Annotated in this window: 44 protein-coding genes; 22 read left to right on the top strand and 22 right to left on the bottom strand. The window is 54.8% G+C overall.

Features of this window, described 5'->3' with window-relative positions; all coding sequences use genetic code 11:
- Positions 1 to 146: 146 nt before the first annotated feature.
- The 8 genes from AC01ZF_RS04805 to AC01ZF_RS04770 all read right to left on the bottom strand — a co-directional run bounded on the left by AC01ZF_RS04805 (position 147) and on the right by AC01ZF_RS04770 (position 9051).
- On the bottom strand, positions 147 to 1319 hold the full coding sequence (locus tag AC01ZF_RS04805) for a CpaE/TadZ family protein (protein ID WP_476575165.1): 1173 nt from the start codon (positions 1317 to 1319) through the stop codon (positions 147 to 149).
- 194 nt (positions 1320 to 1513) lie between these two features.
- Complete coding sequence (locus AC01ZF_RS04800; protein ID WP_476575178.1) at positions 1514 to 2536, bottom strand: GGDEF domain-containing response regulator; 1023 nt, start codon at positions 2534 to 2536, stop codon at positions 1514 to 1516.
- Positions 2537 to 2539: 3 nt separating this feature from the next.
- The gene (locus AC01ZF_RS04795) at positions 2540 to 2875 is read right to left on the bottom strand and encodes a response regulator (protein ID WP_476575177.1); all 336 of its coding nucleotides are present in this window, start codon (positions 2873 to 2875) and stop codon (positions 2540 to 2542) included.
- A 3-nt stretch (positions 2876 to 2878) separates the two neighbouring features.
- Positions 2879 to 3025 (bottom strand): hypothetical protein, encoded by a 147-nt coding sequence (locus AC01ZF_RS04790; RefSeq protein ID WP_424676376.1) that lies wholly within the window; start codon positions 3023 to 3025, stop codon positions 2879 to 2881.
- A 9-nt stretch (positions 3026 to 3034) separates the two neighbouring features.
- Entirely contained in the window at positions 3035 to 3496 is a 462-nt protein-coding gene (locus tag AC01ZF_RS04785) for an Hpt domain-containing protein (protein ID WP_424676375.1), read from the bottom strand.
- Positions 3477 to 3875 (bottom strand): response regulator, encoded by a 399-nt coding sequence (locus tag AC01ZF_RS04780; RefSeq protein ID WP_424676374.1) that lies wholly within the window; start codon positions 3873 to 3875, stop codon positions 3477 to 3479. Before AC01ZF_RS04780 ends, AC01ZF_RS04785 begins: the two co-directional genes overlap by 20 nt.
- Positions 3876 to 3907: 32 nt before the next feature.
- Positions 3908 to 7612 (bottom strand): PAS domain S-box protein, encoded by a 3705-nt coding sequence (locus tag AC01ZF_RS04775; protein WP_476575164.1) that lies wholly within the window; start codon positions 7610 to 7612, stop codon positions 3908 to 3910.
- A gap of 2 nt (positions 7613 to 7614) precedes the next feature.
- Entirely contained in the window at positions 7615 to 9051 is a 1437-nt protein-coding gene (locus AC01ZF_RS04770; RefSeq protein ID WP_424676372.1) for a GAF domain-containing sensor histidine kinase, read from the bottom strand.
- 331 nt (positions 9052 to 9382) lie between these two features.
- Between AC01ZF_RS04770 and AC01ZF_RS04765 the strand changes: the two genes are divergently transcribed.
- The 5 genes from AC01ZF_RS04765 to AC01ZF_RS04745 all read left to right on the top strand — a co-directional run bounded on the left by AC01ZF_RS04765 (position 9383) and on the right by AC01ZF_RS04745 (position 15767).
- Complete coding sequence (locus AC01ZF_RS04765; RefSeq protein ID WP_424676371.1) at positions 9383 to 10636, top strand: GAF domain-containing protein; 1254 nt, start codon at positions 9383 to 9385, stop codon at positions 10634 to 10636.
- Positions 10624 to 12030: an HD domain-containing phosphohydrolase gene (locus AC01ZF_RS04760; protein WP_424676370.1), complete on the top strand. Its 1407-nt coding sequence runs from the start codon at positions 10624 to 10626 to the stop codon at positions 12028 to 12030. Before AC01ZF_RS04765 ends, AC01ZF_RS04760 begins: the two co-directional genes overlap by 13 nt.
- A gap of 14 nt (positions 12031 to 12044) precedes the next feature.
- Positions 12045 to 13694, top strand: a complete 1650-nt coding sequence (locus tag AC01ZF_RS04755; RefSeq protein WP_424676369.1) for a hypothetical protein — start codon at positions 12045 to 12047, stop codon at positions 13692 to 13694.
- Positions 13695 to 13697: 3 nt separating this feature from the next.
- Positions 13698 to 14120: a hypothetical protein gene (locus AC01ZF_RS04750; protein ID WP_476575163.1), complete on the top strand. Its 423-nt coding sequence runs from the start codon at positions 13698 to 13700 to the stop codon at positions 14118 to 14120.
- A gap of 87 nt (positions 14121 to 14207) precedes the next feature.
- Positions 14208 to 15767 carry an ATP-dependent acyl-CoA ligase gene (locus AC01ZF_RS04745; protein ID WP_424676367.1) on the top strand — a complete coding sequence of 520 codons (1560 nt, stop codon included), beginning with the start codon at positions 14208 to 14210 and terminating at the stop codon, positions 15765 to 15767.
- A gap of 68 nt (positions 15768 to 15835) precedes the next feature.
- Here the strand turns inward: AC01ZF_RS04745 and AC01ZF_RS04740 are convergent, their stop codons facing one another.
- Together AC01ZF_RS04740 and AC01ZF_RS04735 are read right to left on the bottom strand one after the other, a co-directional pair.
- The gene (locus AC01ZF_RS04740) at positions 15836 to 16690 is read right to left on the bottom strand and encodes a Gfo/Idh/MocA family protein (RefSeq protein ID WP_476575162.1); all 855 of its coding nucleotides are present in this window, start codon (positions 16688 to 16690) and stop codon (positions 15836 to 15838) included.
- Positions 16691 to 16700: 10 nt separating this feature from the next.
- A complete protein-coding gene (locus AC01ZF_RS04735; RefSeq protein ID WP_476575161.1) occupies positions 16701 to 17813 on the bottom strand; it encodes a penicillin acylase family protein in 1113 nt (370 codons plus the stop codon).
- Positions 17814 to 17993: 180 nt separating this feature from the next.
- Here AC01ZF_RS04735 and AC01ZF_RS04730 point away from each other — a divergent pair, with 180 nt between their 5' ends.
- The gene (locus AC01ZF_RS04730) at positions 17994 to 19097 is read left to right on the top strand and encodes a sensor domain-containing diguanylate cyclase (protein ID WP_476575160.1); all 1104 of its coding nucleotides are present in this window, start codon (positions 17994 to 17996) and stop codon (positions 19095 to 19097) included.
- Between the two features lie 9 nt (positions 19098 to 19106).
- Here AC01ZF_RS04730 and trhA read toward each other — a convergent pair whose 3' ends face one another.
- Both trhA and AC01ZF_RS04720 read right to left on the bottom strand, forming a co-directional pair.
- The gene (trhA, locus tag AC01ZF_RS04725) at positions 19107 to 19754 is read right to left on the bottom strand and encodes a PAQR family membrane homeostasis protein TrhA (protein WP_424676358.1); all 648 of its coding nucleotides are present in this window, start codon (positions 19752 to 19754) and stop codon (positions 19107 to 19109) included.
- Positions 19755 to 19876: 122 nt separating this feature from the next.
- The gene (locus AC01ZF_RS04720) at positions 19877 to 21670 is read right to left on the bottom strand and encodes a S8 family peptidase (protein WP_476575159.1); all 1794 of its coding nucleotides are present in this window, start codon (positions 21668 to 21670) and stop codon (positions 19877 to 19879) included.
- 140 nt (positions 21671 to 21810) lie between these two features.
- On the opposite strand from AC01ZF_RS04720, the gene AC01ZF_RS04715 reads away from it, so the two are divergent.
- From AC01ZF_RS04715 to AC01ZF_RS04695, 5 genes are read left to right on the top strand one after another with little or no spacing between them, the layout of a single operon-like run.
- Positions 21811 to 22830: a lysylphosphatidylglycerol synthase transmembrane domain-containing protein gene (locus AC01ZF_RS04715; protein WP_424676356.1), complete on the top strand. Its 1020-nt coding sequence runs from the start codon at positions 21811 to 21813 to the stop codon at positions 22828 to 22830.
- Positions 22827 to 23234, top strand: coding sequence for an HIT family protein (locus tag AC01ZF_RS04710; protein ID WP_424676355.1), 408 nt, complete (start codon positions 22827 to 22829; stop codon positions 23232 to 23234). The genes AC01ZF_RS04715 and AC01ZF_RS04710 overlap by 4 nt, the downstream gene beginning before the upstream one ends.
- 9 nt (positions 23235 to 23243) lie before the next feature.
- Complete coding sequence (locus AC01ZF_RS04705; protein ID WP_424676354.1) at positions 23244 to 24095, top strand: hypothetical protein; 852 nt, start codon at positions 23244 to 23246, stop codon at positions 24093 to 24095.
- 24 nt (positions 24096 to 24119) lie between these two features.
- Positions 24120 to 24575, top strand: a complete 456-nt coding sequence (locus AC01ZF_RS04700) for a hypothetical protein (RefSeq protein WP_424676353.1) — start codon at positions 24120 to 24122, stop codon at positions 24573 to 24575.
- A gap of 30 nt (positions 24576 to 24605) precedes the next feature.
- A complete protein-coding gene (locus tag AC01ZF_RS04695) occupies positions 24606 to 25604 on the top strand; it encodes a ribose-phosphate diphosphokinase (protein ID WP_424676352.1) in 999 nt (332 codons plus the stop codon).
- 403 nt (positions 25605 to 26007) lie between these two features.
- Here the strand turns inward: AC01ZF_RS04695 and radC are convergent, their stop codons facing one another.
- The 3 genes from radC to AC01ZF_RS04680 all read right to left on the bottom strand — a co-directional run bounded on the left by radC (position 26008) and on the right by AC01ZF_RS04680 (position 30233).
- On the bottom strand, positions 26008 to 26697 hold the full coding sequence (gene radC, locus AC01ZF_RS04690) for a RadC family protein (protein ID WP_424676351.1): 690 nt from the start codon (positions 26695 to 26697) through the stop codon (positions 26008 to 26010).
- A gap of 86 nt (positions 26698 to 26783) precedes the next feature.
- A complete protein-coding gene (locus AC01ZF_RS04685; RefSeq protein WP_428132176.1) occupies positions 26784 to 28496 on the bottom strand; it encodes a universal stress protein in 1713 nt (570 codons plus the stop codon).
- A 135-nt stretch (positions 28497 to 28631) separates the two neighbouring features.
- The gene (locus AC01ZF_RS04680) at positions 28632 to 30233 is read right to left on the bottom strand and encodes a complex I subunit 4 family protein (protein WP_476575158.1); all 1602 of its coding nucleotides are present in this window, start codon (positions 30231 to 30233) and stop codon (positions 28632 to 28634) included.
- 732 nt (positions 30234 to 30965) lie between these two features.
- Between AC01ZF_RS04680 and AC01ZF_RS04675 the strand changes: the two genes are divergently transcribed.
- Positions 30966 to 31751, top strand: a complete 786-nt coding sequence (locus AC01ZF_RS04675; protein WP_424675475.1) for a TatD family hydrolase — start codon at positions 30966 to 30968, stop codon at positions 31749 to 31751.
- A 7-nt stretch (positions 31752 to 31758) separates the two neighbouring features.
- Positions 31759 to 34131 (top strand): transglutaminase TgpA family protein, encoded by a 2373-nt coding sequence (locus AC01ZF_RS04670; RefSeq protein ID WP_428113358.1) that lies wholly within the window; start codon positions 31759 to 31761, stop codon positions 34129 to 34131.
- A gap of 68 nt (positions 34132 to 34199) precedes the next feature.
- Here the strand turns inward: AC01ZF_RS04670 and AC01ZF_RS04665 are convergent, their stop codons facing one another.
- From AC01ZF_RS04665 to AC01ZF_RS04655, 3 genes are all read right to left on the bottom strand, one after another.
- Positions 34200 to 34694: a Crp/Fnr family transcriptional regulator gene (locus AC01ZF_RS04665; protein ID WP_424675473.1), complete on the bottom strand. Its 495-nt coding sequence runs from the start codon at positions 34692 to 34694 to the stop codon at positions 34200 to 34202.
- A gap of 110 nt (positions 34695 to 34804) precedes the next feature.
- Positions 34805 to 35935: a lysylphosphatidylglycerol synthase transmembrane domain-containing protein gene (locus AC01ZF_RS04660; protein ID WP_476575157.1), complete on the bottom strand. Its 1131-nt coding sequence runs from the start codon at positions 35933 to 35935 to the stop codon at positions 34805 to 34807.
- Between the two features lie 41 nt (positions 35936 to 35976).
- Positions 35977 to 36255 carry an acylphosphatase gene (locus AC01ZF_RS04655; protein WP_424675471.1) on the bottom strand — a complete coding sequence of 93 codons (279 nt, stop codon included), beginning with the start codon at positions 36253 to 36255 and terminating at the stop codon, positions 35977 to 35979.
- A 178-nt stretch (positions 36256 to 36433) separates the two neighbouring features.
- Between AC01ZF_RS04655 and AC01ZF_RS04650 the strand changes: the two genes are divergently transcribed.
- Together AC01ZF_RS04650 and AC01ZF_RS04645 are read left to right on the top strand one after the other, a co-directional pair.
- The gene (locus tag AC01ZF_RS04650) at positions 36434 to 37672 is read left to right on the top strand and encodes an MFS transporter (protein WP_428113361.1); all 1239 of its coding nucleotides are present in this window, start codon (positions 36434 to 36436) and stop codon (positions 37670 to 37672) included.
- Between the two features lie 10 nt (positions 37673 to 37682).
- The gene (locus AC01ZF_RS04645; RefSeq protein WP_424675468.1) at positions 37683 to 38216 is read left to right on the top strand and encodes a shikimate kinase; all 534 of its coding nucleotides are present in this window, start codon (positions 37683 to 37685) and stop codon (positions 38214 to 38216) included.
- Between the two features lie 57 nt (positions 38217 to 38273).
- On the opposite strand, the gene AC01ZF_RS04640 is transcribed toward AC01ZF_RS04645, so the two are convergent.
- Genes AC01ZF_RS04640 through smc form a run of 3 tightly spaced genes read right to left on the bottom strand, consistent with a single transcriptional unit; the run spans position 38274 to position 43553 of the window.
- Positions 38274 to 39344 carry a deoxyguanosinetriphosphate triphosphohydrolase gene (locus tag AC01ZF_RS04640; RefSeq protein WP_424675467.1) on the bottom strand — a complete coding sequence of 357 codons (1071 nt, stop codon included), beginning with the start codon at positions 39342 to 39344 and terminating at the stop codon, positions 38274 to 38276.
- Between the two features lie 11 nt (positions 39345 to 39355).
- Complete coding sequence (locus AC01ZF_RS04635; RefSeq protein ID WP_424675466.1) at positions 39356 to 39985, bottom strand: nucleotidyl transferase family protein; 630 nt, start codon at positions 39983 to 39985, stop codon at positions 39356 to 39358.
- The gene (gene smc, locus AC01ZF_RS04630) at positions 39969 to 43553 is read right to left on the bottom strand and encodes a chromosome segregation protein SMC (RefSeq protein WP_428113364.1); all 3585 of its coding nucleotides are present in this window, start codon (positions 43551 to 43553) and stop codon (positions 39969 to 39971) included. Before smc ends, AC01ZF_RS04635 begins: the two co-directional genes overlap by 17 nt.
- A gap of 265 nt (positions 43554 to 43818) precedes the next feature.
- Here smc and recO point away from each other — a divergent pair, with 265 nt between their 5' ends.
- The 4 genes from recO (at position 43819) to AC01ZF_RS04610 (ending at position 49082) form a co-directional block, all read left to right on the top strand.
- On the top strand, positions 43819 to 44574 hold the full coding sequence (gene recO, locus AC01ZF_RS04625) for a DNA repair protein RecO (protein ID WP_424675464.1): 756 nt from the start codon (positions 43819 to 43821) through the stop codon (positions 44572 to 44574).
- Positions 44575 to 44618: 44 nt separating this feature from the next.
- Complete coding sequence (locus AC01ZF_RS04620) at positions 44619 to 45308, top strand: PH domain-containing protein (RefSeq protein ID WP_424675463.1); 690 nt, start codon at positions 44619 to 44621, stop codon at positions 45306 to 45308.
- A gap of 89 nt (positions 45309 to 45397) precedes the next feature.
- Positions 45398 to 46216 carry a purine-nucleoside phosphorylase gene (locus AC01ZF_RS04615; RefSeq protein ID WP_424675462.1) on the top strand — a complete coding sequence of 273 codons (819 nt, stop codon included), beginning with the start codon at positions 45398 to 45400 and terminating at the stop codon, positions 46214 to 46216.
- Positions 46217 to 46277: 61 nt separating this feature from the next.
- Positions 46278 to 49082, top strand: coding sequence for a C1 family peptidase (locus tag AC01ZF_RS04610; protein WP_476575156.1), 2805 nt, complete (start codon positions 46278 to 46280; stop codon positions 49080 to 49082).
- Here AC01ZF_RS04610 and AC01ZF_RS04605 read toward each other — a convergent pair whose 3' ends face one another.
- Positions 49083 to 49739, bottom strand: a complete 657-nt coding sequence (locus tag AC01ZF_RS04605; RefSeq protein ID WP_476575155.1) for an HAD hydrolase-like protein — start codon at positions 49737 to 49739, stop codon at positions 49083 to 49085.
- A 251-nt stretch (positions 49740 to 49990) separates the two neighbouring features.
- On the opposite strand from AC01ZF_RS04605, the gene AC01ZF_RS04600 reads away from it, so the two are divergent.
- The 3 genes from AC01ZF_RS04600 to AC01ZF_RS04590 are packed head-to-tail and all read left to right on the top strand — an operon-like array spanning position 49991 to position 52845.
- A complete protein-coding gene (locus tag AC01ZF_RS04600; protein ID WP_476575154.1) occupies positions 49991 to 50962 on the top strand; it encodes an AAA family ATPase in 972 nt (323 codons plus the stop codon).
- Between the two features lie 10 nt (positions 50963 to 50972).
- Entirely contained in the window at positions 50973 to 52403 is a 1431-nt protein-coding gene (locus AC01ZF_RS04595; protein ID WP_424675459.1) for a VWA domain-containing protein, read from the top strand.
- Between the two features lie 46 nt (positions 52404 to 52449).
- Positions 52450 to 52845 carry a hypothetical protein gene (locus tag AC01ZF_RS04590; protein ID WP_424675458.1) on the top strand — a complete coding sequence of 132 codons (396 nt, stop codon included), beginning with the start codon at positions 52450 to 52452 and terminating at the stop codon, positions 52843 to 52845.
- Positions 52846 to 53112 lie beyond the last annotated feature (267 nt).

The following is a 53112-nucleotide window of genomic DNA, read 5'->3' as shown; positions in this document are numbered from 1 at the left end:
CCGCCCCGCCGGCGGACGAACCAACCGCCCCGCCGGCGGACGAACCAACCGCCCCGCCGGCGGACGAACCAACCGCCCCGCCGGCGGACGAACCAACCGCCACCCCAGTCGAAGAACCAACCGCCATCCCGCCACCGTAGGGATCCTTACGACACCGGTGTGGCAGTCTGGACGGTTGATTTGGTATCTAACTGCTTGATGAGTTGATCGCCAAGATACAAAATCTGTTGCACGAAAGGATGTTTCGATTGTTCGAGAATGAGAGGTGTACCGCGATTGACGGCCGTGACGACCGGTTGACCGCCACTGATGACATGCAAATTGATCCTGCGGCGTAGGACACGCTCGATCTCACCAACCCCAATTCCCACGCCTGAGTTAGCTCGATTCAAGACAATACTGATCGCTTGTTGGTCGATCCCCAATTGGTTCGCTAAATTAAGGAAGAGGCTCGTATTTTTGAATGGACCGATTTCAGGTGTGATCACTAACAACACATGATCGGCCCGATCAAACACCGAGAGTGTACGATCATCATAACTCGTTTGGCAATCGACGATCACATAATCGGCACTTACCGCCAACAAATCAAGAATCCACGTTATGTGTTCGACGTTCACTAACTCGGCCTCTTCGGGGCGTGGTGGCGCCGGCAATGCCTGTAAGCCTGAGGGGTGGGATAACAACACCTGGGTGACCATCTCTTGTTCGATCTCATCTCCACCACGCACAATATCGACAATACTGCGCGTCGGTGCGATATTAAGATGGACCGCAACGTCGCCGAAGTTGCGGTCGGCGTCACCTATGATCACCCGTTTTCGGGTACGCAGGCGGATCGCTAGCGCTAATGAGACGGCGTTCGTCGTTTTGCCAACCCCACCTTTGGCCCCAAACATGGCGATGATTTTGCCAGGTGGTAGCGAGGTGCTTGGCGTTTCGCCGGTAAAGCGAGTTAACAGATTTTTGACCCGATAGATCAGCTCAGGCGGTTCAAACGGTTTTGCCAGATAGTCATTGGCGCCGGCCTCAAAACCGGCAATCTTGGCACTAATATCACCTTGCGCGGTCAGCATGAGAATCGGCAGCGTTCTCGTCAGTGGGTGCTGACGCACGCGCTTACACAGCGTATACCCATCGATGCCCGGTAAGAGCACATCACAGATAAGTGCATCGGGTGGTGCTTTAAACATCTGTTGCAACGCCTCTTCGCCACTGGCCGCCCGCCGTACCTCATAACCGGCACTGCGCAACATCAGTTCGATCATTTCAGCGACGGCAGCATCATCATCAACGATGAGTAGTGTTGGTGGTTTCATTCATGGCTCCTCTCAGATGCAGATAAGCGATCAAGTATGGCCGTCAGGGCGCTCGGAGCTAGCGGAGTCAAGAGATAGTCATCGGCGCCGAAGGCCACCGTCGTGGCAGCACGCGGTTCGGCGGCAACCGGTGCAATCGTGATAATCCATGCCTTGTCGAATCGTTCGCGGAGGAGAACGAGGTGTGCGGTACGTTACCCTTCGATTTGGCTCATATCAACCAACAAGAGATTGGGCGGAATCGGTGCTTCGTAGGTGAGCACACGCTCGACGTTGTCGATCATATCGTACATCAGACCATGCGCGCCGAGAGCTTGCCGCAGCAATCGCCGTTGAATTCCGTTGGCGCTGATAACGAGTGTGCGCCAGGTGGGTACGGGCACAGTTGAGGGTATCTCCGATCCTTCTTTGACACCCGGCACCGACTCTTGACCGGTAGTATCAACCACAACCCGGTTGCGTCCCTCTCGTTTGGCCTGATAGAGTGCTTGATCGGCTGCTTGCATCATGCCAATCAGACTGCGATGCTGTGGATAGCCGGCAATACCGGCGCTGAACGTCACACCGAACATACCTGCCGGCCCATAGTGATGTAATGCCGCAAAACTGCTGCGCACGGTGTCGATCAGTGTGAGTGCCTCAACTAATGAAGTATTCGGCAACGCAACTAAGAATTCTTCTCCGCCGTGCCGCCCCATCAGATCGCTCTTGCGCAAGCGTTGTTGGAGTAAGCGGGCAAGGCTCCGCAAAACATGGTCACCGACGACGTGACCATGCGAGTCGTTGATCCGTTTGAAATGATCGAGATCGATAATGGCAATTGCCAATGGCTGATTCAGTCGTTCGGCGCGGGCAAACTCGCGGGCCAGTTCCTCTTCAACCGCCTGATGGTTGAGTAGGCCGGTCAGGCTATCACGGATGAGAAAACGGCGGATATGGCGCGCACGTGTAGCGCGAGCTGAGATGGCGGCGACCAGTTCTGATGGGCCGATCGGCTTGGTGAGAAAATCGTCGGCGCCGAGCGACAGTGCCGATTGTCGTTGTTGGCGATTGGTTTCTGCCGAGAGAAAGACAATCGGTATTGCAACGTAACGATCTTGTTGGCGGATGATACTGACCAGTTCTTTGCCGTTGCAGAGCGGCATATACATATCGAGAATGACCAAATCCGGTTGAAATGCTTGTAGTTGTTCGAGCGTTTCGCGGGGGTCGGCAATTGCTCACGCGATCATGCCGGCCGCTTCTAAACTTTGGACACATTGCTGACCAAAGTCGGCGTCATCGTCGACGATCAACACGCGCAGTGGTTGATTCTCTTCTGAGCCGGTGAGACGGTCGAGGGCATCGATCAACCGTCCGGCATCAACCGATTTAGTAAAGTAAGCATGACCGCCACTGCGAACTGCGGCCAAGCGAGCTGCAAAATCATCCCGCTGTGACACAAAGATAACCGGAAGTGGGGAGGTACGCTCACGCTGAACGATGGCGATAGCTTCGATGCCGACCAGATCGCCGTTGGGAAAGATGATATCCATAACAACCGCCGCCGGGTTCAGTACTCACACCACGGTCAGCAGTCCTTCGAGATCGTGGAAGACATGAACAGCGTAGTTAAAGAGACGCAGTTGTTCGCTTAAATTGGCGGCGAATGCCTGATCATCCTTGACAATAATGATCGAATGAGGGTAGCTACGGGCCTCTTGCACCGCTACTGTCTACGGGGTTAGTGGCGGCGATGTCGGCGATGGTGAAGCAGGAGGCGACTCTGGAACCGGTGCAGCTTCGGGTGGTAGTGACGAAAGTACTGCCGAAGGTTGCGCGGGGTCTGGTGGCAGTACCGCAGTGACGTTGCCCTCACGTAGCATCCGCTGCAAGTGTTCGATCTGCTGGGCAAGATGGTGACGGATCATTGTATTGAGTGACCGGCCGTTTTCCAGCCACTCTTTCAGGCCAATATCGATCTCGCGGGCAACAGCACCCAGATCGGCAAAACCGAACATAGCGGCAGAGCCGGCTAACCGGTGAGCCAGTTGCCGTGTCTCGGTACCGATGCTATTGTCCCATCCACTCTGCTCAAGCCGACGCCACGCATCGACGATGGCCTGAATGCGATCGGCAATTTGTGTTGCGTATCGGCGTCGTAACGCTTCAAACTGTTCAGCGGGATCCGGTTTCATGAGCTTTCGTCCAGATTGCTGCAACTTGGCTTGATAACGTCATCGGATCGAATGGTTTTGAGATGACATCGGCAGCGCCTAGCTCCAGATACTGTTCGATTTCGTGTCGCTGAACCCGGGCCGTCATGAAGACAACCGGTGTATTGGCCAGCGTCGGCTTCTTGCGTAGTTCGGTGAGGGTAGTTGGCCCGTCCATCCCCGGCATCATCACATCGAGCAAAATGAGATCGGGGGCAAACTGCTCGGCGACGGCCAGTGCCTCCATTCCAGAGCTACACATCTGCACGGTATAGCCCCCGCCTGCTTCGAGTGCGAGCTGTGCCACCATCTGAATATCGGGATCGTCTTCAACAAACAAGATTTTTTGAAGTGAAGCCACAGTTATTTCTCCTTCAGTTGCAAGAATCACGTTCACATGTTCGACGATGACAGCACCGCTGCCTGATTGAGCAATCGCACCACAGTGTTCCGCAATTCGGTGTTCGAGTTGCGTGATTTGACGAGGGTGACCGCGACTCTACCGGTAATGTCAGGCTCAAAATCACGCACCGAAAAGAGAATGACCCGTAGTGGTGGTTGTTGCTGTTCAATGAGTGGCAAGAGTTCAATCCCGCTTCCATCGGGAAGGTTTTGATCGAGAATAATCAGATCGAACAATTGTGCCTGTAGGAGACGTTGGGCGTCGGCCAGCGTTGCCACTTGCTGTACGTCAGCAATATCGGCCAGCAGCATGCTTATCACGGTGAAGACATCGTTATCGTCTTCGACGTGCAAGATTTGCGGGCGACCGGTGTTCTTGCGGCGGGCTGCGCGTTGGAGAGCAGCGAGCAGGCGTTGTTGATCGATTGGTTTGGGTAACCAGTCTATCACATCAAGCTGTTCCTCGCTAGTGATCTGCGCTTCGCCGGCACGTGCCGATACCACGATGATCGGCAGATCGCGAACCTTTTCATTGGCGCGTATTTCTTGAATAAAGGCTCTTCCATCGTCGTTCGGCCATATCAGATCGAGGGTCATAGCTTGGTAGTCGTGTTGAGCAAGTAAGTCACGCGCTTCGTCGAGGGAATGCGCTACATCCGTGGCATAGCCGGCCTGTTGTAACATCAACGACAGCAAGGCACCGATGTCCGGATCGTCTTCACAAATCAGGATGCGTGGCGCACGCGGTCGCGTTGGTAGTGGTAGCACACTGGTCGTGTTGGGGCGATATTCGGCCAAATCAACGTAGAACGTGGTACCGACACCGGTTGCCGTCACGAAGCCGATCTGTCCGCCATGGCGCTCCACAATCGCCCGACTAATGCTCAGACCAAGACCGGTACCGCCTTGCTGACGGGTATTCGAGGAATCGGCTTGCGCAAACTTCTGGAAGATACGATCACGAAACTCGGGAGGAATACCTGGCCCGTGATCGGTAACGGTAATCCGTACCCGTCCCTGCGGTTCACGGCCAATCGCGACTTCGACTTTGTACCCTGGCGGGGAGAACTTCACTGCATTCGAGATCAGATTCGTAATGACCTGTGTCATCCGGTCGGGATCGACGTAGACCTGTACACCGGGCAAAGTAGCGGTGAGTTCAATCTGAACATCGTACTGCTGACCAAAGCCGCGGTTCGCTTCGATAGTCTGACTAACCAGTTCGTCGAGTATGACGGGTTGCATCTTAAAGACCATCTTACCCGATTCGATCTTCTCGATGTCGAGGATGTCGTTAATGAGTCGCACCAGACGCTCGCTATTCTTCAAGGCAATATCGATCATTGCCGCAGCGCGTGGTGGCAATTCCCCGGCCACACCGCCGGCAATCAGGCCCAAGGAGCCGCGGATCGACGTAAGTGGTGTGCGCAGCTCGTGTGACACAACGGCCACGAACTCGTTCTTCATGCGCTCGATTGCCCGTCGTTCGGTGACATCGCGGAAGAACCAGACTCGTCCGTAATAATCACCTTCACTGCTGATCACCGGTGCGCTGTAGCGCTCGAAGGTACGACCGTCTTTCAATTCAATTTCCGCTTTGCCGGTTAGGTGTGGATGGGCGTACAGTTCCTCGATCTCGTTTCTCACTCGTTCGGGATCGCAAACTTGTTCGAGTATCTTTTCCATGCTCGCGGCGCACATTGCCTGCTCGACGTTAAGTTCGCCTAGCTTCCACATCTCGCGGAAGCGTCGATTGGCATAGAGACAGCGACGGTCGGGTGAAACGACCAATACGCCATCGGGTGATGCTTCCGTCTGACATTCGAGCAACGTCTTTTGAAAACGTAGCTCTTGTTCGGCATTCCGGCGGGCGGTAATGTCGTGGAAACTGGCGACGGCAGCATAGACATTCCCGTGCTCGTCACAGAGTGGCTGTGAGTTGATCGAAATCCAGATCAGTTCACCACTTGGCTTGCGGATACCCATCACCACATCGCTTTGCGGGCGACCGGTGGTGAGCGAAACCATAATCGGGTGTTCTTCACCGGGAAACGGCGTGCCATCTTCGTGGATTGCCTCCCAACGTGGATCGAAACTGGTGCGCCCGACGAGTTGATCGTAGCTGAGGCCGAGAATGCGTTCGGTGCTGGCGTTACACGTCTCAATCACACCAGCTTTATTCATGACGACGATGCCCTCACTCATGGCCGTAATTACCGAACGGTAGCGCGTCTCGCTGGCACGCAATTGTTCTTCGCTCTTCTTGCGACCGGTGATGTCGAACCGCACAGCGAGGTAGCGTTCGGGTTGACCATTATCGCCGATAAACGGGACAATTGTCGTATCCACCCAGAACAAATGGCCATCTTTAGCCCGGTTACAGATCTCGTTGCGCCAAATCCGACCGGCCTTGATCGTGGTCCACAAATCGGCAAAAAACTCCGGTGGATGGATGCCTGATTTGAAGATACGATGGTCTTTGCCGATCAACTCATCGGGCCGATAGCCGGTAATTGCACAGAAACGCTCATTTACTTCCAAAATACGCCCTTCAGGATCGGCAATTGATAAAATCGCCGATTGGTCAAGCGCATTCATAATATCACGACTCTCTTTGAGCGCCGACCGTAACATACGCTCCATCTCTTTCTGATGTGTAATATCCGATTCTATCGCGATGAAGCGAATGAGATTATGCTGTTCATCGTACACCGGTGAAATATCAAGCGATAACCAATAGGGTTGACCATCTTTTGTGTAGTTGATAATTTCGGTTTTGATCGATTCCCCATTCCGAATCGCCTGGCTAAGAGCTACTACCGTTTCTTGGTCAGTTTCCGGTCCCTGTAAGAAATCACCGGGTTTTTTACCGCGTACTTCATCAAGTGTGTAGCCGGAGATACGGGTAAACCCTTCGTTCACCCATTCAACCTGCCCGTTGCGGTCGGTAATAATCACCGCATTATCGGTATAACGTGCGACGAGTGAGAGCATGCGGAGTTGCTCGGCTTCCTGGCGTGCTCTACGGGCGTAGGGTCGGATAATCAGGACTCCCCCAAGAATCAGTAACGAAAGGATCAGTACTACAACCCCGGCTTGGATGAACGCAATCTGATCGCGTAATGCTTGGCTTTGCATCAACAAGATGCTACTCGTTGCGCTCAGATCACTCTGAACGACAATGAGGTTGGTCTGAATCGCCCGTAAGTCAGTATTGTTGCGATTGAGCAAAGCAGGTGGTGCGACGGTAAGATTGTCGACGTAGGTAAGAAATCGTTCGAGTACCGTGGTTGTACGGTTGAGTGAGTCAGTCGGTACGTCGGCGAGTAAACGCTGATGGGTTCGCCAGAGTTCGTCTCTGAGTACATGCAATTCGGCGCGAATGGAAGTTGCTTGTGAGGCATCGGCAAACAGTGCCAACTCGTTGGCGAGCAAGGCGATCTGCTGTGCGCGGATCTGTTGTTGGTGAGTGAGGTTGAGAAGACGGTCGTACTGGGCCAGTCGTTGTGAGTTGACGGTCAGGAGCCAGTACCCACCGATTGACGCCAGTGCAATTAGGATGAGACCACCGATGTACGCTAGAATCAACCGTTGGAGTGAAGACGTGTGTGCCGTCAAAAGGTCGCGACGTAAATCATCGGTGAGACGTCGAAAGACTCGGATCAAGCGACGTTGAATCGGAGACGTGTTGGTCATCCTTAAGCTCTTTCTAGTGGGTCAGCCGGTAAGGTAAACCAAAATGTGGCGCCCTGACCCGGTGTAGGAGAGACATCAATGACGCCACCGTGCGCCAAAACGACTTTACGCGCAATAGCTAACCCCAGACAGGTGCTCTTTTCGCCGCCGGTCGGCCGAGCTGATAGCCGGCTAAATGCTTCAAACATGCGACTCCGCTCTTCTGGACTAATGCCCGGACCTTGATCGGTGACGGAAAACTTCCACCAGTTGCCGTCTCGCTCGACGCTGATGGTAATAACGCTACCGGGTGGCGAAAACTTGGTAGCATTCGGGATCAGGTTATCGAGTACCTGCCGGATGCGGAGCGAATCGGCATACAACTTTCCATTGAGTTCATCTGTTAGCTCGATCCGGGTGTGTTTGGGGGCTGCGAGCATTTGATGGCGGTTGACCGTTTCTTCGAGCAGTGACTCAATGGGCACCGGTTCAGGGGATATAGTGACGGTCCCGTTTTCGATCTGGCTCAGGTCGAGGAGATCGTTGAGCAGTAGCAGCATGTGTTCGGTCTGTCGGTAAATCTCGTCAAGGAGGCGTCGGCGCTCTTCTGGTGACCGTGGCAAGTTCGGGTTGCGGAGAATAGCCGTCATCATTTGGATGATCGCCACCGGGTTGCGCAGATCGTGTGCGACCATGCCGAGCAGGTTGTTTTTCAGGACTGAAAGCCGTCGCAGTTCTGCATTCTGCTGTTCAAGAAGTTCTTTCTGCGCAGCTAGTTGTGAGACAAGGTTACCCTTTTCGACGATTACCGATAACTGTTCGGCGATCTGCATGTAGCGCTCGATATGTTCGTTCGTGTACGTGTTGGTTTGGGTATTCGAAAAGAAGATAAACCCGATTGGCACCCCGTTGGCGATTAACGGACAGGTAAGTGATGAGCGAATCCCTTCGTTAACTATCAGGCGGGTCGATTCTGATTCGGGTTTTTGGCGCAGGTATTGCACGAGATCGTTAATGATTCGTGGTTGTCCGGTCTGTATAATCTTTTCCAGGCTGCTGCCGGCCATTGCCGCAGCATAGCCTCGTTTGAGGTGAACGGTAGGTAGGCTGGTACGTGCCCAGCGTGCGCGGACCACCTTGCCGCCCTCTTCAAGCAACGCACAACCGATCCGCTCATAGGGGATGACATCGCGAAAGTCGTTGTAGACCCCATCGAGAATTTCGTCGAGCATAGGACCGGCGTTGATCCGGCTGGTGATACGGTGGAGCATTTCAAGCTCATGCTGACGACGGGCGAGGGTTTTGACCAGTTCACGAAGCGATGCCGCTAATCGGGAGAGACATTCGTCGTTGTTACACGGAACCGGTACATCAACAGTAAAGTCACCGTCGCGTAAGTGTTCGGTAATTTCGACGAGCCGTTCGATTTCGTCGGCTGTAGGTGAGCTGTAGGGCTCCATAGTCGGCTCCTCTTTGGTATCGTTGTCTACAATTATACGTTGCGCTGCTTTCCATGGTATTTCGGTTCGCTAACAGATGGGGGAGAGTTACGACAACGTTCCACAATAATTACGTTTCGTTGCGATAGTTGCGACAATCCCTACCGATCGTGATACGGGTTTGGCAAGGGTTGTTTGCTACAATACAAAAAATCGCGGATGTTGTACCGGTGATGCGATGAAGCGTCTATTCCTCGCAAGATACCACGTACCACTAGTGGGAGGGTACCTGCTTCTAGCCGCCGTTTGGCTATGGGCGACACATCTCTGGTTGAATACCAGGCCGGAGGCAGTGTCGTGGCTGCGTCCGTTGATCGATGTGTCTTTCGTTACTGTAACACTCGGTTGGGGTTTTGTCGTTTTTGGTTATATCAGCCGGGAAATGAAGGTATATTTGCAGTTGAGCCGCCTGGTAGGCGAGTTGCACCGGCTCTCGCTCAGTGGAGTCTCGTTACCGGCTTTTGAACAAGCGATTTGCCGGCTTGCTGTTGAAGAGGTTGGGTTCAAGCTGGCGTGGATCGGTCTGCTCGATCCAGGGACGCAGAGTGTCTTACCGGTAGCCCGTTGGGGGGATGCGAGCGACTATGTCGATCTTGTTCAGGTTCGGATGGACGATCGGGAACGGAGTCGTGGACCAACTGGGACGACCCTGCGCATGGGGATACCGGTTGTGTCGCTCGACATTGCGAACGATCCGCGTATGAATCCATGGCGTGAAGCAGCATTAGCGCGGGGGTTGCGCTCTTCGGCAGCCTTGCCACTCCACATCGATGGAAAGATGATCGGAACACTCAATCTCTATGCCGACCAACCGCACTTTTTTACCGACGCGGTTGTCGAGCTAGGGATGATCCTGGCTGCGAATGTGGCACAGCTTATTGAGTCACGACGACGTGTCATCGAACGAGATGCTGCTCAGGCTGCATTGGCCCAGAGCGAGGCTCGTTTTCGACGTTTGGCCGAGCAGGCATCCGACATCATCTTTCGGTACCGGTTGCAGCCCAACCCCCAACTCGATTTTGTTAATCCTGCGGTAACCAGCATCTTGGGCTATGAACTGGACGAATTGTTTAACCAATTTCCGGGTATTCCCTCGTTTCTCGATCCTTCCCAAATTGGGCAGGTCGAACGGTTGATCGAGCAAGGGCGCGGGCAGCTTCTCTTGCACACTCGCCGGCGCGACGGTAACTATGTGTGGCTTGATCTCCGGTTTGTGGTTGCGAACAGGGTGATTGAGGGTATTGCCCGTGATGTGACCGATCAGGTGTTGGCCGCTGCGCGCCTCGCGCGTTATGAGCTGCTCAGTGCCCATGCCCGTGATATTGTGTTGTTTATTCGGGCCAGCGATGGTCGCATTCTTGAAGCCAATACGGCGGCTGAACGTGCCTATGGATATTCACGGGACGAACTCTGTACTCGCACCATCTTCGAATTGCGGGCGCCGGAAACACACCCGTACATTCTTGATCAGATGCGACAGGCGGATATGGGGGGATTCTGTTTGAAACTCTGCATGTTCGACGCGATGGGAGCGTGTTTCCGGTAGAAGTGAGTTCAACCGGCGCCGATATTGATGGTGAACGGGTGTTGCTCAGTGTCATTCGTGATATAAGCGAACGTAAACAGGTGCAAGCAGAACTTGATCTGTTGCGCAGGGCATTGATTGCCTCCGATCAGGCGATAGTGATTACCGATTCTAATAGCGTGATCGAGTGGGTGAATCCGGCTTTCACGGCATTAACCGGCTATCACGCCGAGGAAGCTATCGGTCGGCATACGCGCATCTTGAGATCGGGCAAGCAAGACCAGGCGTTTTATGCCACCATGTGGGCAGAGATTCTGAGTGGTCGGACGTGGCGTGGCACCTTGATCAACCGCCGTAAAGACGGTTCACGCTATCACGAAGAGCTGGCGATTACGCCGGTGAAGCAGGAGAATGGCGTTATTGCTCACTTTATCACCGTTAAGCAGGATATTTCCGTTCGGGTACAGCGTGAACAGCAACAGCGTGCCCTGAGGCAATTGAGTGCGGCGATGCGTGTGGCTCAAAGCTGTGCTGAATTGATGCAGACGGTGGTGCATGAGTTGCAGGCATTGGCAGCGGCGCAGTCGGTGGTATTCTGGCGTTTTAAGGACGAAGGATGGCAGATCGAACAGCTTGCAGGTGAGGCAATTCGGTTTGATTGGGTCGCCGATCGGCTTGCCACAGTTGGTAGTGATACGATACCGTCCGAGCCAACTCCACCGATCGTCTTACCCGGCGGAGAATTGGTTGTCGTCCCATTGACGGGTAGTGTCTGCCCTGAATATCGGTTGTGGGTAGCGATAACCCTCCTCGCGAGCGAGCCATTCTCCGCAGTGACCATCGAACTGTTGCGTGCCACCACCGAGATAATCGGGAATGCGCTATACCGTACCGAGCTGTTCGAGAAGGTGCAGCAGGCTAATGCCGAATTGCGCCAAGCCTACGATGCCACTATCGAGGGCTGGGCACGGGCACTCGATCTACGTGACCACGAGACTGAAGGCCATTCTCGGCGTGTCACGGAGCTAACCATGCAGATTGCTGCCCGTATGGGCTTCGGTGCCGAGGAATTGGTGTATATTCGATGGGGAGCATTGTTGCATGACATCGGCAAAATGGGGATTCCCGATGCCATCCTGCGCAAACCCGGCCCGCTCGATGAACAAGAATGGGCGATTATGCGTACCCATCCCACGCTTGCAGTCGAACTCTTGCGTCCGATCTCCTTCCTTGCACCGGCACTCGATATTCCGTGGTGTCATCATGAAAAATGGGATGGAACCGGCTATCCGCGCGGTTTGCGTGGTGAGGAAATACCGCTCGCTGCTCGTATTTTCGCGGTTGTTGATGTGTACGATAGAAGTGTTTGTTTCGCTCTTCGCCACACAAGCGAGTCTTGTCTCGCAGTCGGCTAGTAAGGATTCATACCATGCTTGATCGCTGTATTACCGATGTGTCGCTCTCTAAAGCGGAGTACCAGCGTTTGGTCCCTGAGTTGCAAGCGCGGCTCTTTGATCTGGAGCAGATGCTACTCGAAGCGCGCATTCCTACCATTTTCGTGTTTGAGGGCTGGGCCGGAACGGCCAAGGCGCGCACGATTGCGACGCTTACCCGTCGGCTCGATCCGCGCGGTTTTCGGGTGTATCCGATCACGCCGCCACGAACTTACGAGCAGCAGTATCCGTGGCTTTATCGCTTCTGGCTCAAGATTCCCAGCTATGGTCAGATGACGTTCTTCGATCGGTCGTGGTATCGTGAATTACTGGCTGCCTATACGACCGACGGTGATCAAGACCGTTGGCGGACGCGCTGCGAAGATGCGGTTGTTTTCGAGCGCCAATTGGCCGATGATGGGGCGCTCATTCTTAAGTTTTGGCTCCATATTACCAAAAAACAGCAGGCTCGTCGCTTTAAGAAGTTGTTGTCCGATCCGTTGCAGTCGTGGCGGGTGACCGATGAGGATCGTTGGCAACACCGTCACTACAAGCGTGTCTACCAAGTAGTCGAGGAGATGCTGGTACGCACCGATACAGCGTTTGCACCGTGGCAAATTGTTCCGGCGGCCGATAAATACTATGCGCGTTTGCACATTTTGCAGACGATTGTCGGTGCGCTGGAAAGTCGCCTGGGTATCACTGCGGTTGATCGGGGCGCCAGTATTGATGATAGTGGTGAAGCACTCCGCCGCTACAACTTGTCGATCCGAATACCGGTGCTGGGTGGTGCGACCAACACAGACACGGTTCGTCCGTCACCACCGGCGGAAGAGGCCGGTCATCAGCTCACCACAACACCAATGTCAAACGGATCGGCGGTGGTAACGGTCCCGGTAGGGTCACCAACCTACGCGGCTAGTCCGTTGCAACGGGTTGACCTCAGTCTGCGCCTCGACGATGAGACCTATCATCGTGAGTTGAAACGGTTGCAGGCCAAGCTGTACTTGCTAGGGTTGCAAGTCTACCATCAGAAACGACCGGTGGTGATAGTGTTCGAGGGATGGGATGCCGCCGGTAAAGGTGGGGCGATCCAGCGTCTGACTGCTGAACTCGATCCACGGGCGTATATCGTGCATGCGATTGCAGCACCGACCGGCGATGACAAAGCGCGCCACTACCTCTACCGCTTTTGGCGACGCTTGCCACCGCGTGGTCAGTTTGCGGTGTTCGACCGCTCGTGGTACGGTCGGGTCCTGGTTGAGCGGGTCGAAGGATTCGCGCGACCTGAGGAATGGCGACGGGCCTACGCCGAAATTAATCAATTTGAACGCCAGTTGGTCGATTTCGGTACCATCATTGCGAAGTTTTGGTTGCACATCAGCCCTGAAGAGCAGTTACGTCGGTTTGAGCAACGACAGAATGTGCCGTACAAAGCGTGGAAATTGACCGACGAAGATTGGCGTAATCGTGAGAAGTGGCCGGCGTATCTCGCGGCAGTTGATGAGATGTTACTGCGCACCAGTACACCATTTGCCCCTTGGACGATTGTTGAAGCGGAGGATAAGAAGTTTGCTCGGATCAAGGTGTTGCGCACAGCGGTTGATGTGTTAGAGTCTGAGTTGGGAGTTGTTGAGCTGGAGTAGCGTATGGATGTGAAACGATGGGTGTGGTGGAGCGGTGTCGTGGTAGGGATTGCCCTCTTGGCCGTGGGTTGCGAGTCGCTACTCGGCGCCGGCGGTGCTGGGCTGGCAATTGCCATGAGCGTCATTGCCGGAGGGATAGTGACGCATTGGCGCCAACGAGATACTATTTCCTGCCGGATCGATGGGCCGCGGTTGCGTCCGTTCCAGGTCAGTGCATTCGGGTTGATGGGCTTAGGCGTAGTATGGTACCAATTACACGGTGGTGGAGCTATCGCAATCCTGAGAGCTCTGTGGCCAATCTTTGGGGAAAGTTGGGTACCGCTGGTGCTGGTGGCTGCTGGTGTTGGTTGGCTTGGCTTCCTCAGCATTGGTAGTGATTGTCGTGATGAGCAATTGCTCGCGGCGATGGGCGAACGTGAACGGTAGTCGGGAACGTTGGCGTGTCGTTTGCATCATCGCACAAACATCGAGTACAATAGTGCTCATCAACTGAAAGCAATGTGCATCACGCCTATGGATACGATATGGCATGCCCTGGCTGCTCAAGCCGAACAACACCCTGATCGCATCTTCCTGCGTTTTGCCGACCGGCAATGGCACTACGCTGAAGCGGTAGCTCTCGCTCGACGAGCTGCCGGCGTCTTTGCCGACCTCGGGATCGGCCTCGGTGATCGGGTCGGGTTGATGCTCGGTAATACGCCCGATTATCTGTGGGCATGGTTCGGCTGTGCTTGTCTTGGTGCGGTGACGGTACCGATCAACGTACACCTCAAAGGGGATGTGCTCCACTACATCCTCGAGCATGCCGGAGTGAAGGTGTTGGTGATCGAACCGTCATTACTCGAGCGCGTGCTCGTCCTCCGTGACCGTTTGCCGGACCTGCACCACATCGTCGTGCGGGGTGAGTCTGGGCCAAACGGAATGCTTGCGTGGCCTGCCGCATTGGCCGGTGCGAGGATGGCCGAACCTACCCCCGGAAACGCGACCGATCTCCATAGTATCTTGTATACGTCCGGCACCACCGGTCCACCAAAAGGTGTCATGCTCAACCATCACGCCTATCTCCACTCGGCGGCCCTCTTCGCCGATGTGATGATCGGCGCAACCGCCGATGATGTGTTCGGAACCAGCCTACCACTTTTTCATATCAATGCTCAGGCGCATACCGTCTTACCGGCGATCTATCGTGGGACGAGCGTTGCCCTGCTTGAGCAGTTTAGCGCTTCGCGCTATTGGCGACAACTGGCCGATCTAGGGGCGACTATCTGCAATCTCTTGGCCGCGATGATCCCGATCTTGATGAAACAACCACCGTCACCCGACGACCGTGCTCATCGGGTGCGGATAGCGGCCTGTGCGGCTACACCACCTGATCTGTGGCGTGCCTTTGAGGAACGATTTGGGTTGACGATTATCGAGGGCTATGGTCTGACCGAAACGACCGGTTTTTGCGTTGCGAATCCGCGTGATGCGGTGCGGGTGGGTACGTTCGGAACGGCAATGCCCGGTTTTGCGTTGGCGATTTTTGGCCCTGACGATACTCCGTTACCGCCCGGTGTCCCCGGTGAGATAGTGATTCGTCCACAGCGTGACAACCTGATCATGATGGGGTATTACCGTCAGCCCGAACAGACGGCAACTGCTATGCGCGGTGGCTGGTTCCATACCGGCGATCTTGGGCGTCTTGACGAAGCCGGCTACGCCATCTTCATCGACCGGCTCAAACAATCGATTCGGCGGCGGGGTGAGAATATCTCATCGTGGGAAGTTGAACGGGCAGTTAATGCTCATCCGGCAGTGCTCGAAAGCGCGGCAGTCGGTGTACCGAGCGAACTAGGCGAGGAAGAGGTTAAGGTCGTGGTGGTATTACGCCCCGGTGCTACCCTCGATCCGCTCGACTTGGTGCGGTGGTGTGAAGAACGACTGGCCTACTTCGCCGTACCGCGCTATATCGAGTTCCGCGAAAGTTTACCGAAGACGGCAACCGAGCGAGTTGAGAAGTATAAGCTGAAAGCCGAAGGTGTAAGCAAGGCGTGGGATCGGGAAGCTGCCGGGTATCGAGTGAAACGGTAGGAATGAAGGGCGGACAGAGCGGGGACAATCTGTCCGCTCGTTCTGATGATTAGCATCTCAGCGTGACATCACCCGCCCAATGCTAATGCACGTTCGATCAGGCGGGCTGCCGGTTGGTTACGTAAGCCAATCTCGACCATCTGATTAGCAATCGCAAGCGCATTCACACCTTCCTCACCGTTCACAAGCGGTTCGGTTCCGTAGCGAACTGCCTCGCAGAAGCTTCGCAACTCTTCGTACAGCGGTTCGCGGCGTGGTATTTTCAACCGAATGCTACGACCTTCACTAACCCCGATCAGCGCCAATTCGGGCCATGCACGGCCTTGACACGCATCGTTTTCATAGAAGGTCAGGTCTTGTGTAAGATAATTGGCGACAAACATCCCGCGCTCGCCAACGACGCTCAGTTCTCGAATCTTGGTCGGTGTGAGCCAGTTGATATCGAGCACGCCGATCATCCCGTTCTCAAACCGCAAGAGTGCCGATAACATGTCTTCGTGGCTTTGGTGTAGGTGCCGGTGGAGTTCGACGTACATTCGTACAATTGGCGAACCGATCAGGTAGTTGAGAATATCGATCTCGTGTGTTGCCAGATCGATCACCACCCCCACATCCATAATACGTGCCGGGAAGGGACCAACTCGACGTGACATAATCTGAAAGAGGTTGCCGAGTTCATGGTTCTGAAGCTGCTCTTTGAGAGCGATGATCGCCGGATTAAAGCGCTCAATATGGCCAACCGTGAGCAAAACACCTTGGCGACGCGCTGCCTCGATCAACATCCAGCCCTGTTCAACTGTTGCGGCAATCGGCTTTTCGATCAGAACGTGTACACCGTGGGCGATCACAGTTCCTCCCACGGCAAAATGATACTTCGTTGGTACTACGACCGAAACCAGATCTAGCTTCTCGTTTGCCAACATTTCGTGGTAGTCAGTGTAAATGCGACAACGATAGATATTGGCAAGATGTGTTGTTATACTCGACATAATTTTGGGCGTCAATCCGCTCGATAAACAAGTCCTGCACATCAGGGCCGGTATTGGTAACACCCCACGCAATCCGCTCGTTGTGGCCGATCACAACCGCTGGCAAACCGGGAAACGTCGCGCCGATAGCGTTGATGTCGCCTCCTGTAATGTGGGACAGATACCAGATGGATGGTATACGCAGGCTGAGATGTGGATCATTAACCAGCAATGGTTTACCGCTGGCCGTCCGTGAACCGCCGATGACCCAATTGTTCGAGCCGGCAAGCTGGTCGCCCAAGCCGGTTGTTTGATAGACAGTTGCCCACAAGTCGAACATTGCACGCGCAGTAGTCAGTTGCAACGGCGTACTCTGACCACTGATTGGCGACGGTGCGCTGGTGGGCATGCCTTCCGGTAAAATTACCGGTCCATCGGGTGTGAAAGCCGGCATAAGAAAATCGGCATCTTCGGCGCCGACCTGTGCGATGAGCAGCGAACGTCTAATCTCATCGCTCCACGTCCCACCGAGATCCCACGCCATCATTTTGGCCCAGACCAAAGAATCAATAGGTTTCCATGGCTCTGGTTGTACACCGAGAACGAGAAACTCTGGCGGTAGCACCGGCTTAGTTGCCAAAAAAGCATTTACACCGGCAGCATATGCCTCTAGTATGGCAATTGTTTCGCGGTCTAGCTTCGCTAATGTACGTTGTGCCGCTCGAGCTACACCGAGCGTGCGGAGAAATTTGTCGGTCTGTAGAGTTGGTTCCCCAAAAATTTCTGATAGTCGAGCGTGTCCGATCCGACGCTGCACCTCCATCTGCCATAGCCGTTCTTGGGCATGAACAAAACCTAACCCGAATACCCCATCGGTCTCGGTTGTACCGGTAATGTGCGCTACCCCGTTCTGGTCACGAACAATTCTGACCGGTCCGCTTATTCCAGCTACGCGAATCTCCCCACGTGTCTGCGCGAGCGATTGACGTAACCAGAGATACCCACCACCACTCCCTAACACCAACACCAACGCGACAACGACCGCTATCCAGCCAGCAATCCGTCTCAGCAACCTCATTGTTGTACCTCGTTCCTTTCAAATTGAGCTTGTTCTCGTTCTCGGTATGGCACTGATTGTAGCATATAGAACCACACAAAAAGTGATTGTACCGGTCGGGCGTACTCCTTACCATCATATTATGCGATGGATTTGTCAAATATGTTATGTTGTATGATATGCTCGATAAGGGGTATGCTTATGAGTGATGCACCGTTGGAACATCCAGATGGATTATGTCCTCCAATCCCGGCAAATGAGACCGAGCGGCTTCGCGAACTTGAGAGTTACCATATTCTCGATACCTTACCTGAGCAGTTTTATGAGGATATTGTCCGTTTAGCAGCGTACATTTGCCAAACGCCAATGGCCTTGGTCAGCCTGATCGACCACGACCGCCAATGGTCGAAAGCACGATTGGGTTTTACCGATGGTGAAGTTGATCGCAAGTTAGCTTTCTGTTCCTATACGATCAACTATCCCGATGACGTGTTTGTTGTTCCAGATGCTACGTGCGATGAGCGATTTGCTCACAATCCCTTTGTTCGCGGCGATCCGTACATTCGTTTCTATGCCGGCGCGCCGTTAGTGACACCGAATGGCTATGCATTAGGCACAGTATGTGTCGTTGATGTCCGGCCACATCAGCTAACACCGGAGCAGATCGAGATGTTGCGCGTGTTGGCGAGACAAGTGGTGCGTCAACTCGAATTGCGTCGCGATGTGCTGGCGCTTGAACAGCGATTACTCACCAACGAACAAGAGAAGTTATCGTTACGCGCGTATTTGCTCAGCATTGAAGCACAGTTGGTACAGGTTCAGCAACAGGCGCTGACCGATCCGCTCACCGGCCTTCTCAATCGGCGCGGTTTTGAACAGCGACTACAAGAAGAAATTGACCGGTCGCTGCGGTATAACGTGCCGATGGCGTTGTTGATAGTCGATATCGATCATTTCAAGGATATCAACGACACCTTTGGTCATGTGATCGGCGATGAGATTTTGCGTATGGTGGCGCAACTGTTACGTGAAAACGTGCGGCGCCACGATATTGTGGCGCGCTACGGCGGAGAGGAGTTTGCGATTATCTTACCGGCTACCGGTTGTGAAGGCACCCCGATACTTGGTGAACGGATCCGTCGAGCAGTACAGCAAGCAGCCTGGCCCTACATTCCGGTAACGATAAGTGTCGGTGGTGCTTGTCATGATGCAACGATGACCAATGCTACCGATCTTCTCACTGCCGCCGATCACGCATTGTACGATGCAAAACGCAGTGGACGTAATCGCTGTATCTTCAGGTAATCCATATTCCTACAACACAATTGACACAACTGCTGCAAAGTGACACAAGCTGCCAAGAAGGACAAACACGTGCCAAATGTTGTGCATGTAGCGGCGTCGTGAAAGGATGTAGAATGGTGTCCCGGCAGTATACGCAATCCCACCGGCAAGCAATAAGCTGATAGTAGCGGGGTTCAATGCATTAAGCACTTTATCAGCCGCGACAACAACGATCCACCCAAGTGCGACGTAGACGAGGGTGGAGAGAATACGGAACCGTCCGGTGAGAAAGAGCTTCATGACAACTCCGACTAGCGCCAACCCCCACACCAGACCAAACAAGATCCATCCCCATGTGCCGCGTAAGCTGATCAGGGTAAACGGTGTGTAGGTGCCTGCAATCAGCAGAAAGATCGCACTATGGTCGAAGATTTCGAGGATCGCGCGTCGACGCGGTTCGCGGCTGGCATGGTACAGCGTTGAAGCAAGATAGAGTAAGGTGAGTGTACCGCAGAAGGTCATCGTGCCGGCCAGTTGCCAGCCATCACCACGTTGCCAGATCGCACCGACTAAGACGATACCGGCGATTGCACTAAGCACCGCGCCGGCGCCATGGGTGATAACGTTGATCCGCTCTTCGTCAGGTGAAAAGTGTTCTGAAGGTGTGTGTTGGGACATACGTATCAATTAGTTATCTCCAAATCTTAAAGCTATCCATGTTCAAGATACCAGATCGAGAATACCTCCGACGAGTAGCGCACGTCCTGATCTGGCTATGACGATGGTCACCGGTTAGGCCGTTATCGTCCGACCAACTCATTCCCCAACAACCCCAACAACACACTTCCGTCGGGATGTAACTCGAAGCGGGCGCGCTCAAACCACTGCACGATCAAAACCTTGCCGGGTTGCGTCTCTTCAATGCGCGGCATAGAAAGTGGTAAACCGAACAATGCGAGGCTCTCGGCATAGCTCTTGCCGGGTTTCCTATCGAATTCAAGACCATGGTTCCGCCAATAGCTCAAGAACGGCTCACATAATGCCTGATTTGTTTCGGCAAAGTAGAGGCAACCCTGAATCGGACCGCTCCGTTCAAAGGTATACCAATCCCGACCTTGCCGACGCAAGAGATCATCACCCATCCGTGACAGCAGGACGTGATACGGTGGCGTGTTCTCTGGCCGCCACTCAAAACGATGACGCTCGAAATATTGAACCGTAACCGGTTTCCCATCGCTGCCGATTTCGGTAAACTCTTCACTGATTGGAAAACCGAAAATCGGCAGCCCACCATTCTGTTCCCAATACGTGCGGAAGCCACCGCCGAGTGTATGACCGGTTTCCGGGAAGTAGGAACGTCCATCACTCGGTGGGTCTACCCGGGCAAAGGGATCGAAATCGCGGTTACCGGTTGTCGTTGGTACGCCGAGCGGGCAGCCGCCGTAGGTACTTGCCGTCATAACGGCATGCCAAACGTTCAAGCGCCCGTAGCCATACTCGTCATCACGGCCCGGTGTCCCACGGTCATCGGCAGAAATAGCGAGAATACAACGGACATCGTTATGCGATAGGTCGGGACGAATCGCCATCACCAGCGCTGCCGCTCCCACAACGAATGGCCCGGCAAAGGAAGTTCCGGTTACGATGGCATACCTGTTGTTGGGTAAGGTCGTCGCAATATTGATCCCCGGTGCAACGAGATCGATGAAATTGCCGGTGTTCGAGAAACCGGTAACTTCATCGTTATAGTCGGTTGCACCAACGGCAATCGTTTCAGGGTAGGCAGCCGGATAATTGGGTGAATTGCCATCCGCACGCTCGTTACCACTCGCTGCTACCACCAAGACACCTCGCTCACTCGCATAACGCACGGCATCGCGCAGTGCAGGCGAGTCAAAACTTCCTCCCAGACTCAGATTAATGATGCGTGCGCCGTTGTCAGTAGCCCAACGGATGGCACTAATGACACTCGAATCACGGCAACGTCCGTTGCTCAAACAAGCCTTGACCGGAATAATCAAGCAGCTCCAACACAGCCCGGCAATGCCTTCACCGTTGTCACCGGCGGCAGCGATTAGCCCTGCGACAGCAGTGCCATGCCCATTGTCATCGCTGGCATCGGTGCTTCCGGTGATCGCATTGAAACCACCGAGCACCCGCCCGAATAGCTCAGGATGACCGGCATCAATCCCGGTATCGATCACGGCGATGGGCAACGGACTGCCGGTGGTGATCTCCCACGCATCGTATACACCTATCGTGCCGAGTGACCATTGTTGGGCCAGCAACACGTCGTTCGGTGTCCGGCTAACCGTGCGTTCATAGTCAGGGACGGCGTAAATAACTCCCTCCGCATTACGTATCCGCCTCTCGGCGAATGTGGCCGGCATGCCGTCCGGCAAGCGCATTAAATAGGTCTGTTCGCCGAGCTTTCTGATCTGGTAGGCGCCAAGCATGCGCCCGACAGTCGAGGTGTAGCGTGCATCGGTAACTTTGACGATCAGATCGGTCGTATCGGCGGCTTGTACAGGGGTAGGCGGAATCACACCGGTGAGTAAGGCGATCAAGTATAAGCAGATCAGGTGGATACGCATACGGGCTTCCCGAAGTGCATACGGCCATGTTATGTGGCTCCATTCTACATCATACACCTCTTGGCGTGTCTCCTACATGACCTCAAAGTACTATCACCGGTCAACTGCTGTCAGTACCCTTGTGCTATAATTGAGCCGCTATGGAACAAAAAAGTGCTACAACCTCGCTGCGCGCCGGACTGCGCAAATCGATACTTACCTCGCTGGTGATCGGGATCGCTGTCATCATCTTGATCAGTCTGTTCAGCGACCTGCGTGCTGTGGGTGATGATCTGCTTGCCTTCGATTGGCTGCTCTTACCGCTGATCTTGATCGGTACCGTTATCAACTACTGGCTGCGGTGGCTCAAATGGGATTATTACCTCCGCTACCTCAAACTCGATCACAGTATCGATCATATCACCAGCGGCCTGATCTTTACCGCGGGCTTGGTGATGTCGGTAACGCCGGGTAAGATGGGAGAGGTGCTTAAATCATTTCTCTTGCGTCAGCGTAACGGTACGCCGATCAGTCGTTCGGCGCCCATTGTGCTGGCCGAACGGCTTACTGATGGTATTGCTATGCTCTTGCTGATGGGGTTGGGATTGACACTCTACCCGCCTGCGCGCCCGCTCTTTGTCGTGCTCGTTGTGCTGACAGTGGCCGGGGTGATCGTTGTCCAACGTCAATCATTGGCATTGGCCATAATTCGGCTGGTGGCCCATCTGCCGTTTGGTCGGTGGATTGCGCCGCGTCTGGAGACGATCTATACCACAACGGCCCAACTTCTCGATTGGCGGATTTTGCTCGTCTCCACCTTGCTCAGCGTGATCTCATGGGGTTTTGAGTGTCTTGCCTTTTTCTTTGTACTGATGGGGGTGGGGAGTGAACCATCGTGGTTGCTGCTGTTGCAGGCAACCTTTATTTTTGCCGCCAGTACGCTGTTGGGCTTGGTTTCCTTCTTACCCGGTGGCTTGGGCGCCTCAGAGGTTAGTAGTGTCGGTTTGTTACTCGCATTGGTTGGCGTAAGTGCGAGTGCGGCGACGACGGCAACCATCGTGATTCGCTTTTGTACCCTTTGGTTCGGCGTGTTGCTTGGCATGATAGCATTGGCATGGCTAGGTCGTCGTTCTGGACCACAGGATGATCGGACAGTACTAGATATTTCGGAGGTGTTATGACATCGGTTTTTACCCGTATTGTGCGTGGTGAGATTCCGGCGTTTAAGTTATATGAAGATGAATTGACGCTGGCCTTTCTCGACATTAATCCGGCGGCTCGCGGCCATACACTGGTGATTGCCAAGCCTGAATTACCCGGTTTGCTCGATTTACCGCCGGAATTGGTTACCGCAACTGCGCTGACAACCCAACGAGTTGCACGGGCGATTGTCGCTGCGCTGAAACCCGATGGCTTCAATATTATTCAAAATAACGGTTCGGCTGCCGGTCAGGTGGTGTTTCACTTTCATATCCACATTATCCCGCGCTGGGAAGGTGATCGCTCGGTAAAACTGTGGCGTCCTGGCACTGCGACCGCTGATGATCTGCGCGTGGTTGCTGATGAGATTGTTGCTCATCTTTAGGAGCATCCTATGAGTGAGACCGTCTCACCTTCGTCTAATCCATCGCCGTCCAGTAGAGAACGCAGCGGTGCCGGTAACGCATCGGTTACGACCGAAACTCGCCCAATCCGTCGGCGTTTCCTGCTCAACGATCGGTTGCGTGCCGGGATGCTGGTGCTGTTGGGTGTATTGGTAATCGTCATCTTGGTACTGTTGGTGTTCGGTATCACCGGCTGGTCGCTTTCCGCACGCCCCCAAAGTCGGTTGACGCCGCGGGATCTCATCTTGCAACCGCCGACGGTTGCTCCGGTTGCCGGTAGCGTACCGTCGGTGCCAACGACTGTCGTTGATGTGGCACCGCGATTCGCCGCTGCCTACGAACAGCTCGGTGGTTTGCGTCGACTAGGGTTGCCGATTAGCCCGGCGCTGCTGTACAACGGGCGCGAGGTGCAGTGGTTTGAACGCGCCCGCATTGAGTATTGGCCGGAACTGAGCGGTACACCTTACGAGTTTCAAATCGGGTTAGTTGGTGTGGAATATGTTGCCGGACGCACCTTTCTCCGTCCCGATCCCTTTGAGTCACGTCCCGATCTCCGTTATTTTCCAGAGACGGGCTTTGGCGTAGGTGGACTCTTCTTACAGTATTGGGAAGAGAATGGCGGTCTGCAATCGTTTGGCTATCCGATTAGTGCAGAGTTTGATGAAGTACAACCCGATGGTCGAGCTTTCCGTGTGCAGTATTTTGAGCGGGCGCGGTTTGAGTTGCATCCCGAAGCAGCCGGTACGCCCTATGTCGTTCAGTTAGGCCTTCTCGGTTCGGCGCTCTATTTCGGTGAGCCGCGTCCGCAGACGGTGCAACCCCGACCAACACCGGTACCATAGGAGCGCATCACCACGGAGAGACGAATGACGGTGTACACCGATATAGCGCTATTGGTCGCTGTAGTAAAGCAAGCCGGTGGTGATCCGGCTTGTGTGCCGAGCGGCTTGGATCGGTTACGGCAGCGGTTGATCGCCGATGGTCAAGTGTTTCCAAATCTGTTGTATGTCTATCGTACAGAGAAACGAACGACATCGCAAACGACAACCGCATCCACCCAACCGCGGGTGCGTCGTTTGCTCGCCTTTCTCAGTGCTGATGCTGCGGTTAGTTTTGCCCAATGCACCGGCTTGGCGCGTTCACCACGATTAGTCGCTCTCTCACCTGCACGGTTATTAGCAGTGTTTATTCGTCAACCTGACTTTGTCGCGTTACATATTGCGTATGATGATATGCCGGCAACGAACGGCTTGCCAAATGGTTGGCATTTGTTGCGTGCAGATGTTTTAGCGTTGTTTGCTGTCGAGGCTAATCCTGCCTAACCGGTACCCACACCATAAGGAGGAAGAAGAATGGGCAGCCGTTTCGATGAGATGCGGATCTTTACCGGGAGTGGAAACCCGATGCTCGCGCGTGCAATCAGCGAACGCCTCGGTGTGCCACTTGGTGATGTGACGATTGTCAAGTTTAGTAACGAAAACATCTTTGTCAAACTTAACGAAAGCGTGCGCGAAAAAGATGTTTTTGTGATTCAGTCATTATCGATGCCCAATCTGAGCGATAAAATTATGGAATTATTGATTATGCTTGATGCTTGCAAACGGGCTTCGGCCGGTCGGATTACTGCGGTTATTCCGTATTATGCCTATGGCCGTACCGATAAGAAGGATCAACCACGGGTGCCGATTACCGCCCGCTTGCTCGCCGATATGATCCAGGTGGCCGGTGCTCATCAGGTGATGACAATTGATCTCCACGCCGGTCAAATCCAAGGGTTCTTTTCTATTCCCATGGACGAACTCACGGCGATGAATTTGTTGGTGCGGTATTTTGCCGATAAGGGTTGGGACGATCTGATTGTCGTGTCGCCAGATGTGGGTTTTGCCAAGCGCGCACGTAATTTCGCCGAGGCGCTCAATGCGCCGTTGGCAATTGCCGAAAAACGTCGTATGCAGCATTTCGACCGTGCCGATGGTTCGCTGACGGTGCCGGAGATTCTGAATCTGATCGGTGATGTGCGCGGAAAACGCTGTGTGATCGTTGATGATGAGATCGCTACCGGTAGTTCGATCCTCGAAGTGGTGCAGTTGTTGGAGAAGGAAGGTGCCCGCGAGATTTACGCTTGCTGCGTTCACCCGGTGTTTGCCGGTAATGCCGTTGAACGTCTGCGTGCTAGCTCGATCCGTGAGCTTGTCGTTACTGATACTTTGCCGGTGGCTCCCGAACGGCGTTGGCCCGGTTTGACCATCCTCTCGGTCAGTACGTTGATTGCCGAGGTGATCCAGCGTATCCATAGTGGAGTCAGTGTTGATACAATTTTCCAACACCGTCGCCATCCGGCTCTGAGTTAAGGTTGTTGCCTGCCAAGCTCGTATCTGATACCCGTATGCTTCAATCTCTCTACTCTCAAAGCGAAGGGGTGGTGATGATGTGAATATCGCCGCTGTCTTCATAACCGCTCATAGCTTTAGCACCTTCGCGTCTTTGCGTTAGGCACCTTCGCGCCTCTGCGTTACCATCTTCGCGCCTCTGCGTTACCATCTTCGCGTCTTTGCGTTAGGCACCTTCGCGCCTCTGCGTTACCATCTTCGCGCCTCTGCGTTACTATCTTCGCGTCTTTGCGTTAGGCACCTTCGCGCCTCTGCGTTACCATCTTCGCGTCTTTGCGTTAGGCACCTTCGCGCCTCTGCGTTACTATCTTCGCGTCTTTGCGTTAGGCACCTTCGCGCCTTCGCGTTACCGTTCTGTCATTCCCTACTCAAACCCTAATCCCCGCTCACGCAAACTCACATAATGTCCACGCCCAATAATAAGATGGTCGAGCACCTCAATATCAAGCAGATGACCGGCGGCTACGAGCTGGCGTGTCACTTGAATGTCTTCGGGTGAAGGTGTTGCCTCACCGGAAGGATGATTATGTACTACAATGATCGCAGCACTGTTGCGTCGTACCGCTTCTTTGAAGACCTCTCCGATGCGGATGGTCGCCGAGTTGAGACTACCGATATATACCGTGTTGATCTGCTGCACGCGGTGCTTGGTATCGAGCAGAACAGTGCGGAGGTGCTCTTGGTCAAGGTGACTCATTTCAACCATCAATAACGCGGCGACGTCACCGGGTGAGCGAATGGGATAGCGTTCTTCGACGCTACTCCGGGCTAAACGCCGACCAATTTCAAGCGCTGCTTTGATGGTTGCTGCTTTGCTCGCTCCGATCCCCGTGCGCCGACAGAGATCGTTGTAATCGGCAACCTGTAACCCTACCCAACCGCCATATTCGCCGAGAAGCTGTTGGGCTAGCTGCAAGACGTTGGTGCCACTGATCCCAACTCGTAACAAGATAGCCAGTAACTCAGCATCGCTTAACGCACCGGCGCCTAGACGGGCCAGTCGTTCGCGCGGTTGATCATTGACCGGCAGTTCGTGCATCCGTAGTGATACCATGCATTCCTCGCGCTGCAATTCCGGTTCTATATATACACCGTTTGAGCGCGCCAAAAGATGCGCCGAATGTTGCCATTTTTGTTGGATTATTGGCAGATGATCGTGGGGAGACGGCGGGTGCGCAATACTGCCTCGGCGGTTGAGCCGATCACCAGATCGCTGAACGGATCACGATGACTGTATCCGCCCATGATGAGAAGGTCAGATCGGGTCTGTTCAGCAGCGAAGATAATTGCCGAAGCCGGTTCACCACGTTCGACGATATACCCGGCAGCGATGTTGCGTTGTTCGAGATAGCTAAAGGCACGGAGCCGAACTGCTTCAGCACTAGCTTGTCCGTCGAGGACGGTGACGACATTCAACACCAGATGCCAACGCACTGCCAGGTACGCTGCAAGATAGAGCGCTTCTTCCGCTTTGCGGCTACCGTCGTAGGCTAATAATATTCGTTCGACACGATCTACAACGCATGGTACGGTCAAGACGGGGCGAATCGAGCAGCGTAGAATGGTGCGTAGGCCCGATGCTAATCGGGCCATTGGTGAGGGGCGGGGGGGATGATTAACCTGTATCGCAACCAGATCGACCAGGCGCGTGCGCTCACGAATAGCTCGATCTATCGGGCCGACTTCCACAGCACATTCTCCATGCACTCCGGCTGCGGCACAGCGCTCGATAAACTCCTGTACTACTGCTTGGGCTGCTGCTGAGGTGCGCTGGTGTTTGGTGCGTACTACATGTAGGCCTAATGGTCGGATCGTCTCGCGTTGCGCCCACGCCAATACCTGATCGAGCACTTTCCAGCCGTCGGCATTGCCGCTGACCGGTACCAATATCTCATGAAACAGCCAAGATGCCGGATCGATCCGACGATGACGGCGCCAACTACCGGCCGGAACTGCCGGCTCAAGATTATCGGGAATGACCCGCTCGAGAAGTTGCTCGGTACCCCGAGGAGTCGTGACAAGGTTATCCGCTGCTTGGGCGAAGCTGATCTCCCAGCCGGACTGTTTTGTCAGTTCATCGCGATGATCACATAACCACACGTAAAGATCGGTCTCGGTTCGCTTGGGAAAGTCGCGTAGGAGACCGCGTTCTCGGATCAGATCGACTATCGGTTGGTACATTTGGTCATACCACGCACAGGCCGCTTCTGGGAGCGATGCAGACTGATCGGCAGTGCTCGATTGTTGTCGGAACTGTTCGATGTGACGTAAGAGCTTCTCGTACTGACCGGCGATGGTTACCCGCAAATCACAGCCAGGTCGCCGCTCATCGAGCTGGGTTAGTTCAAGAAAGGCAGCATATTCACCGGCAATGATAATCTCTTCCAGGGTCATAGAAGGATCGATCGGTGCCCGTGAACGCAGTGGTGTCACATACGCTTGAATGTGATCCATTCCCAACTGACGGGCGACCGACACGCGATGATTGCCGTCGAGGACAAAATAAGCGTCACCGATCTGATACACCTCAATCGGTGGCCAGCCGTGTAAATTATCGACCGATACCATAACCCGTGCCCAGCGCTGCCAGTCATCGTCACGACGAGGGAGAAAACTGCGATTGAAGTCGTGGTACCGGCCTACACTACCGACAATGGCATCCAGCGGAATGTCGCGTAACTGACGGTCACCGGCGATTGTTGCCCGTACTCGTTGGCGCACCTCTTCAAACGGCAATAGATCATCAGACTGACCTCGCAAGCGGGTCAGGAGATGTTCGATATCTGCGCGCCAACGCAGTCGCTGAAAATCGTGAAGCGCCGCTGTCATCCGACCGTCTGGTGGTTCCGCCATAGTATTACTATAACAAAAAGGTTTGCGTGCGGCAATATCGAGCGGGATAGGGGTGCTCTGGGCGTTGATGGTGTGTCGCGCAGCATAAAACCGGAGCGGACTCTGCCGCTCCGGTTTAGTAACAGTGCATTGGGTTTACCGCCAACTATTCAATTGCACTGCTGCCTGTACTGCCGGTGTTAAGGCATCGACTAGCCCTTGCACCGAGCTATTCATGCCGCTGAGCAACACGTTGGGGAATAGGCCAATGGCGACGATCACAACGGCCAACGCCCCTAGTGTCATCAACTCGCGGCGCTGTAAATCGGGCAGGTCGAGATTGGCTGTATTGCGTACTTCGCCCATAAAGCCCATACGGAACAGGTTCAGCGCATAAACGGCAGCAAAGATTATTCCGATCACTGCGCCAAAGGCGAATGGCCATCCCAACAGCGGTGAGGTAAAGACACCTTGCAACATCGTAAATTCGCCGACAAATCCGCTCAGGCCGGGTAAGCCTGCCATCGCTAACAGCGTGAGGAGGGTCAAACCGGCATAAACCGGTGTCACGCGCCATAAGCCGCCTAACGAGGCAAGCTCGCGGCTATCGCGCCGCTCTTCGATCACAGCGATAATCAGCAGTAGGGCAGCCATAATGACGCCGTGTGCCACCATCTGCAGAAGAGCACCGTTGATCCCGATTGTCGTCATCGTTACGATGCCAAGCGCGATAAAGTTCATATGGCTCATCGAAGCATATGCAATCATGCGCTGCATATCATGCTGCGTGAAGGCAATCAATGCGCCGTAGATAATCCCGATCACTGCTAACACGGCAATCGCCGGCGCAGCCCACGACGCAACTTCGGGGAAGAGGGTCAAGTTAAAGCGGATGAATCCATACGCCCCAAACTTTGCCATCAACCCAGCCAAGATAATAGCGACCGGTGTTGGCGCAACACTGTAAGCATCAGGCAACCACGAGTGTAACGGCCACAGTGCTAGCTTAATCGCAAACGAGAGGAAGAATGCGCCGAACAATAATTGCGCCATCAAGGGGTCGAGGCTAAAGAGACCTGATCGCAGATCGGCAACAATCTGATTAAGCGCGAAAGTACCGGTAAAACCGGGGTTAATCGTTGCAATAGCGTTGCGATGCAAAATATGCAGTCCGATAATTGCAAAGAGCATCAACAGTGAACCACCGAACGTGTAGAGAAACAGCTTCAACGTTGCTGTGACCCGCCCATGATACCCCCACATCCCGATCAAGAAGATCATCGGAATCAGGGCTAGTTCGTAAAAGACGTAGAACAATAGCATGTCTTGGGCAAGGAATACGCCGAGAAACGCCGTTTCGGCAAACAGCAAGAGGGCCAGTAGCAGACGTAAGCTGCGCGTCTGTCGCTGCCACGTGGCTGCAATTGCAAATGGGGTGAGGAAGGCAGTCAGACCAACCAGCCATAGGTTGATCCCATCCACACCAATGAAATAGCTGGCACCAATTGCCGGTAGCCACGCTACCGTGTCAACGAATTGCAACGGCGGACCGATAACTGTGCCTGCTGCTGGGCCGTAAGGTCCTGTGTAAAAGAGACCGATTACTGTTCCGGCAACGAGTAAGGTTGCCAGCGCTATGCTCATAGCCGTCCAGCGGTAGAGCATAGGTCGCCCATTGGGCAGCACGAGGAGAATAAGGGCACCGATTGTCGGCAGCCAAAGCAACAACGAAAGGATAGGCAGGCCGAGCAGGTTCATAGCTCTATTCCTTCTTTCTTGTGATACGAAACAATAACCAGCTAACACAACATCACCCGATGTTGTGGACGAAAAGCGGACGTGGCTTCATTACCGCAATGATGACAACGTTGTCTGGAAAGACAAGCAGTGTTGCCGGTTAACCGGCTGCGATGTGGTTAGTTAGAGAGTGTGCGTGACAGGTGTCCCATAGTTTTTCACCTGTATGAACGTTTGTTACTGCAGCTACTTTCAGTTAATGTCTGTCACCGGAAGGTCGCTGTGTTGCTAGCCTTCGACTTGTGACATACCTCACATTTACTATACACATAGTTTATAGCCCGATTTCGCGTTTTTGTCAACCAGGTGTCACAAGGTTCTCTACGGGTTTTAAAGAGTTCTGAAGAGTTAAAAAGTATGTTAGTCGTTCAGAACGGTTCAGAAAATCGTGATATTTATCACAAAAATGGTGTGCTTGTAATGTTAGGAATGGGTAATCGTAGGTCGAATGGGCCGAGATGGTTTCTGACAACCGGTTACATGCGACACTACTGATGATGGGTTGCCCGCGTGAGTTATCGGGACGGTTTGTCCTTACATGATGTCGGCGAGGGTTGGTGCGTAGCGGTTGGGTAACGCTTTTTGCGTTTGGTCTATCGAGTATGTGACGATAGGCGGATTGGTTGCACGCTTTTGTACCGCTATAATACTTTCAGGATGAGGAGGTATGCTACAATGTGCAAGAGAAGGCTTATGAATACGCAAATTCGCCTCATTGATACTCATCTTCACCTTGCCTCGGTGCAGTTCGATGACGATCGCAGCGAGGTTATCACTCGCGCGTTGGATGCCGGAGTAGCCGCTCTGATCGAGATCGGCTACGATCTTGCTTCTAGCTACGCGGCGATTGCCCTTGCGAACACCCATCCGGCGATTTTTGCCGTGGTCGGTATCCAGCCTAATCATTTGCATGACCTGCCGCCGGATTGGATCGAACAGATTCGAGTGTTGGCCTCCCATCCCAAAGTGGTTGCCATCGGTGAGATCGGGCTTGATTTCTACTGGATGAAGTCGCCCCCCAGCGAGCAAGAAGCTGCTTTTCGGCAGCAGTTGGCGCTGGCCGGTGAGTTGGGATTGCCGGTTGTGATCCACTCTCGCGATGCTATGCGTGAGACAATTGCCGTGCTGCGCGATGCGGCACGGGGTCCGGGCGTGATGCACTCGTTCTCCGGTGATTGGGAGGCGGCACAGGCTTGTCTCGAACTTGGATTCTATCTGTCGTTTTCCGGCCCTCTGACCTTCCCGAAGTCGACGGCATTGCACGATGTAGCGCGGCAGGCACCGGTTGATCGACTTTTGATTGAGACCGATAGCCCTTATCTCAGTCCACATCCGCACCGCGGTCAACGTAATGAGCCGAGTCGCCTGTTCTATATCGGTCAGAAATTAGCCGAGTTGCGCCAGCAGTCGCTTGCCGAATTAGCACCACAGCTCTGGCACAATGCAATGTGTGCCTTTCCGCGGTTAGCCGCAGCATAGGAGTAGTATGACATCTCAGGTGCGTGTTTCCCCGTCGTTGAGCTTGACCGACTTCTGGTGGTTGCTGCCCGGTCTCGGCTTGGTAGTGCTCATGACCGGCGCGGTTGTGCGTAGTCTTGCCGAATCGGGCTGGGCCAACGGTCTATCGATCCTCCCGGTCGTCGCCGGCATGGCGTTTGTTGTTGGTCTGGTGTTGGCCCTGTGGCAACGCCTTTCCAACTGGGCTGCCCATGCTGTTGCATTGGTGGTGGGATGGGTGTGGATAGTGCAACAGGTGGGGCCGTTGCTCGATGAACGGCTTGTCAGTTGGCGCGACCGTGCCGTGGAGTTGACGATCCGCTTGATAAGCTGGGGACGTGTGTTGGCAAGCGGTGGGCGTGGTGAAGATATTGTGCTGTTTGTGGTGGCGCTTGCCCTGCTCTGCTGGTGGCTGATGTATCTGACAGTGTGGACAGTGGTGCGTCAGCAACGTCTATGGCTGATGATCATCGCCAACGGTGTAGTGTTTTTAGTGAACTACACCTACGTGTTGCCCAAGCCCGATCTGGAAGCAATTGTATTTATCACCGGATCTTTACTCCTGCTCGTCTATCAGCACGTGATGCAACGCCGTACCGTCTGGGAAGCGCAGCAGATCAGTTACCCAGATTTGTTGCCGTTGCAAGCGATGTGGTCGGCGACGATCGTCGGTGTGGTACTGATTGCGGGCACTGCGGTGTTGCCGGCTCAGATTCCACCTGATCAAGCGAATCAGACGTGGGAAATGATCCGAGCACCATTTCGGGCGGTGCGGGCTGCGTGGGAAGATGCGTTCAGTACGATTAATGCGCCGCCCGGCGCCGGTAGTGTTTCGTTTACAGCGCGTGTTGCGTCTCTCGGTGGCTCGCGTCTCGCCGGCTTTGATGAGGTGATGACTGTTCGTTCGACGCAGCTCGACTATTGGCGGGCAGTAGCTTTTGATCGTTACGATGGTACCGGCTGGGTAAATACCACCGGCGAACTGGCACGCGCTGCCTTACAAGTTGCTACCGCTGAGCAGGCGCGCACGCCGCTCGCTGCTGGCGAGACGATTCCACTGACCGATAGACGTCTGCGTCGTGTCATTACCCAAACGATTACGCTTGCTCAAGAACGAAATGACGATCTATTATTGGTCGGCGGTTCACCACTCCAATTTAGTGTGCCGGCCCGACTCGAACACCTGATTGTCCGTGATGAGAATGGTGGCGTTGTTCCGTTGTACGATGATCTGACCTTAGCAACGTCGACGGTACCACTTGTTGCCGGGACGACCTACACCGTGACGGCGCTGGTGTCGCTCGCCGATGTACAAAGTTTACGGACGGCCGGTACCGATTACCCGCAGTGGGTGCGCGAACGTTATTTGCAACTACCGGCTAACCTACCGGCACGGGTGCGCGCTGAAGCGGCGCGGGTGATTGCTGCTGCCAATGCCGAAAATCCCTACGATCAGGCGATTGCGATACAAGAGTATCTCCGTCGGTTGACGTATAGTGAAGATATTCCACCCCCGCCAACCAATGCCGATCTGGTGGATTGGTTTCTGTTTGAGCAGCGGTCTGGCTATTGCGATTATTTTGCTTCGGCAATGGTCGTTATGTTGCGCTCGGTTGGTGTGCCGGCGCGGTGGGTGCGCGGGTACGCAAGCGGTGAGTTTGACCCTGAGCAGGGAGTGTATGTTGTTCGCGAGAATGTGGCTCATAGTTGGCCGGAAGTCTATTTTCCCGGAATTGGCTGGGAGCGGTTTGAACCGACAGCGGCTAGTTATACCTCAGAACCGCAGCGACCGTTGCAGTCGGTATTCGGTACCGAAGCCGAAGAGGAATGGGGTGGTACGAATAGTGCTGTCCCTAATCCCGGACGGTTTGAGGATTTGGAAGACGATGGTTTAACGGCGAGTGGAGTGAGTAGTGGTGCCGCCACGACACCCGAGTCAGCTCAGCGCAGAACCGTTGCCGATGATGGTGTGCGTAACTGGCTGTTGATGATCCTGGGCACTTTGGCTTTGGTTGGTAGTCTCATGATCGGTTTTCGTTGGTGGTTGGCTCGTGAAGTCCGTGGTTTGCGACTGGCGGCAGCAGCGTACACTGAGATGAGCTGGTTGGCGTATTTCAGCGGTCTTGGTCAGCAGAGCTGGGAAACGCCGAGTGAGTATGCGCAACGCTTGGCCCGTATCTTACCAGAGCATGCATCAACAATCTACGGCATTGCCGCCGCGTATGTTACCGAGCGTTATCGCCGTGGCGCAGGATCGTACCTTCCACCGGAAACGGCGCGCCAAAGCTTACATCGTGCATTGTGGCAATATGCGCTGAGGCAAGCTTTCGTGCGGCTCTGGTCGCCGGTAGGCTCTCGATAGTGCCAGATTGGAAGTCGTACCTTTCTATCCGAATCCAGCATCCGGGGCGTCAGCGGAGGACACCCCGTTCACCTCCTACCTAGCTCTCCCTCCTGCCAACGGATATTGCCGCGCAGCAACAGGTTGGACGAGCGCAACTTATACGCTAGATCGGCGGCTATGTTGCGCATGACCAAATAGCCGATGCGTGGGTTACGGTCGCATAACGCTGCGAAATCGCGTTCACGGATCACCAACAGCACGCATGGATCAACGCACGTTACCGTTGCCGAACGAGTAGCTCCGCCGAGCAGAACCATTTCGCCAAAGCTTTGCCCGCTGTAAAGCAAATTGATCGTCGAAGGTGCAAATGTGCCGTTTGCGGTACGGGTATTGATCGCAATCCGGACACACCCTTCGTGGATAATGAACAATTCATCACCCTCATCACCTTCGTTGAACACCGTCTGCCCGGCTCCTAATCGTCGCACCTTACAGATGGTAGCGATCTGTAACAACTCCTGGTCGTTCAAGCCGTCGAATAACTCAACCCGCCGCAGGTTTTCAATAATGTTTTGCTGCATGTTCCCCCCATCTTGCTATCGTGTATCGTATTCTTGATCGATGCACAGGGGCGACACGTATGTCACCCCTGTAACTATCATCGCTCATTGTGATCGGTGTAGCAATTAGTTTAATCGTGTGAAGGGGCTTCACGTTGCCCACGTGACAACTTCGCCTGAACTAGCGGTGTCACCGGCTCGTGCATAAGCCAGTAATAGCAAATTGCTGCGATTGGGGCCGCCAACCAGTAATTAAACAGTCGAAAAATAATGGCTGCCGGTACTGCCGCCGGTCCTACTCCCATCTGGCTTAATACGGCGACCAACGCCGCTTCAACCGTCCCACCACCACCGGGGAGAACATTAAAGGTAGACGTCACCAATGCCACGCCGAAGGCGGACAAGACCACCGCAAAGGTTACATCCGTACCCAGAGCGTGTAACACAAGCAACATCGCCAAGCTATGACCACTGAGGGCGGTGAGCTGGACCAGAACCAGCAGGATCACATCACGCCGTCGGTGAATGAGTAAGGAACGAGCACGGACTAAATCTGCGACAATGCGGTCGATCCATGTGCTTTTCCAGCGTTGACCGAACAGATGAGCTACCCGATCTTGTAGGCTACTCAGCCAGCGCCGCAATGTCTCTTCACTGCGAGTAAGGATAAAGATCGCAAGGCCGATCACTGATAATCCGATCAGCCCCGCAAGATAGCTCGCCCCGGCAGCTCTGAGTCCATGCCATGCGAAGTAACCGAGGCTAAACGAGAAGATGAGCAGCATGGCAACAACATAACTCAGTGTTTCCAGTGAAGCGATCAGCGCCGATTCGCCGGCCCGAATCCCACGGCGGTTGAAGTTACTCATCAGAAAGGCATAACTACCAACGCCACCGGCAGGCACTGATTGACTGATGATAATTGCAGTGAGTGCAGTTGCCCACAGGCGTAAGAGGTTCATGCGATAACCGAGGGAATGGAGCACGATATTAAAAACTTGCGCACTGATGAGATAGCTCAAGGCAATCAGGACGAAAGCGGCGAATAGCCAACCGGGTTTGGCATCGTTCAGCAAACTGAACGCTTCGGCAATCCACGCCCGATTAGCAATAGCTAGCGCGATGACGGCTAGGCTAATGAAAACGCTCGTTATCAGTTTCCAGCGATGCACGCCCATAAACGACCTTTCATTCCATGAGGGATCAGGCGGTTGGTTAGGGTGTGAACTCGGTGCAGGTGACGATGAAATATCGTTATGCATGCTTGCCACAGGTCCTTTGCCTTATGTTACAACGATGTCCCTTACCAGACAATGGAAAAAGTACTCTCTTGGCCGGTCGGTTCTTCCCATTGGACTTCCACCCGTTCGACCTGCGCTTGGCTAGGACCGCTATAGCACCAACTAATAAGCTTTTGGACGGCCGGTCGACTTCCTTCAAAGACTGCCTCTACGCGACCATCACTCAGATTGCGTACCCAGCCTTTGACGTTTGCTTCGCGTGCCCGATCACGGGTATACGCACGAAAGCTGACACCTTGAACGCGGCCGGAGATAAAGACATGAGCACGAACGATATCCACACGCCACCTGCATGATCGGCATACAACAAAATCTCTAAAACTATATCTGAGTATAGCGCACCGATGCCTCATCTGCAACAGTTGAAAGATACAAGCTTTGTCGGAGCCGACGGAGGGGCAGATAAGTTGTGGTATGCTAGACGTTTGGCGGCACATGCCGAACCAGTGTGGAGCGGTTATGACTCACATCACATCCAACCTGCGCGTATCGATCCTCAAGATTCCGGCTGCGGTTTGGCGTATTTTGGCCCACAGTTTTATTTACGGCTTCGCCCTCAGTATTGCCGATATTTTGTTCAATTTTTACCTCGTTAGTCAAGGTTATACCATCAATGACGTGGGTTTGCTCTCGATGGTGAGCCGGGCTGCTGGTATGGTAATGGGGTTACCGATCGGTTGGCTTATCGATCGGTTCGGGCCACAACGCGCGATGATCGGTGGTGTGATAGGATATGCGCTTGGCTGGGCGGCACTCTTACAGGCGCCGGCATTGCCGTGGCTTATTGCTGCTCAATTTGTCGTTGGGGCTTGCTATCTGTTGGCTGCTACCGCAGTTACTCCGTTGCTGGCGTTGGTGACCACCGAAGAGCAGCGTCCTCTCGTCTTCGGTATGAATGCCTCGGCGACATTGATAGTCGGCTTGCTCGGCAGTGCTGTCGGTGGGGTGTTGCCGATGGGGGCAGCCTTGATGATGGCCGTTGAGCCGCGATCTACTGTGGCTTACCGGGTGGCTCTCACGACAGTGATAGGGTTGAGTATTGTGGCGTTATGGCCGGTACTGGTGCAGCTCCCGGCGGTGGCGGAGACACGTGCCACTGGTGAGGAGGAATCTGTTGGATCACACCGGCTCTCGTGGTTCATGCTGCTCTGGATGGCCTTGCCCTCGTTTCTGCTTGGTGTTGGCGGTGGCGCAATTTTGCCGTTCCAGAATCTCTTTTTTCGCGATCAGTTTGGTTTGAGCGACGCCGGAGTCGGGTTGGCTTTATCGCTGGCTTCACTTGGCGCCGGCGTTGGGGCATTGCTGGGTGCGCCGGTAGTCCGCCGTATCGGCTTGCAACGCGGCGCCGCACTGCTACGGTTAGGTGCGACACCGGCAATGTTGCTGATGTTAACGCCATGGTTGCCGCTCGCCATTATTGGGTTTTTTGCCCGTGGCTTTTTTATTGCTGCCAGTTATCCGATGAACGATGCCTTGGTGATGGGGGCTACCCCAACCGCTCAGCGTGGGCTTGCTATGAGCTTGATGAGTTTGCTCTGGGCCGGTGGTTGGGCTATTTCGGCAGTGATTTGGGGCTGGGTAACACCGATCTTTGGGTATGGGCCGCAGATTGTTGCTGCTGCTTTGGCCTATGCCCTCTCGGCGTTGGTGATTTGGAGTCTGCGTCTGCAACGATCGGCAGAGCAGACGGCTGCATAGGAGCAGGGGTATGGTCTGGGATCCTAATTGGCTCGAACGACCGATTGCGTTGATCGGGTTGAGCGGATGTGGCAAATCAACGTTGGCCCGCTTGTTGGCCCGCGCTTTGTGTTGGCCGTGGTACGATACCGATGCCGCAGTAGCCGCCTCGGCCGGTATGAGTGTTGCCGATCTGTTTCAGGTGTATGGTGAAGCCGAGTTTCGTGCTCGCGAATCGGTGGCCCTGGCCGAGGCACTGCGTGAGCCACAAGTGATCGCTACCGGTGGCGGGATTGTCTTGCAGGCTGAAAACCGTCGAATGCTGCACGATCAGGCGACCGTGATCTGGCTCGATGCGACTGATGCCACTATTCTTGCGCGCCTCGCTGCTGATGCCGAACAGCGCCCTTTGCTGCGCGGTGACGCTGCGGCTCGTCTGGCCGAATTACGTGCTCAGCGCACGCCGCTCTATGCCGAGTTGGCCGATTTAACCTTCCAGACCGATGGAGTGATGCCTATCGATCTGGTGCAGCGAATGCTAGCAGCGTTGCGCTACGGGCGCTAGCTGCTCCGGTATCCGCAATCGTGGTGTTACCCTTGCGATGGGTTGATGGCTCCGATGCTAGAGCGTGCCCCACGTGCGGGGGACGAAGATACGTTTGAAAACGGTGAGTGCGTACCGGTCGGTCATACCGGCAATGTAATCGACAACCGCTTGTTCAATCGGTTCGCCTCGCCGTTCAACGATTGCCATCAGTTCAGCCGGGATCGCTTCAGGATGGTGCATGAAATAGTCGTACAGCGTTTCGATAATGAAACGAACTTTTTCATCCTCGGTTTTGGCTTCTGGCCGGTGGTAGACCGTCTCATACAAAAAATGACGCAGTTTGTTGGTAGCAGCTAAGATGGTCGGACTCATCGATAACGTAAGGGTATCGGGAGCAGTGCCCTCGCCGGTTGCCCACCAGTTGTGGTAGATCATGTCACTAACCATGGTGGCTAGTCGTTTGCTATGGGTGTCGCCGAGGATGGCGATGCAATCGGCAGGTAAGTCTTCGGTACGCAGAATGCCGGCACGGATGGCATCGTCAATATCGTGGTTGATATAGGCGATACTATCGCAGATTTTTATAATCTGACCTTCAAGCGTGCTGGCTACCCCCCAGGCTTTGGCTGTGATGTCGCGTCGCCCCTTTGAGTGCATATAGATGCCCTCGCGCACCGCAAACGTGAGATTCAGGCCAGCTCCCCCGTTTTCAAGTACTTCCACAATGCGCAGTGATTGTTCGTTGTGGCGAAAGTGACCAGGGCAGATCCGACTCAGCGCCGTCTCACCGGCATGCCCGAAGGGAGCATGACCAATGTCGTGCCCAAGGCCGATCGCTTCGGTCAGGTCTTCATTGAGCCGCAGGGCACGCGCCACGGTGCGAGCAATTTGCGTCACTTCGAGGGTATGGGTTAAGCGAGTACGGTAGTGGTCACCGAGGGGTGCGATAAATACCTGTGTTTTGTGTTTAAGCCGCCGAAACGGTTTGGAGTGCAAAATACGGTCACGGTCACGCTGGTAAGCGGTGCGGATCGGACACGGTGGTTCCGGTTGTTCACGCACGGCAGCAGCACTTTTGGCGGCGTAGGGTGAGAGGATGCGCGCTTCGAGCGCCTCGTGCATTTCACGTATCGAGGGTTGGGACATACGTGGCTCCGTTATTTATTTGTCGTGTTCGGTGTATCGCTCGTCTCCCGCGATCGCAATTCGGTGGAAGAGATGTCACGCCGAAAGAGATGTTCGGGGATGGGAATGAAGAGCTTTTCGTAACCAATCGGGAGGTTTAGATCGGCGAGCGTGCAGAAACGCCCGTCGATTAGGCGTCCGGCGACGAAGAAGCGGCAGTGAGCAGCGGCAATAGTTGCGAAGGCGGCTTGCATAGCTTCATTACTGCCGTAGTACGTTGGTGAGATCAGCCGGAGGGCTGTGTCATACCCAAGCACGAAGGCTCGTCCGGGGTAGAGACGCGCCTTCTGGACAAACAGTGGTGCTGCGGCAAGAATGACGTAATAGCGACCGCGAAATTGGGCGACCCGCCGTTCGATGTCGGTTAGCGATAACTCACCTTTATCGGCGTTGCGAATGGTCAGCTCGAAATGGACCGGTTGACCGGTCATAACTATCACCGCCCGCTGCAACCCGATATGGCCCTCATGCAACGGATTAAAACTGCCGGGAAAGATGGCTCCCGGTGGTGGATCGTCAATGCGCAAGGTGCCATCAGGGGCAATCGTCAGTGAATCGATGCAGCCGTTGAGAATATCGGCTAATTCAGCGGCGTGGATCATTGTGTGCAGCTCCCACATACTCTTCGACGCGCAGTGAAACAACGCGCGACGCACCATCATCGCCCATACTGACCCCATAGAGCGTATCAGCTACCTCAATCGTACCACGATTGTGTGTGATCAAGATGAATTGCGTTCGATCGGTAAGCCGTTGCAGCATTGTGCGGAAGCGTCCTACATTACTTTCATCGAGTGCTGCGTCGGTCTCATCGAGAATGCAGAACGGACTCGGATTGACTTTCAAAATGGCAAACAACAGTGCTACCGCCGTCAGTGTGCGTTCGCCGCCGGAGAGCAAGGCAATGTTCTGGGGCCGTTTACCCGGTGGACGAGCGATAATCTCGACGCCTAGCGTCGTGCGTTTGCCATTGCCTTCATCGCCGGTATCATCGGCATCGATTAGTTCAAGGCGAGCGCTGCCACCACCGAACAGCTCTTGAAAAGTGGCGCTGAATTCCGCTGCTATCGCTTGAAACGTGTGCTGGAAGCGATGATTCATTGCTCCATCGAGTTCGACGATCAGTTGGTGCAACGTCGCACTGGCTGCGCGTAAGTCGTCGGCTTGAGCGGTCAGAAACGTATGGCGTTTGGCCGCTTCTTCATACTCTTCGAGGGCCAACGGATTCACAACACCAAGCCGCACAATGCGCGCACGTAGCGCTTCGATAGCCGCCGGTAGTTCGTCTGTGGGTGGTGCGGGGCTAGTAGGTGGTGGCTTTGTCAGATCAACACCATCGGCAACTGCACGCTCGAACAGGGTTTCGAGTCGGTCGGCGGCTCGTTGTGCCTCTCGCACGAAACGGCTATGATCGGCTTCGGCGGCCAGCAATTCGGCGGTAGCACGGCTCTCGGCTGCCTCTAACTCGGCTAATTCAGCTTCAGCAGTCTTCAGTTCAGTCTCTGCCGGATCGATCTGCGCCCGTAGGCTATTCAGCTCAGCCAGTACGTGTTGTTGACGGGCAAGGCCGGTAGCGTAGGTCGTTTCCCGTTGCGCACGTTCCGTCTGTAACGCCTGTAATGCCACCTCCAATTCGCGTTGCTGTTGTTCGATACCGGCTATGGTTTGCTCGTGTCGGTTTCGCAGTTCGGTCAGCATCTGTTGCCGGCTCCTGGCAGCGGTGAGCGCTGCCCGTTGGTTGGCTAACCGATCTTGGACGGTGCGGCCGGCGAGAACGTGCTGCTCGTAGCGTTCACGCACCACTGCCAGTGCAGCTTCGGCAGCAGCGTGCTCGTCACGCAACGTTGCCTGGCGTGCTTGCAATGCCGTTATCTGTTCGGTGAGTGCGTTGAGTTCGTTAAGGAGTCGTTCTTGTTGCGTGATTACCCATTGCTGCTCTTGTTCGACCTGACGGGCATGGTGCTGAGCCTGATCAAGTGCGTTGCGTGCCGTCTCGCGGCGGCGATGGGCGTCGCGTTCCGCTTGCTCGGTCTGCCGCAAACGATGAGTGACGGCTTGTAACTCGGCCTCGATCACTGCCCGTTGTTCATCGATAGCGGCTAGTTGCGCACGAGCCTCGGTGACGAGGGTTGGTAATTCACGCAGTTCACGTTCACGACGTAACACACCGCTTTCGCGAGTTGGGGCACCACCGGTGACGGCGCCGCCGCTCTGAACCTGTTCACCGGCAAGGGTGACAATCGTCCAACCCGGTGGAAGATGGCGCAATTCAGACCGTGCTGTTGCCAGATCGGCGACAACAAGCATGCGACCGAGCAATTGCTCAACGACAACGGCATAGTGGGGGTCATACTCGACAAGCTCGGCTGCAATCCCGATGACGTTGGTGGAAAAAGTCGGGCGACGCCCATCGTGCTGCGGTCGGCGCAGTGTATCAAGTGGCAGAAATGTCGCTCGTCCTGCGCCACTACGGCGGAGTTCGGCGATAGCGTCTTCGGCGTCACGCCACTGTTCGACCACAATGTGTTGCAAGCGGGCGCCGAGTGCGACTTCAATCGCCGTCTCTAGGAGAGGAGGGACGCGAATGATCTGTTGAACGAGGGTAAAACCAGTTCGTCTGTTTCGTTCTGCCCATTCGAGCGCTGCCTTAACGCCGGCGAAGGCGCCGGCGTGAGAACGGGCAAGGCGGGTAAGGGCTTCGAGACGCGCCTCACGTTCGGCCACTGTGTGGCGACAAGTCGCGCGCTGCTCATCGATAGCGGTACGGGCAGCACGGAGGCGGTCAAGTTCTTGGCGCGCAGCTTGTACCGCAGCGCTGATCTCCTGATACATCTGTTCGGCGTGTACCAATGCGGTTTGGGCGTCCGTCACTGCAATCCGAGCGGTGTCGGTGGCGCCGGTTGCCTGAGTTAATGAGGTGGCTAACCGTTCCAGTTCGGTACGTAGTCGTGCCTGTTGGGTTGATAGCTGCTCGATCTGGCTGACGACGGTTGCTTCGGCGCGGGCGGCTTGTAATGCGCGCTCTTGGGCTGCTTGCAGCTCAGCCGCCAACGCAGCCCGTGCTTGTTCGTCAACACCGCGTTCATGATCGGTACGTGCAAGCTCGTCTTGGATGGTAGCAATCTCTTGTGCGAGCTGCGTCAGCATCGCAACGACACGATCACGCTCGTGAAGTGCGGCTTGATACTGTTCGGCCAATGTCATCAGATGCCGTTCCATCTCTTCGCTACGTTGGGCCGCAGCCGCTAATCGCTCGTGCTCAATCGCCAAATCGCGTTGCAGCGTCTCAGCCTGTTGGTGCAAGACGGCAGCCTGGTGGTGCAGCGCGCTGAGTGCTTCACGCCGTTCACGGAGAGCCGCGCGTTTCGTCTGCACCGCGGCGACCGTCTCGGCGTGGATCGCACGCCGGCGGGCCACCGCGTCGTCGGCCTGTTGGGCGAGCGTTTGTGCCTGCTGCGCCAGCGCTTGCGCTTCGTGCCACTGGGCGTGATGCCAATGCGTCAACAAATGGTGTAATTCGGTCTGCCATTCGCGGTACTGACGAGCCTGACCGGCCTGCCGACGTAACGTGCGTAGACGTGGTTCGAGTTCGGCCAGCAGATCGGCGACTCGTTGCAAATTCATCTCGCTTTCACGTAAACGGCGCAGTGCTTCGGTCTTGCGCAACTCAAAGCCACCGATTTCTGCTGCATCTTCAAACAATCGGCGCCGATCGGCAGGGCGCAGGGTCAGAGCTGCATCAACTAGACCTTGATTGATAATCGTGTACGACCCACCGAGCGGTTCAACTGCCGCCAAGAGATCGCGGAGCCGAACCCGTGCCCGATTAATGAAATACTCATTTTCACCGGTGCGCGTCACCCGACGAGTAATCGTCACCTCATCAAAATCGAGCGGGAGCACCCGGTCGCTATTGTCAATCGTCAGAGCGACCTCGGCCAACCCCGCCGGAGGGCGGCGTCCGCCACCGGCAAACAACAACTCGCCGGCCTGCTTACAACGCAGTGCGCTCATACTCTGCTCACCGAGTACCCAGCGTACTGCGTCGGCCAGATTCGATTTGCCACTACCGTTCGGGCCAACGATGGCGGTAATACCCGGCTGAAACTCGAAAACGGTACGTGATGCAAAAGTCTTAAAGCCTTGAATTTCTAATCGTTTGAGGTACATTATTGTATCAGTAACGCTTCATTGACCAGCCTATAGCTGATGTGCCGACCGACAATTGTACTTCAGACCGGTAAAGCAGTAAAGTTCAGAGGCTTGATCTACCCCCTGTGAACGGCTATAATACAGCGTGCAAAGATACAATTAGGCCCTGAAAGGGAAGAACGAACCGGTCAACCCAATTTAGGATAGCGGAGAACCTTACACCGATTCCCGCATAAGGCGCATCGCCGGCAAAGACCGACGGCGCGCACTGGCGACCAATTCCATGCGAGAGCGAGTTTATCGCAGCGAAGCTGTCATTCTTCGCCGTAGTGATGTTGCCGAAGCCGATCGTCTCTTGCTCATTGCTACCCCAAAGGGTAAGCGATGGGTCATTGCCAAAGGCGCGCGTAAAACAAAAAGCCGACTGGCCGGTCACATCGAACTCTTCACGCACGTACACATGATGCTTGCCGTCGGTCGTAATCTTGATATTGTCACCCAAAGTCAGATAGTACATGCTTTTCCAACCTTACGCTCCGAACTGAACCGTCTCGGCTGTGGTTATTACGCTGCTGAATTGTACGATCGTTTCACCGTTGAAGAAGACGAAAACCCGCCACTGTTCCAGCTTCTCGTCGAGACCTTCATGTCACTCGATCGTAGCCCACAGCCCGATCTCACCCTGAGCAGCTTCGAGCTACATCTCCTCCACCTGCTTGGTTATCGCCCACAACTGCACCGTTGCGTCGTTTGTGACGATGTTTTGACACCTGATGCCGATCAGTATAGTCCGACACTGGGTGGTGTGCTCTGCCCGCGCGATCGGGCCGCCGATCCGGCTGCGTTATCGATGAGCGAAGGGGCGTTTCGTCTGCTCCGCTATCTCCAGACGCAACCGATAACCGTCAGTGAACATTTACGCATCTCGACGGAGACCCGTCGTGAAGTTACCGATTTGCTACGGGCCAGTTTGCGGCACCTGCTCGAACGTGATCTGAAATCGGCTGAGTTTCTTGATCGTCTCTTATCGTTATCGTAGAAGGCTATGTCAACAACGTTGTCTGCATCAGAGGAGGGCGGGCCATGAGTTATGTTGAAAGCCTGCTCGGGCGGGGCGAACAGATTCTGTATATTGCCCGCCAGCATATTTTTGTGTTGATTATCAATATTTTGACTGAACTGAGCCTCATTGCCGTGTTAGTTGCAGCGGGTGTTGCTTCCAATGTGGCGTTTCGCAATAATCCAACGGCAACGATCGGTGGAATCAGCATCAGTAGTCTGATCCTCCTGATCTGTATTGTGATTAGTGTGATGGTGCTGATCAGTGGATTTCTCGATTTTTTACGCTGGAATTCTGAACAAATTGTGATCACCGACCGGCGCGTGTTACAAATTCGTGGCGTGTTTAACAAACGGGTGATCGATTCATCGTTGGAAAAGATTAATGATATCGAATTGCGTCAGAGTATTCTAGGCCGAATCTTTAATTTTGGTACTATTGAGATTCTGACGGCCTCAGGGGCAGAGGGTGCAAACGTCATAGATCGGATTGAAGCACCGCTTGAGTTCAAACGTGCATTACTCGAAGCAAAGCACAACCTCGACCGCGGTTATGGCTATCTCGATACCGATGGCTACACTCCCGGTCGTCCGGTCGGCGGCGCAATCGATATTCAGCGTACCCTCGAAGAGTTAGCTCGTTTGCGTGATCGCGGTATTCTGTCCCCAGAGGAGTTTGAGGCCAAGAAGCGCGATTTATTAAGCCGAATCTAGGAGTGAAATCGTAGTGTTGTGTTGCCATTCCGCCATCACTATGGTGATGGTCGATTACAGGTTCTGTCGCTTTTTCATTGTGGTGATTCATGTATAACGACATCGAACAAGCTCGCGCAGCGATTATGCCATGGTTACGTCATACCCCACGAGTCGGCCTCATCCTTGGTTCGGGGTTAAGTGCGTTGGCCGACGAGATGGATGATCCGGTCGTCATTCCGTACCGAGATATTCCTGGCTTTCACGAGCCAAAGGTAATCGGGCATCGCGGTGAGTTAGCAGTTGGTCTGCTGGCCGGACAGCAGGTAGCAGTCATGCGTGGCCGCTTTCACTTTTACGAAGGGTACAGCATGCAAGAGATCACCTTCCCGGTGCGCGTCTTGCGAGCATTGGGGTGCGATACACTCATCGTCACCAATGCGGCAGGTGGTCTGCGTCCCGATTGGAAGGTCGGCGATATTATGCGGATCAGCGATCAAATCTTCTTACCGGGGATGGCCGGTCATCATCCGTTGCGCGGTCCAAATGATGAGCGGTTGGGACCACGCTTTCCGGCTATGGTCGGCGCATTCGAGAATAACCTCGTTCCACTTGCCCGCACTGTCGCTGCGGAGTTGGGTGTGGTGTTGCGCGAAGGTGTCTATTGTATGCTGAGCGGTCCCCATTTCGAGAGCGCTGCTGAGCTACGGATGGTGCGCATGTGGGGGGCCGATGCAGTCGGCATGTCGACAGCGCCGGAAGTGATTGTTGCGGTGCATAGTGGAATGCGCGTGCTTGGCTTCTCGCTGATTACCAACCTCGCCTTGCCTGACGGTCCACCGGCTAATCACGAAGAAGTTATTGCCGCCGGTGAGGCAGCAAAGCCTCAATTTGCTGCACTGCTGCGCGGTATCTTGGCGCGAATGTGACTATCACCTACAGACTCGTTGCCCCTTCGCTCCTTTGCGTCGTTGCGTTCGGAGAAGTGCTATGCGTGCCTTGACCCCGCTTACCGCAGTGCCTACGATCGATGAGGCAACCCGGAGGGTGTTGGCCGACTACTGGATTACTAGTGTCGAAGAGTTGGTAGCAACGGCGCGTGCGAGTAATGCCGGTCTTGGGAGCGGGCTTGCTGCGCTTGCTCAAGTGTTGGGGCGAAGTGAAAACGATGTGCGGGCAATGGTGATGGCAGTGCAGGAAGTGGCGCCTGATGCCAGCTCGTTTAGCGTTGATGTCGCGATGGAGCCGGTCGGTACCGGTGCAATCTTCACCGATTTGCCGGAGGTTGATGCAACTTCGTTTAGTCCACCGGTCGGCTTGCCTGCCGAAGTACCACCGATTGCGACTCTACCTCCGCCAATCAGTCAAGGACCACGCAATACGTGTGTCGCGTTTACGGTGGCTGCCATGGTGCAGGCACTTAGCAACGACCCCACCGACCTCTCCAAACAGTTTATTTACTGGATTAGTAAAGCGCGTGATGGTATCCCCGGTGATGTCGGTACGAACCCATTGGTTGCATTACGCGCCGTTGCCGAGTTGGGGGTTTGCCGTGAGGAGACGTGGCCCTATCGCCCCGAACCGGTAGACCACACCAACCCCGGTCACGAGCGGCCAAGTGACCGGGCGTTTCAGGAAGCTAAGCAGCGTCGGATTAGCGGGGTTGAACAATTACCTCCCCGTGATGTGAACCAGATCAAGGCCGCACTGGCCGCCGGCCGACCGGTGTTGATCGGTTTGATGATCGGTGAGCATTGGACGAGTAGTGGGCAGGTTCGTCGAATTGGGCGGGTGCGTAAGGCGTTGCCCGGTGAGCAACGGTTGGGTGGCCATGCGATGTGTGTATTGGGCTACCGTGATGATCCGACGGCTCCCGGCGGTGGCTATTTTATTGTGCGGAATTCGTGGGGGAGCGAGTGGGCGAACGAAAATCCTGATGGTCCCGGTTATTGCCATGTCCCATATCAACTCATCTATGAAGAAGGGTTGGCAGCGTTGATCGCTACTAGTGTGATCATTGAAGCAGCAACTGCGTCGACAGTGACGTTGAGTGCGTCGACTACCTCGGAATTGGCGGCGATTCTGGCCGAAGCCCAGGCGATCCGTGCCCGGCTTGAGACGTTGATCAATCGGTTGCAGGCGCTGGTAGGTGGGCAACCGCAACCGGTCATGAGAGCCGTTGAGCCGACCCCGGCGTTACCACCATCACCTGAACCGGTAACGGTTGTGGCCGGCTATAGCGGCCCATTGATCCTTATTGCCGATGAGCAAAGCAGTGATGAGTTGTATCCGAATGGGATCGATGGCCGCCGAGGCGAACCGTTGTTGCGGATCGATGCTAAAGCCGCCAGTGAATTGGCCCAACGTAGCGATGATCCGAAAGAATTGCAGACACTCCACAAGACCCGTAACGAGGCTGAAGAAAGACATTTTGGTGTGGTTGCCGATGTTGATCAAGAAGACCTCGCGCAAGCGCGGTGGGCAGTTATGGTGAACGCGGTTGACGATGCTCGGATTATTCAGGCGTTGTGGCCGCTCATCGAGCATCGTGCCTACCAGCAGGGTATTGCCCTCCCACTAGTTGACTTCCGTCCTGGTGAGACGTGTGCTGAATGGGCTAGTCGCTACGCCGATCTCAAGCAACCGTGGGAACAACGGGCACCGGTCTTAGTGTATCGTCCGGGTGAGCGAGTCAATAGCTGGCTCGCCCGCCATGGCACGATGCCCGGCCCGGTCAAGCCGAGCCAAGGCGTTCCCTTCTACATCCTGATTGCAGCGCGCCCCGGCCCGCTTACAGCGAACGATCAGGCATTTATTAGCTTCAATGTCCAATACGAACTCGATATCTTCTGGGGAGTGGGTCGTCTCTGTTTCACCGACGAACGCGGTCAACATCGCTATGCCGATTACACCACCTATGCGCAGCGCCTGATTGACTACGAACGAAGGTCGGTCAACGATGTTCGGATACGCCGCGAGATTGTATATTTTGGTACCCGTCACGATCTCGATAAATCGACCGAACGCAGTGCGCTTGAGTTAGTTAAGCCGCTGGCCGAGTGGCACGACCGTGGTCTACCACAGCGATTGGGCTACGGGAAGCGGTTGTTGTTGGCAAACGACGCAACCCGCAGTAACCTTGAGCAAGCTCTGCGTGATGAAAACCGGCCACCGGCGATCTGGTTTAGCGCGACGCATGGTCTAGGCCTGCCGGTCACCGACCGCGAATTGATCCCTTATCAAGGAGCACTGGTGACGCAAGACTGGACCGGTTTTGGGGGGATTAAGCGCGAGCATTGGTTTGCTGCCGAAGATTTGCCGAGTAACCTCTCGCTTGAAGGTATGGTTGCCTTGCTGTTTGCCTGCTATGGTGCCGGTTGCCCACAGCGAGATGAGTTTATCTTTGACCCAGAAAAAGGCCGGCCGGTCATCGCCCCGTTTACCTTCGTCGCCCAACTACCGCAGCAGCTCTTGTTGCGCGGTGCGCTTGGGGTAGTTGGTCACGTGGAACGGGCATGGACATACGGTTTCAGCATAGACGGCGCGCGTGGTCAGACCCAAGCGTTTGAAGATGTGATCGGTCGGTTGGTGGCCGGGAAGCGGCTAGGGAGCGCAACCGATCAATTCAACATTATTCAAGCGGCGCGCTCGATGACCTTAGCCGAGGAACTTGAGAATATCAAATTCGGCAAGCAACCGGAACCGCGTGAGTTGTCAACGCTGTGGATGGCTCGTAACGATGCCCGTAACTATATGTTGTTGGGTGATCCGGCTGCTCGCTTGCCCATACCGTAACTATTCTAGGACCAAGTGACGTAATGCTGTTACCGAGTCGGCCAGTGCTAATGGTGCCGCGAGATAGAGATCACGGTATGCACCGTATCCATAGGTTACCGCAATACATGGCATACGGTGCGCTCGTGCGCCGCTAATGTCGTAGATGGTATCACCAACCATGACAGCCCATCCTCGATCAATACCGAGACGCGGCAGCAGTGAGGCGATAACCATGGCTTTGTTGCCATCGCGATCGTCGGGATCAACGGCGGCAATGGCTTCGAAATAGGTGCGTAGTCCAAAGTGGGCTAAGATCCGTTCGGTTGGTGGGCGTATCTTCGAGGTGGCAACAAACAAGCGGATACCGGCTGCCCGTAGATCGTACAGCAATTCGGGAATGCCGGGAAACACGCTGTTCTCGAACATCCCGATTTCCCAGTAGCGTTGTCGATAATGGGCGACGGCTTGATCGGCCAATCTTGGGTCGCCGAGCACCTGCTCGAAGGAGGCGTGCAACGATGGCCCAATCCAACCGCGCAGTTCTTCATCACCGAGGGGCGAGTGACCGATCTGTGTCAGTGCGTAGTTGACGCTGCGACTAATGCCGACAAATGGGTCGGTCAGAGTTCCATCAAGATCAAACAGGATGGCACGAAAGCGATAATGTCGTTTCATAACCATAGTATACCGCAGGAATAATTCCCGGTATGCAGCGTAAAACGGTGATATAATAGTTGTATCCGGTGGTTAACTCAGGAGGGTGTACATACGCAAGTAGCACGTAACGATACCCTCGCACAACGGTGATTGTTGACGTTGTACGGCAACCTGGCCTTGTGTTACCAACCTCTCGCGATCGTACCGGCGTTTTTCACCCTCAAGGTGGTTTACCTCCGCTATCACGCAACGTAGAAAGGCCCATGGGCATGTTTCATTCGATGACTGATGTTCGCGATATGTTGGGGCGGCAAAATTATATCGCCTCCGATGAGATCAGCACGGCAGTCTTCCTTGCCGAACGTCTCGGTAAGCCGTTGCTGGCCGAAGGGCCGGCTGGAGTAGGCAAAACCGAACTGGCTAAGGCGTGGGCGGCAGCACTCGGTCGTGAGTTGATCCGTCTACAGTGCTACGAAGGACTTGACGAGACAAAAGCACTTTACGAGTGGGAGTACGCCAAGCAGTTGCTCTATACCCAACTCCTCCGCGATAAGTTGTCCGATCTGCTCGGTGATGCGCAGAGTCTTTGTGAAGCTGCCGACCGGTTAGCTGCACAGGAAGATGTTTTCTTCTCGGAGCGTTTTTTGCTGCCGCGTCCATTGTTGCGCGCGATTACCAGCGATAAACCGGTAGTACTCCTGATCGATGAGATCGACCGGGCTGATGCTGAATTCGAGGCCTTTTTACTCGAGGTTTTGAGTGATTTTCAGGTGTCGGTGCCTGAATTGGGAACGCTGAAGGCGAAGCATGTTCCTACCGTGATCCTTACCTCGAATAATACCCGCGAGTTGAGTGAAGCGCTGAAGCGACGCTGCCTCTACATCCATATCGATTATCCCGATTTAGAAGCCGAACTACGTGTTGTTCAGTTGAAAGTGCCCGGTTTGGCGCCAAAGTTGGCCCGTGAAGCGGTGGCTTTGGTACAACGTCTACGCACGCTCGATCTGAAGAAGCATCCGAGTGTTTCCGAGACCCTTGATTGGGCGCGGGCATTAGTCGAATTGAATGCGCGTCAGCTCGATAAGGCGACCCTCGATACGACGCTGAATGTCCTGCTTAAGTACGAGAGCGATTTGCAGCGGGCACGCCGGCTCCTACAGCAGGGTGATCGCCCGGATCGACCCGATCGTCCGGATCGACCGCGCGGCGGTTACCGGGGGAGCGATTGGACGAACAACTGACGGAGTAGATATGGATCGACGAATTACCGAGTTTATTGCCGGGTTACGCGCTGCCGGCGTGAGAATTAGTGTTGCCGAATCGGCCGATGCGTTGCGGGCAATTGAGCAGGCCGGCATCAGCGATCGGAATATCTTTCGTTTGGCGTTGCAGACGGCATTGATCAAGGAACGACAAGATCAAGCCATTTTTAACGAACTCTTTCCACTCTACTTTGGCAAAGACTCGCCGCCACCTTTGCAGCAGGCCGGTGGTGGTCAGCTCTCGCCTGAAGAGCAGCAGCAACTTATGCGTCAGTTGCAGCAGATCCTTGCCCAGTTTCCCCCCGGCCCACTGAGCCAACTTTTTCAGAGTATGGTCAGTGGTCAACCGCTCAGTAATCAGCAGATTCGGGCGATGTTGGCCAACGTCTCGCCGCCTCATCTGACCAATCCGCGCTACCGCGATTGGATGGCGCGACAGGCAATGCGTGAATTGCAGATGAATCGGCTGCAGCAGATGTTGCGCCAACTGCTCGAACAGTTGCGCGCACAAGGGATACGCGAAGAGGCACTGCGGGCGATTGAACAAGCTGCACGTGAGAATCTCGCGACGCTCGAACAGCAGATTGGTCAGCAGGTTGCCCAACAGATGCAAGAACAGGCCCAAGGGCAAGGGCCACGCCAGGGAAGGGGGCGGCCAAGTGAGCGTGAATTGCTCGATGTGCCGCTCGAACAGCTCGATGAGAGTCTGTTGCCCGAAATGCGTACCCTTGTGCGCAAACTCGCTGCGCGTCTCCGTACTCGACTGGCGTTACGTCAGCGTCGTGGAAAGACCGGTACGCTCGATGCGAAGGCTACCATCCGCACTAATCAGCGCTTCGGTGGCGTCCCGATGTTAGTACGTCATCGCAAGCGTCATCTCAAGCCGAAGCTGGTCATTCTGTGCGATCGCAGCGTGAGTACCCAGCACGTCATGTCGTGTATGCTGTTGATGATCTACGCCCTGCACGATCAGGTGAGCCGTACTCGCTCGTTTGCTTTCATCGACCGGCTGTACGACATGTCGCACTACTTTGCCGAATCACGCCCCGAACAGGCAATCACGCAAGTATTGACCGAAATTCGTCCTACCCGCAGTTATAGTACCGATCTTGGTAACGCTCTCGCCGAGTTCTGCCGCGATAAACTGCATCTGGTTGACCGGCGTACAACGGTGATCGTGCTTGGTGATGGGCGTAACAACGAGAATGATCCGAACTTGCCGGCGTTTGAGCAGATTCGACGGCGAGCACGGCGGATTGTCTGGTTCGCAACTGAAGAACGATGGAAATGGGGTGTCTACGATCCCGGCTCACTGAGCAGTGACATCTACAAATATGCACCGATGTGTGATGCAATGCATGAGGTGACGACGCTACGTCAGTTGGCAACAGCAATTGACCGACTGTTTCTGCATCCGTGAACCGGTCACGCCACTTTCGGTGCGATACGATCAGGCGGGTGGTAACATGCGAGTGGTGATCCGCGAAGTGTTGAATGTTGGCGGCTTTTTTGCCGGTGAGACGGTGACCTTGACCGCACAACCATGGCCCGATGGCGGTCCTGAGCAGACATTGACCATCGATGATGCAGCGTTACGTAACGTGACTGCACGCCATCTGTTGACACCGGGAATGATCCTCGAATTGCACTGGGCTGGTGAGCGGATCGATCAGGCAACCTTGCTTGGTGCAGCCCGGTTTACCGATTTACAGGCAGCACGACGTTTGCCTCCTATCCCGCCATTATTCTCGCCGCAAGTGCTCAGTTTTCGTTGTCCGACTTGCAAGGTGTGGGCGCTCGCAGTCGGTGATCCACCAATGTGTGCTGTATGTGGGGGAGTAGCGCCGCACGTGAGCAATTGAGGGTCAAGACTCGCGTATTGCACATCGTACTCTATCAGATTGCTCGCTGCGCTCGAAATGACAAGGGGGAGCGAACCCTGCCCGTGTCATCGTGAACGGAGTATACCACCGCCACCCTCGTTGTCCTGTCGAGCGAAGCGAGACATCTTCATTCTCAATGTCATCGCGAGTGCTGCGTGATGAATGGGTAAGATTGCTCGCTGCGCTCGAAATGACAAGGGGGAGCGAACCCTGCCCGTGTCATCGTGAACGGAGTATACCACCGCC

This window comes from Chloroflexus sp. (assembly GCF_056331925.1).
This window is presented reverse-complemented; position numbering and strand designations above follow the sequence as displayed.

Coding starts and splice junctions, on each gene's coding strand:
- AC01ZF_RS04805 (WP_476575165.1), bottom strand. CDS start 1,319: ATGAAACCACCAACACTACTCATCGTTGATGATGATGCTGCCGTCGCT.
- AC01ZF_RS04785 (WP_424676375.1), bottom strand. CDS start 3,496: ATGAAACCGGATCCCGCTGAACAGTTTGAAGCGTTACGACGCCGATAC.
- AC01ZF_RS04775 (WP_476575164.1), bottom strand. CDS start 7,612: ATGACCAACACGTCTCCGATTCAACGTCGCTTGATCCGAGTCTTTCGA.
- AC01ZF_RS04770 (WP_424676372.1), bottom strand. CDS start 9,051: ATGGAGCCCTACAGCTCACCTACAGCCGACGAAATCGAACGGCTCGTC.
- AC01ZF_RS04755 (WP_424676369.1), top strand. CDS start 12,045: ATGCTTGATCGCTGTATTACCGATGTGTCGCTCTCTAAAGCGGAGTAC.
- AC01ZF_RS04750 (WP_476575163.1), top strand. CDS start 13,698: ATGGATGTGAAACGATGGGTGTGGTGGAGCGGTGTCGTGGTAGGGATT.
- AC01ZF_RS04745 (WP_424676367.1), top strand. CDS start 14,208: ATGGATACGATATGGCATGCCCTGGCTGCTCAAGCCGAACAACACCCT.
- AC01ZF_RS04740 (WP_476575162.1), bottom strand. CDS start 16,690: ATGTTGGCAAACGAGAAGCTAGATCTGGTTTCGGTCGTAGTACCAACG.
- AC01ZF_RS04735 (WP_476575161.1), bottom strand. CDS start 17,813: ATGAGGTTGCTGAGACGGATTGCTGGCTGGATAGCGGTCGTTGTCGCG.
- AC01ZF_RS04730 (WP_476575160.1), top strand. CDS start 17,994: ATGAGTGATGCACCGTTGGAACATCCAGATGGATTATGTCCTCCAATC.
- trhA (WP_424676358.1), bottom strand. CDS start 19,754: ATGTCCCAACACACACCTTCAGAACACTTTTCACCTGACGAAGAGCGG.
- AC01ZF_RS04720 (WP_476575159.1), bottom strand. CDS start 21,670: ATGCGTATCCACCTGATCTGCTTATACTTGATCGCCTTACTCACCGGT.
- AC01ZF_RS04715 (WP_424676356.1), top strand. CDS start 21,811: ATGGAACAAAAAAGTGCTACAACCTCGCTGCGCGCCGGACTGCGCAAA.
- AC01ZF_RS04710 (WP_424676355.1), top strand. CDS start 22,827: ATGACATCGGTTTTTACCCGTATTGTGCGTGGTGAGATTCCGGCGTTT.
- AC01ZF_RS04705 (WP_424676354.1), top strand. CDS start 23,244: ATGAGTGAGACCGTCTCACCTTCGTCTAATCCATCGCCGTCCAGTAGA.
- AC01ZF_RS04700 (WP_424676353.1), top strand. CDS start 24,120: ATGACGGTGTACACCGATATAGCGCTATTGGTCGCTGTAGTAAAGCAA.
- AC01ZF_RS04695 (WP_424676352.1), top strand. CDS start 24,606: ATGGGCAGCCGTTTCGATGAGATGCGGATCTTTACCGGGAGTGGAAAC.
- radC (WP_424676351.1), bottom strand. CDS start 26,697: ATGGTATCACTACGGATGCACGAACTGCCGGTCAATGATCAACCGCGC.
- AC01ZF_RS04685 (WP_428132176.1), bottom strand. CDS start 28,496: ATGGCGGAACCACCAGACGGTCGGATGACAGCGGCGCTTCACGATTTT.
- AC01ZF_RS04680 (WP_476575158.1), bottom strand. CDS start 30,233: ATGAACCTGCTCGGCCTGCCTATCCTTTCGTTGTTGCTTTGGCTGCCG.
- AC01ZF_RS04675 (WP_424675475.1), top strand. CDS start 30,966: ATGAATACGCAAATTCGCCTCATTGATACTCATCTTCACCTTGCCTCG.
- AC01ZF_RS04670 (WP_428113358.1), top strand. CDS start 31,759: ATGACATCTCAGGTGCGTGTTTCCCCGTCGTTGAGCTTGACCGACTTC.
- AC01ZF_RS04665 (WP_424675473.1), bottom strand. CDS start 34,694: ATGCAGCAAAACATTATTGAAAACCTGCGGCGGGTTGAGTTATTCGAC.
- AC01ZF_RS04660 (WP_476575157.1), bottom strand. CDS start 35,935: ATGCATAACGATATTTCATCGTCACCTGCACCGAGTTCACACCCTAAC.
- AC01ZF_RS04650 (WP_428113361.1), top strand. CDS start 36,434: ATGACTCACATCACATCCAACCTGCGCGTATCGATCCTCAAGATTCCG.
- AC01ZF_RS04645 (WP_424675468.1), top strand. CDS start 37,683: ATGGTCTGGGATCCTAATTGGCTCGAACGACCGATTGCGTTGATCGGG.
- AC01ZF_RS04640 (WP_424675467.1), bottom strand. CDS start 39,344: ATGTCCCAACCCTCGATACGTGAAATGCACGAGGCGCTCGAAGCGCGC.
- AC01ZF_RS04635 (WP_424675466.1), bottom strand. CDS start 39,985: ATGATCCACGCCGCTGAATTAGCCGATATTCTCAACGGCTGCATCGAT.
- smc (WP_428113364.1), bottom strand. CDS start 43,553: ATGTACCTCAAACGATTAGAAATTCAAGGCTTTAAGACTTTTGCATCA.
- recO (WP_424675464.1), top strand. CDS start 43,819: ATGCGAGAGCGAGTTTATCGCAGCGAAGCTGTCATTCTTCGCCGTAGT.
- AC01ZF_RS04620 (WP_424675463.1), top strand. CDS start 44,619: ATGAGTTATGTTGAAAGCCTGCTCGGGCGGGGCGAACAGATTCTGTAT.
- AC01ZF_RS04615 (WP_424675462.1), top strand. CDS start 45,398: ATGTATAACGACATCGAACAAGCTCGCGCAGCGATTATGCCATGGTTA.
- AC01ZF_RS04610 (WP_476575156.1), top strand. CDS start 46,278: ATGCGTGCCTTGACCCCGCTTACCGCAGTGCCTACGATCGATGAGGCA.
- AC01ZF_RS04605 (WP_476575155.1), bottom strand. CDS start 49,739: ATGAAACGACATTATCGCTTTCGTGCCATCCTGTTTGATCTTGATGGA.
- AC01ZF_RS04600 (WP_476575154.1), top strand. CDS start 49,991: ATGTTTCATTCGATGACTGATGTTCGCGATATGTTGGGGCGGCAAAAT.
- AC01ZF_RS04595 (WP_424675459.1), top strand. CDS start 50,973: ATGGATCGACGAATTACCGAGTTTATTGCCGGGTTACGCGCTGCCGGC.
- AC01ZF_RS04590 (WP_424675458.1), top strand. CDS start 52,450: ATGCGAGTGGTGATCCGCGAAGTGTTGAATGTTGGCGGCTTTTTTGCC.